The organism is Pseudomonas sp. FW306-02-D09B (assembly GCF_058782685.1).
Map to the genome: position 1 here is coordinate 1 of NZ_JBYSXY010000027.1, position 46802 is coordinate 46802.

Consider the following 46802-nt stretch of genomic DNA (forward strand, 5'->3'; position numbering starts at 1 on the left):
CTTTTGCATCCAGCCTGCAGGCCGCCCCATAAACACCTCGATCAAAGGTGTTGCGACGACCGGTTGAATCCGCCTTGCGAGCCCTGATCCGAGTGAAACAGCAGCCCTTGAGGCCTCCCACGCTGCTCATAAGGCATATCCAGCGCCTTGATCACCAGATTCGTATCCGGTTTGTAGGCATGCGATCCAGGTTGTTTGCTGACTAACACCAGTTCCCGCATCAGACCACGCACCTTGAACCGCCCGATTTGTTCGCCATCTTCCTGCATCATCGACACGATGCTGCGGCTACCGGCAGCGCTTCGACTTTGCGTAAACAGTTCGTTGACCCGACTGCGCAACCGAAGCCGCTCAACGTCCGGAGTTCGTCGCCTGAGGCGGTGGGCGCAGTAACACGAGCGCGTGACATCAAAGACTGTGCAAAGCCAATCGACCGGCTCTCGGGCACTCAACTGATCGATCAGCGTGTGCGCTCGTGCTCTTCCGACATCAAGAGCGCGGTAGCCTTGTTAAAATGGATTTCTCCCGCTCAAGACGAGCGATTCAAGCTTCCAGTTCCTGGATTTTCTGTTGTTCGGGCGTCAGCGCTTTGCTCTGCGGAGTGACGCCATTGCGTTCTTGCTGGAGCTGATTGACCCAGCGACGCAACGCGGACTCGACCACCCCCGAGCGAACGACAGGCTTCGATATGGCTATAACCCTGATCGAGCACGAGGCCTGCGGCCTCGCGTTTGAATTCAGCGGAAAAGGAACGACGTTGCTTGGCCATCAGGCACCTCTATCTGGCGAGCATTCTTGCCTAAATGGGCGACCATAGATTTCATTAGACCACTACAGTAGTCTCTTGAGACCGCTGAATCCGTGGGGTGCTGTGACTATCTTTATTCTTCGTCACAACTGATCGCGTCAGCTGACGGGAGCAAGCGCCCTCGCCACAGGGGACTTGTGTTGACTCAAATCAGTCAAGGTTCAGGTGCCTTATGTTAATAAGTGCTTTATTGCGCAACCTTTAACACTGATTGTTCAGTTATGTGGGTTTTTCCCAAGGCCGGTAGTGTTTATCATGGCCGGCTGCCATGTCGGGTAAATGACGATGCGCAGAGAGACCTTTTTCCAAGGAGTTGCCCCATGACCTTTTCCTTTGCCGCAAAGGCGTCGCTGTTGCTGCTGTTCATCGGCAGCACGCTCTACGTGCATTTGCGCGGCAAGGCGCGCTTGCCGGTCTTGCGTCAGTTCGTCAACCACTCGGCGCTGTTCGCTCCTTATAACGCCTTGATGTACCTGTTCTCGGGAGTGCCGTCCAAACCGTACCTGGACCGCAGCAAGTTCCCGGAACTGGATGTGCTCAAGGAAAACTGGGAAGTCATTCGTGACGAGGCCATGCACCTGTTCGACGAGGGCTACATTCGCGCCGCCGAGAAGAATAACGACGCCGGTTTCGGTTCGTTCTTCAAGAAGGGCTGGAAGCGTTTCTACCTCAAGTGGTATGACAAACCGCTGCCATCGGCCGAATTGCTCTGCCCGAAAACCGTCGAGCTGGTCAGCCGCATCCCCAACGTGAAAGGCGCGATGTTTGCCCTGTTGCCGGGCGGTAGCCACCTCAACCCGCACCGCGACCCGTTCGCCGGTTCCCTGCGTTATCACTTGGGCTTGTCGACACCGAACTCCGACGACTGCCGCATTTTTGTCGACGGTCAGGTCTACGCCTGGCGCGATGGCGAAGACGTGATGTTCGATGAAACCTACGTGCACTGGGTCAAGAACGAAACCGAAACGACCCGGGTGATTCTGTTCTGTGACATCGAACGACCGCTGAGCAACCGCTTGATGACGCGTATCAACCGTTGCGTCAGTGGCCTGCTGGGCCGTGCCACGGCGCCGCAAAACCTCGATGACGAGCGCGTCGGCGGGATCAACAAGGTCTACGCCTGGAGCAAGACCTCCAGCGACAAATTCAGCGGCGTGGTCAAAAAGTGGAAGCGCCGTAATCCGAAGCTGTACCGCATCCTGCGGCCAGTATTGGCGGTTGTGGTGCTGACGGCGCTGGGCTACTGGTTGTTTGGCTGATACCAATCGCCAAAAAAGATAAACCGCTCATCGATGAGCGGTTTTTTTTGGCTAGAGAAAATCAAGGACGGCCTGCGAGGAGGCTTGGCTCTTCATTTTCGGTTCCGATCAGGGCCGCTTTGAACAATCGAAGTTGATTGGCGGATAGCCCCGTATTCATCTGCTTTTTATGCATCCTCCATAATTTGTCCTTCGCGCAAGGCTTCTTAACTCGTGCTCGCATATGGCCTCTTGTATTTTTAGTGGTGCCGCTGCTATGGGGAGTGGTGCGTTCTGAAGGCTATTCGCAGGCACATCAGCTGTCTTTACTGGCGCTTTGACCAAGTCATTGCAATCTGTGTCGAGCGCTGGTTATAGTCAGCGCTCGCTGCGTTTCCAACCCGGCGATTTCTCCCTCAAAAAAGATCAGCTCATGCCTGCATCCCTCATCAACGCGGTAGTCGATTCAGCGGTCAACGCTGGCGTCGTGCCGTGCGGGAATGTGCAGCCTGCGCAGATCAGCCACTATCCCCCTCCTGTCAGTCGCACACCGGTGTGCGCGGTGGTTTCACCGCCAGGTGTTGGCTTCTCGGGCTGATCAGCGGCTTCTGCTGTTGCCTGTGCCCGCCTGAACACAACGACTGAATTTCAGCTTCGGCTGAGTTGGCTTCTTGCCTGATGACAGGTGGTTTTCATGTTGCTCATTTCAAAAAAGACCGCGCTCGCGGCGGCGTCCACGAGCCTGTTCGTTCTGCTCTGGAGTAGCGGGGCGATTTTCTCCAAATGGGGGCTGGCTCACGCCTCACCCTTTGCCTTTCTGTTGATCCGCTTTGCCATTGCCCTCTGTGGGCTGGTGCTGTTGATCCCGTTGCTCAAGCTCAAACTGCCCCGGCGCGGCAAGCCGATGCTGTATGCCGCGGCCACCGGCCTGGTATTGCTGGGCGCCTATCAGATTTTCTATCTGCTGGCGCTGGACCTGAAGGTTACGCCCGGGGTCATGGCCACGATCATGGGGGTTCAACCGATCCTCACCGTGGTGCTGATTGAGCGCCAACGCTCCAGGAGCCGGATGTTCGGCCTGATGCTCGGGCTGGCGGGGTTGATCATGGTGGTCTATCAGGGCATCGGCCTGGCCGGCATGTCGCTGGCCGGAATGCTCTTTGGTTTGCTGGCGCTGGTCAGCATGACCGCAGGCTCGATCATGCAGAAGCGCATCACCGAAAATCCCCTCGGCACACTGCCGGTGCAATACCTGGCCGGGCTGTTGCTGTGCGGAATGTTCGTGCCGTTCCAGCCGTTCCACTTCGAGCACAGCACGGGTTTCATCGTGCCCGTGTTGTGGATGGGGCTGGTGGTATCGCTGCTGGCGACCTTGCTGCTCTATCGCCTGATCGCCCGAGGCAATCTGGTGAATGTCACCAGTTTGTTCTACCTGGTGCCGGCAGTGACGGCGGTGATGGACTACCTGATTTTCGGCAACCGACTGGCGATGTTGAGCATGCTCGGCATGCTGTTGATCATCGTCGGTTTGGTGTTTGTGTTCCGTAAAAGCCGCTGATGCTGACGCGGCCTTCGTGATTGACGAAGGCCGCGTTTTTTAGGGTTGGCATTGCAGGCGTACGCGCTCGTAGTTCAGGGCTTTGTTGCGCTCGGGCAATGCGTAGGTCGCCAGGCAGTGTTTGTCAGCCCATTTGATGGTGAGGGTGGCCGAGTCCTCTTCCACCAGCGCCAGGGCTTTACCGCTCGGGTCGGAAATGGCCAGTTGTTTACCGGCGGCGTCTTCCAGCGCGGCGCCAAATGGAATGGCCTTGTTTTGTGCATCAAACAGCTCGAACTGCACCCGTCGCCCGGTCTTGCCAACATAGCGGGCCAGCACCACGGCACCCCGTCTTGGTACGACTTGCTGGGTGGCATTATCGATCTCGATTTCCGCACCCAGATCCCGGGTATCCAGGCTGATCCAGTTCACCCGATAGGGCTGGGTGTTGGGGATCACAGCAAAGCCGTTGGCGCCGGTTTCAGCGCCGCTGTAGCTACCGATTTTGGCCCCGGCGACACCTGGCACTTCGGCCAGGGCAAAGGTTTCGCCCACGGTCTGTCCCAGATTGACGCCTCCCGCGTGGGCGACCACGGAACCGGCCAGGTTAAGGTTTTGCGAGGCGTAGCCGCGCCCCTGGCTATAGCCCGCGCTGATATCCGCCACCGAGGTGCGGGTGCTGATGTTGGCCGAGGCCGAGCTGCCACCGGTGCTGCTGTTGCCGCCTTGCAGTGAGTAATAGGTGTCGCTGGTTTCCGACAGATAGCCGTTGATACCGACTTGAGTGCTGTCGCTGTTCTTCTGCGTGCTGGCCGAGACAAAGGCCCTGGGTGCACGGGGCTTGGAACCCAGCGGGAACGACAGGGACAGGTTGATCAACGTGTCATTGTTGGACGGTCCGAAATCACCGACATCCTTGGTATAGGTTGCGCCGACGTTGTAGCTGACCTCACCCCAGTAGTTGCTGTAGCCGGTGGACAGGCTCTGGGAACCGCCACGCCCCCAATAGCGCTGGTCGCTGGCGTTCAGGTAAACGCTGCCGTATTGCTGGTTACGGCCCAGGCTCTGGTTGATGGTCAGGTCGGTACGGGTCTTCGAGTTACCGGTGGGTTTCTGGCCGTCGGCGTTGAGTTCCTCGACGTGGTTAGTCAGGGTCCGGTAGCCCTCGGTCGAATAGCGATAGGCCGCCAGGGTGAAGTTGGTGTCGGTGCCGGTGAACGTCTTGGCATACAACGCCCGCAGGCTATTACCCTGGACGGTCTGGCCCGAGGTAGCGCTGGAGGAGTGAGTCAGGTCGACAGAGACGGCGCCGATCGGGGTGTTGCGACCCGCACCGACTGACAGCGCCTTGAAGTTCTCCGAGGCCTGGACACCGACGATCCCGGTGAGGTTGCTGTTGATGCCGTAGGCCAGGGTGCTGCTGACAAACTGCGGCGACGCCAGGCCATCGCTGTTGCTGTTGTACTTGCCCGCCGAGACGCTGTACTTCACCTGGCCTTCGCGGACCATGATCGGCAAGCTGGAAAACGCCTGCATCGTTACCCGTCGACGGCCATCGGCTTCGATAATGGTCACTTGCAGGTCGCCGTTCGAGCCGCTGGGATAGATATCGCTGATTTCAAACGGGCCCGGTGGCACGTTGGCGGTGTAGAGGATGTAATTGTTCTGACGGATCTCCACCGTGGCGCTGGTTTCCGCCACGCCGCGAATGATCGGTGCATAGCCGCGCTCGCTGTCGGCGCGCATGCCTTCGTCGGAGGCCAGTTTCAGGCCGCGATAACGCACGCTGTCGAACAGGTCGGTGTCGGAGAATATATCGCCGGCACTGAACTGGCCCTTCAACGCGGTCACGTCATGTTGCAAGTAGCTGCGGTTGCTCTTGAACGTGTTGGGCTGACCGGTGCTGCTACTGAAGTTCGACTCATTACGCAGGCGCCAGGCGCCCAGATTGAGGCCGTTACGCAGCCCCAGGTTGTTGGAGAACGTGGTGGCGTAGTCCGTGCTGTTACGGTTGCTGCTCAACTGGTAGTTGATAAAGGCCGCCGAGACTCCGCTATCCCATAAGGCCGGGTCGACATAACCACGCATGCCCCGCTGCATGGCGATTTGCGGCACGCTGGCCAACAGCCGCAGACGGCTGACGTCATAGCGCAAAGTGGCCTTGTCGATCAGCGACGGCAAGTCATAGCAGGCTTGCGGCTCATGTGGGTTGAGTGTGCCGGCGGCTTCCAGCTTGTTCATGTCTCAGCCACTATAGCGAGGCGGCCCCTCTGGATAGTGGCGTCGAAAAGATGCCATCCAATTTAGCCACGGATAGACGGTGCAGCGTGTCGCTCGGGGGAGAACTCATCGACTACGGTACTCAAACTCGGTGGCAATTACAGAATGCACCTGCCGTAAGTAATAGCTCCACCTTTGGCAAACGTACAGTAATGCTCAGCGTGATTTGCCCCTATACACAGGCCATACGTCTAACCCTGCGTGGTCAGACAAACGCCAGCGGCAATGTGGTTTACGGGGAGCGCGGCAGCTTGGTTATCCGCTTATCCAATGCGCAAGTGGATGGCAAAAGCGTACAGATAGCCGGCAGTACTGCTGACGGAATTATCAATGATGCCGCTTCGGACTCGCGATTGCTTCAACCCGGCCGGACCTTTGCTCCGGTCGTTAGCGGTGAGCTTACGAGAGGAAAAACTCTTACCGCCCAACTGGAAATCGAACCCGTGATACCGACAGCAGATGCGCGGGTATCCAGGCGCCAGATCAGTGAAGCCAGATTGACGATGGAACTGATGCCTGGCGGTCCAGCGAGACACTAAGGAATTAGTCAGAGGAGGCTAAATACCAGATGCTCGAGCGCGAGCAAACCTACGAACGGGCGCAACGGCGTGACATCGTCTTGCTCGGTGACGAGAGCGCTACGAAGAACGCGACTGTTTGAGGGGGGTGATTGCGAGCTGAGAGTTCGATGCTGGCGTTCACGCTGATCCAGGTGAGCGCCTTTTTTACTGATTGAATTCGGCTGAAGGATCAGCCTCAGTTGAAAACGTTATTTTCTAGGCAATACGTCAGCAAATCCTGGTCGCTGGAAACATCCAGCTTGCGCATGGCCGCATTCTTTTGCGTACTGACGGTTTTTAAGCTGCGGGAAAGGTTGCGAGCAATCGTGGTTACGCTCTGTCCGGCGACGAACATTCGCAAGATTTCGAACTCCTTGGGTGAAAGCCGGGACAGCCTCTCATCCAGCGCGACGTTCGGCTCCCTCACGCACGTCGGTGCCGGCTTGGCGCTGTTAAACGGGCGACCTTGCGCCACAGCCATCAGCGCCAATTGGATCTCGCCATGTAGCTGGCTTTTCTGGATGACCCCGACGACGCCCAATTCATGCAGGCGGGTGAGGATCAGCGAACTGGAAATCATGGTCAATACCAGAACTTTCACATCGGCAAAGTGCCGGCGCAGGTATTCCACCAGTTTCAGGCCATCGCCGTAAGGCGAATCGGCGGGCATCTTGAAGTCGGTGATCACCAGATCGACCGATTGATGTTTGAGCAGCTCGATCAGCTCGTTCGAGCCCGCCGCTTCACCCACGACGCGAAAGCGCTCATCGCGCTCTATCAGCTCACGTACACCCAGTAATACGATGGGGTGATCATCGGCGATCACGACGTTGAGTTTTGCCATGTTCGGCGCTCCTTGATTTGTTGTTGAATGCATACGGATTACGCCAGCGCGTCGAGCATTGCTGCCAGTCGTTCCAGCAAAGCGCTGACCTCGGTAGCCAAGGCCGGAGTGAGAGGGTGACCCTCCAGGCGGCTCTCAAGGCTGATGCATGCGTCTGCCAGACTGCCGGCCTGCACGGCGCCCAAAGCTCCGGCCATGCTGTGCAGATGACGGCCAAGCGCAGCCGCATCGCTGTCCCGAAGTGAGGCCGTGACCTTGTCGATGTCCTGCTGCATGGTGCTGAAAAACAAGGTCCGCATTTTTGGCGACAACTGCGGCTGATCGGGGTTTTGCGCGATATGCGCGGGCTGGTCCGGCTCAACCAGGGGCAACGGGTTGGCTGCTTTGCAGTGCTTGAGCAATTGCGTACGCAGCGTGTGCAGGTTCAATGGCTTGACCAGCCAGGCGTTCATGCCGACCGCCGCACAGCGTTCGCCTTCATCGCGCAGAGCATTGGCGGTGACGCCGATGATCGGCAGATCCGGATCGTTTCTGCGCAGTGCTTTGGTCAGTTCATAGCCATTCATCACGGGCATGTTGACGTCGGTCAACACCATGTCGAACAAGCCAGGCAGCCATTGGTGCAGGGCTTGTTCGCCATCGGCGGTGGCGACCACCGTGCAACCGAGCGCCTCAAGCTGCTCTTTGATGATCGCCCGATTGATCGGGTTGTCTTCGGCAATCAGAATGTTCAGATCCAGCCGTCGGGCCTGCTCGGTAAGCGCAGTGTGGTTACGCTGGCCCACGCCTTGTTGCGCGAAGCTGACCGCCCAGGCCATCGCCCGGATGTCATGCGCATCCACCGACCAGCCTTCGGCGGTGTATTCCGCCGGGTTGGCCCCAGCGGTCGTGGCGATGACACGCGGGCCGCCCCAAGCGGTTTGCGAGGACGGCAGCACATCCAGCAGCAGCGCTGAAGAGCCAGGCAGGTTTTTCGCGTCCGGGCCGAGGATGCGGGTTTCCTGACCCAGTCGGTTGAACCAGTTGCACACATGCTGTGACAGTTCCGGTGCTGGTGCCTGTACGTAAATCGGCGGCGCGTCAGGCGCGAATTCGGGGCAATCGCTCAACTGACCGACTGCGCAAGCGAGGTGCAATTGCAGTGAGAAGCTGCTGCCCAGTCCGGGTTCACTGACCACTTTCAACTGCCCGGCCATCAGCTCGCACAACCACCAGCAAATCGCCAGACCGAGGCCCGCCCCGGCTTCGCTGGAGGCATCGCGCACCTGATAGAACGGGTCGAACAATTGGCTTTGCTGGGCCTGGGAAATACCGATTCCGGAGTCGCTGACCTGCCATTGCAGATTGGCACCGCCGGCGTTGAGATCCAGCAGCCGCAGTCGCAATACCACGCGGCCATTGTCGGTGAACTTGATCGCGTTGCTCAGCAGATTATTGAGAATCTGCCGGATGCGCAGCGGATCGCCTTGCACCCGGTCAGGGATCGCCGAATCAATGCAGGCATAAAGCTGCAAACCTTTGGCCTCGGCGAACGCACTGTAGGCGCGCAAAGTGTCTTCGGTCAGTTCCAGCGGGCAGAAGTCCTGAGCTTCAATGGTCATCTGCCCGGATTCGATTTTCGACACGTCGAGCACGTCGCTGATCAGCTGAAACAGGGTCGCCGAAGAGCGCTGAATGGTGCGCAAGTATTCCTGTTGACGCGGCCCGAGATCGGTCAGCCCCAACAGTTCGAGCGTGCCCAAAACGCCGTACAACGGCGTTCGGATTTCATGACTCATGGTCGCCAGAAAGCGCGTTTTCGCCTCGTTGGCCGAATCGGCCGCACGCAATGCCTGCTCCAATGCCGCGGCATCATCGATATGCCGGGTCACGTCGTGGAATGCGCAGATCCACACATCCTCGCCATGATAACGGGCGCCAACCACCCCTACGTGCAGATGATGACCCTCGATTTCGAGGTCGGTCTGGCCGGGGCTGGTCAGTGGGTATTTCTGGTCGAGGGCGGCGATCAACCGGTCGCTTTGCTGCCACTCCTGAATACGCTGGTTTTCCAGTAATACCTGATGGTCACTGCGCCGTACCACACACAGCCCGGTGGGCGCAGCATCGATGACCGCGCGGCTGAATGCCTCGCTTTCGGAGATGCTCTGATGCGCTTGATGGGCGGGCAGTACCACGCGGGTTTTGTACCAGCGGCTGAAGGCCCAGCCGCCACCGATGCTGGCAATTATTAATGTCAAGACGCCGAGCAACGGCCACCACGCGTAATCGATAAAGCTCTTGAAACCGACCACGTAAACCGCCGTCCACGGGTGCGGCCCCTCGCTGGAAATCTTGAACACCAGACCGTCGAGGCGCACGTTCAGCCCTTCGCTCAGCACCGGGTCGGGCGGCTCGGTCCCGACCAACAGGCTGCCGTTGGGCGCGGTGAGACCGAAGCGGTCGTAGATCGACCATTCCATGATGCGCTCGATATCGTTGATCTGGCTCAGATTCAACAGCGATGCCACGACCACCCACGGGCTGGCGCCTTCAATATCCAATTGGCTCGCTGGCAGGTCGACGTTGATGTAGGCCAGCACTGTCGGAGCAACGCCTTTATCCGCTTGCGCACCATAACGAACCCAGTGAACCTGACTGTCCAACGGCTGTGGATTTTTCTTCTGCAGGCACTGCAACACCTGGGTTAGTACCTGCTGAAAGGTACCCCCCTGAATCTGCCCGGCGCCGCGCAGTTCCCCGGCGGCGGGCACCGCGATGTCAAAGTTGTCCGGGACGTTGAATAGAAATACCTGGGGCGACTGGTAGTGCGAGGCCGACCAGAATGCGCTGTAGTAACTGGCCAGATGCGCGCCCAGCGCGAATACCTTGGGGCGCTCACTCGGTTCAATCGATGTCGGGTTGATCTTGACGCTAAAGGGTAGGGAAAAAGACAGTTCTTTAGCCCGGTAAATCCCGCTGTCTTGCTCCGGCATCGGCTCCTGCACAGACATGTGCATCCGCTGGGTATTCAGCGTGAGTCCCTTGGCGCTTTGTTGGGCGATAGCGCTGAGGAAAAGATCTTGTTCGCCCATGTTCTCCATCAGCCGGGCGAAGTGATAACGCACCGCATCGCGTTGTTCGGCGACCATGCGATTCAGGCCCCAGACGCTGAGACCGACCAACATCGATGCCAGACCGCAGAGCACCACGACACCTTTATTCATGCGCAGTGAGCTACTGGTCAGTTTGTGCAGACGCGCATTGGGATGAGTCATTGGGCCAGCCTGTTGGAGATGCTTGGATAAGCCTTGGACACAGCTACCTCGGATGCAAACAGAGTCTGTGCGTCAGGGATCAATCCACGACAGCCGGGCCGTCCTGGGTTAGCAGTTGTTGAAATTCGGATGACGACACCGCATGTGAAATGAGAAACCCCTGAACCTGAGTGCAGTTGATTCTACGCAGTAGAGCCAATTCCTGTGCTGTTTCCACGCCTTCGGCCACCACCGTGAGGCCCAATTGGCGGCCAAGCGCGACGATGCTGGTCAGGGCCTGGGCCAACTCTTCGTTTTCACTGCAACCGTGCACCAGCGCCCGGTCAATCTTCAACTCGGTGAACGGCGTCGACACCAGATTCATGTACGAACTGTAACCCTGACCGAAGTCATCCTGCGACAGCCCGAACCCCTTCATGCGCAACCGGCACGCACCGGCGTAGAAGTTGCTGATGTCCTCGGGCATCGAACACTCCATCAACTCAAAACAGATCATCGCCGGGGCGCCATGGTGCTTAAGGACAAACTGCAGAATCCGGTCGGCCAGATCGGGACTGTTAAGCAAGTGGGTGGGCAGGTTGATCGACACCGGGATGGCGTAGTCTTGAGCGCCCCACAATTTCTGCGCCTTCATCGCTTGTTCGAGAATATGCCACAGCAGGCTTTCCTCCAGGGCAAACGCCTTGAACGCCGGCAGAAACATACCCGGCAACAGCACGCCATGCTCGGGATGAATCCAGCGCACCAGCGCCTCTGCGGCGACGATACGGCCGTTGGCCAGCGATTTTTTCGGCTGGAACCAGGCTTGCAGTTCACCGTTGTCCAGCGCTGCGAGTATCGCCAAGTGATCAATCTGCGGGCCGGGCAGGGGCAGGATGGCTTGACGCCGACTGCCCAACTGATCAGTCAGATTGCGCAAAGCGCTGCTCTTGACCGGTTTGGAAATCAGACCGATGACGCTGACGCCGAGATTGCGCGCGGCGAGGCTGGCGCTGGTCAGCATGCGTCGGGAGGCGACGCTCATGATCGCCAGCGCGGGTCGCGAACCGGACGCCGCCAGCCCCTGAATGAACTGGACGCCGTCCATTCCCGGCATCAGCAAATCAGTCAGCACCAGATCGAAGTCGCGCCTTTTCAGGTAGTCCAGCGCTGCGCTGCCTTCTTGAGCGAACTCCAGCTCAAAGTCTCCGAGCTCGCTGAACAGATTCTGCAGATACAGTTGCTGGAACGGATGGTCTTCAACGATCAGGATACTAAGTGGTTTCATGAGGTGTTCTTTCGTAAAGCGCCAGTTGGTTGTGCAAGGCCTGCAGCGTGAAAGGTTTGACCAGGCAATGGTTCATGCCAGCAGCCAGGCACAGGGCTTCTTCGCTGCGCATGGCGTTGGCGGTTGCGCCGATGATTGGCACCTTGCACCCCAGACGGCGCAGCTCTCGCGCCAGTTCATAGCCATTTTTGCGCGGCATGTTGACGTCGCTCAGAATTACGTCGAAACGGCCTCTGCGCCACATCGCCAGTGCCTCCTCGCCATTGCTCGCCAGTTCGGCCGTACACCCCAGTTCCTGCAATTGGTCATGCAGGATCAACTGGTTGATGACGTTGTCTTCAGCCACGAGGATGTGCAGATGCAACTTTTTCAGTTGCCGTTGCGGGTTGTCATTTTCCGGTTTGATCACGGAAAGCCCTTGGGCCCGGCTGACGGCCTGATGAATGGCCTCCAGGTAGTTGATGTTGACCACCCAGCCTCCGGAACCTGCCTGGGGTTCGTTGTAGCCGTCGCCGGTGGCCATCACCAACGGCCCGGTCCATTGCGGATCGAGGCGTTCTTCGAAGCAACCGGGATGCAACTCAAGCAGCACGCTGTCTGGCGTGGCGGCACAGCGTGAAGCGCGATCAAGCTGCGGGCGTGCGCCCCACCGGCGCAACCAGCCGCTTATGGCTTCCGTCAGTTCGCGAATCGGTGAAACCACAAACACCACTTTTGGTAGCAACGGCGTGAAACTGCTGGGTAGTGCGGGGGTTGAAGGCTGTTCCAGAGACAGATTCAGCGAGAAACTGCTTCCCAGGCCGGGTTCGCTGACCACGCGAATACTGCCGTTCATCAAGTGTGTCAGGCGTTGGCAGATGGGCAGGCCGAGGCCGGTGCCGGCGATCACATTAGTGTGGCCGCGAGTCTGGTAGAAGGGTTCGAAAATACGCGCCTGGTCTTCCTGAGTGATGCCCTTACCGGTGTCCGAGACTTGCCAGAACAGGTTGGCGCGCTCGCCGTCGCGGCCAATCAGACTCACGCGCAGGACGATGCGCCCGGCGTCGGTGAATTTGACGGCGTTGCTCAGCAGGTTGTAGAGAATCTGGCGGATACGCGACACGTCGCCGATGACCCGCTCCGGCAACTTCGGATCGATCACTGCGTACAGGTCGAGGCCCTTGCCATGAGCGGCGGCAGCGTAGCCCTGAAGCACCTCGTGAACCAGCTCAAACACACTGAACTCCGTAAGCTCGAGCGCCAGTTGCCCGGCCTCGATCTTCGACACATCGAGCACATCACAGATCAATTGCAATAACGTCGCGGACGACCCTTCGATGGTGCGCAAGTAGTCGGTTTGTTGCGCGTCCAGTTCGGTCCGCGCCAGCAACTCCAGAGTGCCCAGCACGCCATACAAAGGTGTGCGGATTTCATGGCTCATGGTCGCCAGAAACAGGGTTTTCGCGTCGTTCGCGGCATCGGCCAGTTGCCGCGCCTGATCCAGCGCATCCTCAATCTGGGTGCGCGTGCTGATGTCGCTGAAGGCGCACAGCAAGACGTCTTCGCCCTTGTAACGGGTGGGCGCGCAACTCAGGTACAGGTGGCGGCCGTCGGCAGCTTCGAAATAGTCGGTGACTTGCGGGTTCATCTCGTCGAACGCCTGGTAGATCCAACGCGGACTGAGGCGCTCACGCTCACCGCTCTGGCCCAGCCATTGCTGCGCCAAGGTGTTTTCCAACACCACCTGGCCATTGGCGCGACGCAGAACACACAGCGCAACCGGTGCGGTCTGGATCACATCGCTGCTGAACAGCTCGCTTTCGACCAGCGCCTGGATACGACTGATGGTCGGCGTGATAAAGCGGTATTCGAGGCGGCGAATCACAATCCATACCAGACTGATACTGAACAGGCAGAACAGCAGGGCGCCGCCAAGTCGTGGCCAGAGTGTGATGAGCACCTTGCGCAGATCGATGGAGTAGACCAACTGCCAGTCGGATGACTTCAGTTGTTTGCGCATCACCAGATTATCGGGCAGCCAGTTTTTGCCGACAAAACCAAAAAAATTCTGCATCTGCATTTGCATCAGATTTTTGCAGATCTGGGCAGGTTGGCTGTTGCTGAACACCAGCATGCCGTCGGGATTGAACATCGTGAATTGCCCGGCGCTTTGATCATCCAGCGCGTTGGACACCTCGCGACCGTCCATCTCAAGCCCCAGCCAGCCGGAATCGAGATCCCGCGCATCCAGCCGAATGAAAATGTAGAGCTGCGAATGGCTGGACGATTGATTGGTCAGCCACAACTGGTCCATCGCGTTGGTATTGTCACTTTTCAACGCCTGCAAGCGATTGAGCATCGCCTGGGGGAAATCTCCAACCACCGGTGTGGCGGTATAAAGCCTTTTCACTTGAAGGTCGTTTCCACTGCTGACGTACAGCAAGTTGACCTGCTTGCTGGTCAGGTACTGCCGGATCCGCTCGGTCAGCCAGATGCTCCATTGCTTGCCGCGTGTGGTACCCAGCAGCAAATGGATTTCTTCTGGCGAGACTTGCGGTTTTACCCCGTCGGGCTTGCGAATCGCCGACAGGCTTAGACTTTCGAGCAGCGCTTCGCGGGTGGTGAAAAACGTGTGGGCTTCAGCAATCGCACTGCTCATGTGGCTGCGTCTGCGCGACACTTCGGCGTTGAACGTCAGCAGCAGGAAACTGTAGACGCCACTGAGTATGCCAACGAGCAAAACTACGCCAAAAATACGCAACAGACGTCGTGCGGCGTTCGGTGTGGAGAGGAGGGGATTGATCTGGTGAAGGTAGTTCTTCAGTTTCATCTGGCTACCCTAGCGAGGGTGGGCCTGCGTGCGAATCAGACGATTCTTAAAGTGGCGATCGAGTGTTATACATGCCTCAATAGCTAAGTTGATACTGGGATTGGCTGTTCCAAATTCGATCTCAAGTTCTTTTCAATAGAGCCGAGAATCTGCTTTTTACCGAGGAGACCTGTCTGTGATACGAGAAGCTACTCGTATTACATCAAGCGCCGACTTTAAGCTGTTGCCGCAATACTCAGTTTGGTTTCTGAGATGTTCTGGCACATTTCGGCCAAGCAACAGATGGACGCGCTGATGCGTCTACCCGATTGTTGCCTTGCTCTCGTCCACATCCCTAAAAGCTCTGTGTTTGCCAGATTTAATCGCCTTAATCATCTCAACGAGACCTGCGCCTGTTGGAAGGTGGTGCTTAGCTGGATAATTGACCGTTACAGGTGAAGGGGGGGGGCGTCTTTTCCGGGACATTCGGATTAGGTGCTTTTATACGGAATGACCGCCCGGTTTTGCCCAGGGGGTCAGTATTGCCGAAATGGAGCCGCTGGTATTGAGGAACTTGCAATTGGTAGCCATTGCACCGGGGCCGTAGGCAAACGCCATTACGCAAGCGATGTTCAGAACAGTGCGCAATCGATTCTGTTTGTTTGAAATATCCATGTTGCTAGCAATACGTAGTGATAAAGAAACCAGCACCTTAGCGCCCATGAAAATCTGTGAACATCAGGCGTTTCTTAGTTTGTCAGCGGCAGCCTGCTGGCGGATGCGCCGGTCAGTACCGCATGCATTGGCAATCGATGCGCCCTGAGACGCCGTTGGCAGCTTCAAGAAATAAACATCAGACATTTCCTAAAATCCTCAAGATCCCAGCCAGACTTGTCGATGCAGTCCTTACAACCCTAAGGAGCATCAACATGAACGGTAAGCGTTTGTCGGTCGGTATCAGCCTGTTCTTCGCGCTGAGCGGTGCGTGCCTGGCAGCAACGCCGCTAGGCCAGGGCGTCATCCAGTTTCACGGCAGTATTGTCGAGTCGGGTTGTAGCTCCCACATGGGGGCGAGTTCGACGTTTGAGCTCAACGGTTGTCCGACCCCGGTGCTCGGCAGTGCGGTCAGTGTGCGCAGCGTCGAGCCGGTCCGCTCGGTCAGTGCGCTCGATCATTCCCGCGTGGGCGTGAAGTTGGTCGCGGGCGGGAGCAAGGATGGCCGTTACTACGATCAGCAATACGCCTTGGTCGACGCGGCCGGCAAACCGGTAAATTCAGGCGCTTACCTGATTACGCTGACGTCGCCTTGAGGTGAACTGCACGCAAGCCCAAGCGGCGCATAGTGTGTCGATGCGCCGCTGCCTATCGGTTATTGCTCTACCAGTTCAGGCACCTTCACCGCCGCAGGCTTCAACACCAGCCACAACGCCCCCGCAATCAACAGCCCGCCATACAGGTGTGCCATCGACAGTGGTTCATCGAGAAACAATGCGCCCCACAACACGCCGAACGGCGGGATCATGAAGGTCACGGTCATTGATTTGACCGGGCCGATGGAGCTGAGCAAGCGGAAATACAGGATGTAGGCGAATGCCGTGCAGCCCAGGCCCAAGCCCAGCAGCGACAACCAGACATTCCAGCCACCCCAGCTAACGGGCGGCTGAGTGATGACGCTGTAGCCGAACAACGGCAGCACGAACAGCGTTGCCCCGAGCATGCTGCCCAATGCCGCGAGACGGCTGTCGAGGCCGCCTTGATGATCGAGCCAGCGTCGCGCCAGGAACCCGGCGAAACCGTAGCAGGTGGTTGCCAGCAGGCAGGCAAGTGCGCCCATCAGCAATTGCATGTCGAAGGCCACAGGACCGGCGCGGGTCAGGATGGCGACGCCAAACAAGCCGAGGGCCACCCCGGCAATCTTCGAGAGGGTGAGTCTTTCGCTGAAGAACAGGCCGCCGATCAATACGCCCATCAGCGGCGTGGTGGCGTTGAAAATCGCCGAGTAGCCGGCCGGCAGCACTAGAGCGGCCACTGAGTACAGGGTCGCTGGAAGACCGGAGTTGATCATCCCGAGCAGCAGCACGGTTTTGAACTTGCCACGGAAGTCCCAACTGATCCGCATCAGCGCCAGAATCACCAGCAACCCGGTGGCGGCGATCGAAACGCGGAAAAAAGCAGTGGGGATTGTGCCAATCACTGGGGCGATGATGCGCATGAACAGAAAGCTCGCCCCCCAAATGGCAGCAAGTGACAACATACGCAGAATATCGACGGGGTTCACGGCTCGTTCCTTCCTTTATCAGGGCGCAAGTGTCGCTGCCTCAGGGTGCCAAGGCAATGGTTGCGTTGCGTAACAATTGACCTCTAAGCTCAGCCCCAACGACAAGAACCATCCCGCAGAGGTCCTCACATGCCGCAGCCATGGCCCGCCGCCGATATCGCCCAGATGATCCTCGACGGCTTCGACGATTACCGCGAGCATTTCCGCCAGATCACCGACGGCGCCCGGGCGCGCTTCGAACAGGCGCAGTGGCAGGAAACGCAGGTCGCATCGGCGGCGCGGATCAACCTCTACGAAGCCAAGGTCAGCGAAGTGGTGGGCCGCCTGCATGCTGCCTTCGAGGCTGAGGTGCTGATGGATGTCGGCTGCTGGCCGCTGGTCAAAAGCGCCTACATCAACCTGATCGACCTGCGTTTCGACGATGAATTGTCCGAGACCTGGTACAACTCGATTTTCTGCGGGCTGTTCAGTCATGACCTGATCAGCGATGGCTGCATGTTCATCCACACCACCCGGCCCAGCTTGCACCGGGCCCGGGCCGCGCAGACCCGGATCTATAAGCCGCATGGTCAACTGTCCGGCATGCTCGCGAGTATTTTTGCCGATTACCGCTTCAGCGAAGACTACGCTGACCTCGACCGCGACCTGCGCCGACTCGAAGCGCAACTGCGCGAGAATCTGCCCGATTGGGTCTGCAAGGACCCGGATCTGAGCGTCGAGCTGTTTTCCTCGGTGCTCTACCGCAACAAGGGCGCCTACCTGGTAGGGCGCATCTATACCGCGGACGAGCAATGGCCGCTGGTGATTCCGTTTCTGCACCGCGAAGGCCGGGGGATTCAGATTGACGCGTTGATCACCGATGAAGCCGAAGTGTCGATTATCTTCTCGTTCACCCGCTCGTACTTCATGGTCGATGTGCCGGTGCCGGCGGAGTTTATCGGCTTTCTCAAACGCATCCTGCCGGGCAAGCACATCGCCGAGCTGTACACCTCGATCGGTTTCTACAAACACGGCAAGTCGGAGTTCTACCGGGCGTTGATCAACCACCTGGCCAACACCGACGACCAGTTCATCATGGCCCCGGGCGTGCGCGGCATGGTCATGAGCGTGTTTACCCTGCCGGGGTTCAACACTGTGTTCAAAATCATCAAGGACCGTTTCTCGCCGTCGAAAAACGTCGACCGCGCGACGGTGATCGAGAAGTATCGTTTGGTGAAAAGTGTCGACCGGGTTGGGCGCATGGCCGATACCCAGGAGTTCGCCGACTTCCGTTTTCCGTTGAGCAAGTTTGATCCGGCGTGCCTGGCCGAGCTGCTGGAAGTCGCCGCGTCGACAGTCCAGGTGGAAGGCGACACCGTGCTGATCCGCCACTGCTGGACCGAGCGGCGCATGACCCCGCTGAACCTCTACCTGGAAAACGCCAACGACGCGCAGGTGCGCGAAGCGCTGGAAGATTACGGCCTGGCGATCAAGCAACTGGCGGCGGCGAACATTTTTCCCGGTGACATGCTGCTGAAGAACTTCGGCGTCACCCGACACGGGCGCGTGGTGTTTTATGACTACGACGAGATCTGCTTTCTCACCGAAGCCAACTTCCGCCACATCCCGCAACCGCGCACGCCGGAAGATGAAATGGCCTCCGAACCGTGGTATTCGATCGGGCCGCTGGACGTGTTTCCCGAAGAGTTCCCACCGTTCCTGTTCGCCGACTCCGCGCAGCGACGGTTGTTCGATCAACTGCATGGCGAGTTGTACAACGCCGATTACTGGAAAGGCCTGCAAGCGGCGATTCGCGCCGGCAAGGTGATCGATGTGTTTCCGTATCGGCGCAAAGGCCTCGATAACGAGTAGCCCTCCTGAGTGAACACCTTGTGGCGAGGGAGCTTGCTCCCGCTGGACTGCGCAGCAGTCCCTTTTGGGGCCGCTTCGCAACCCAGCGGGAGCAAGCTCCCTCGCCACAAAAGCAGGTTGGATTCGTCGCTATGGACTCAAATCTGCGACAATCGCCCCCCTGCGCCACTAGACGACCTTTGCGTACCTGATGACTGACGAATCGCCTTCAATCGACAAACTGCTGAAAAACCTCGACCACGCCATGCTTGCCGACCGCCACCGGCTGCGGCGGCAGTTGCTCGAGCTGCGCAAGAAACCCGACGAGGCCAAGCTGGCCCTGTGGGTGACGCGCATGCAAGCGTCCTGCGACCAGGTGGTGGCGCGACGTGCCAGCCTGCCGCTGATTCGTTACGACGACAGCCTGCCGATCGCCGCCAAGCGCGACGAAATCAAGGAGGCGCTGCTCAAGCATCAGGTGCTGATCATCGCCGGCGAAACCGGCTCGGGTAAAACCACCCAGCTGCCGAAGATCTGCCTGGAAATCGGTCGCGGCCAGCACGGTCTGATCGGTCACACCCAGCCCCGCCGAATTGCTGCGCGCAGCGTCGCGAGCCGGGTCGCCGAAGAGCTGGCGACGCCGCTCGGTGCCTTGGTCGGCTATCAGGTGCGGTTCGAGGATCAGAGCGATGCCAACACCCTGATAAAACTGATGACCGACGGCATCCTGCTGGCGGAAACCCAGAACGACCGCTACCTCGAACGCTACGACACGATCATCGTCGACGAAGCCCACGAACGCAGCCTGAACATCGACTTCCTGCTCGGTTACCTGAAAACCCTGCTGCCGCGCCGTCCGGACCTGAAAGTCATCATCACCTCGGCGACCATCGATCTCGAGCGCTTCTCCAAGCACTTCGACGATGCGCCGATTGTCGAAGTCTCGGGCCGTACTTTCCCGGTGGACACCTGGTATCGGCCGTTGACGCTGGAACAGGACGAAGAGGGCAACCGAGTCGAAGACGACCTGACCGTGGATCAGGCGATCCTCGCCACCCTCGATGAAATTGCTGCATACGAACGCAGCGAACGCCGCAGTCCCGGCGACGTGCTGGTGTTCCTGCCCGGCGAGCGCGAGATTCGTGACGCAGCGGACATGCTGCGCAAGGCCCAGCTCAAACACACCGAAATTCTGCCGTTGTACGCACGGCTGTCGCCGGCCGAGCAGCAGCGGATTTTCCAGTCTCATCCGGGCCGTCGCGTGGTGCTGGCGACCAACGTCGCGGAAACCTCGCTGACCGTGCCGGGCATTCGTTACGTGATCGACAGCGGTACCGCGCGCATCAGCCGCTACAGCTACCGGGCCAAGGTCCAGCGCTTGCCGATCGAGGCGATTTCCCAGGCCAGCGCCAACCAGCGTAAAGGCCGTTGCGGACGGGTCGAGCCGGGCATTTGCATCCGTCTGTACAGCGAAGAAGATTTCATCGGTCGGCCGGAATTTACCGACCCGGAAATTCTCCGTACCAACCTCGCGGCGGTGATTTTGCAGATGCTCCATCTGCGCCTCGGTGAGATCACCGATTTCCCGTTTATCGAACCGCCGGATGGCAAGGCCATCAGCGACGGTTTCAACCTGCTGCAAGAACTCTCGGCAGTCGACCGCAACAGCCAACTGACGCCGCTCGGCCGGCAATTGGCGCGGTTGCCGGTGGACCCGCGCATGGGCCGGATGTTGCTCGAAGCGGCGAAACTCGGCAGCTTGCAGGAAGTGTTGATCGTCGCCAGTGCGATGTCGATCCAGGACCCGCGCGAGCGTCCGCCGGAGCGTCAGCAGGCCGCCGATCAGGCCCACGCACAATGGAAAGACGTGGACTCGGATTTCGCCGGGCTGGTCAATCTGTGGCGTGGTTTTGAAGAGCAACGCCAGGCCCTGACCGCCAGCCCGCTGCGCAATTGGTGCCGCAAGAATTTCCTGAACTACCTGCGCCTGCGCGAGTGGCGCGATTCCCATCGCCAGTTGAGCCTGATCTGCCGCGACATGCAGTTGAGCCTGAACAAAGAACCGGCGGACTACTCGAAACTGCACAAAGCGGTGTTGTCTGGTTTGCTCAGCCAGATCGGCCAGAAAACCGAAGACGGCGATTACCTCGGTGCACGTCAGCGGCGCTTCTGGATTCACCCGTCATCGGGGCTGGGCAAGAAACGTCCGCAATGGCTGATGACCGCTGAACTGGTGGAAACCACCAAGCTCTATGCACGCATGGTGGCGAAGATCGAGCCGGACTGGATCGAGCCGCTGGCCGGGCACCTGATCAAGAAGAACCACTTCGAACCGCATTGGGAGAAGAAGCGCGGACAGGTCGTGGCCTACGAGCAAATCACCCTGTTCGGGTTGATCGTGGTCGGTCGCCGGCCCGTGCATTACGGGCCGATCGATCCTGTCACCTCGCGTGAACTGTTTATCCGCGAAGCGCTGGTACGCGGTGAGATTCAGTCGAAAGCCAAGTGTCTGTCTGCCAATGAGCAATTGTTGGAACAGCTCGACGAACTGGAGGCCAAGGCCCGTCGTCGCGACATTCTGGCAGACGAGGAAACCCTGTTTGCCTTCTACGACGCGCGCTTGCCGGCAGAGATCCATCAGACCGCGACCTTCGACAGCTGGTATCGGATCAACAGCCAGAAAGACCCGCAATTGCTGATCATGCGCGAAGAAGACGTGCTGGCTCGCGAAGCCAGCGAAGTCACCGCCGCGCATTACCCGGACACCCTGCGCCTGGGTGATCTGACGTTGCCGTTGAGTTACCACTTCGAGCCTAACCATCCCCGCGACGGTGTGACCTTGCGCGTACCTGCACCACTGTTGCCGGCATTGCCGCCGGAACGCCTGGAATGGCTGGTGCCGGGGGTGATCGAAGCCAAGTGCATCGCCCTGGTGCGTAACTTGCCCAAGGCCCTGCGCAAGAACTTTGTGCCGGTGCCGGACTTTGTCAAAGCGGCGTTGCAGCGAGTCACTTTCGCCGAGGGCTCGTTGCCGCATGCGCTGGGTCGTGAACTGTTGCGCATGACCGGTGCACGGGTCAGTGATGAGGCCTGGACGGAAGCGGCGCAGCAGGTTGAAAGTCATCTGCGGATGAACCTGGAAATCGTCGATGGCCAGGGCAAGTTCCTCGGTGAAGGCCGTGATCTGCCTGAGCTGACCGCACGTTTCGCCGAGGCCAGCCAGGCTGCTTTGGCGGTACCGCAGACGGCGAAAAGCCAACAGCCAGTGGAGGCCAAGGTCTTCGCCGCGGTGGCCGAGAAAACCCAGCAGAAGATCGCCGGGCTGTCGATGACGGTCTACCCGGCGCTGGTGGAAGAGGCGGGCAGCGTTAAGGAAGGGCGTTTTTCAACCCCGGCCGAGGCCGAGTTCCAGCATCGTCGGGCGTTGCAGCGGTTGCTCATGCAGCAACTGGCCGAGCCGGCGAAGTTCTTGCGCGGCAAGCTGCCGGGGCTTACCGAGCTGGGCCTGATGTACCGCGAACTGGGGCGTATCGACAGTCTGGTGGAAGACATCCTGCTGGCGAGCCTCGACAGCTGCATTCTCGACGGCGAAGCAAGCTTGCCGCGTGACGGCGCCGGTCTGGCCTCGCTGGCCGAGCGCAAGCGCGGTGCGTGGACCGAGCATGCCGAGCGTCTGGCGAAACTGACGCTGGAAACGCTCAAGCTCTGGCACGCTTTGCAGAAGCGCTTCAAAGGCAAGATCGACCTGGCGCAAGCGGTCGCTCTGAACGACATCAAGCAGCAGCTCAGTCACCTGGTATATCCGGGCTTTGTCCGTGAAACCCCGATGCAGTGGCTCAAGGAACTGCCGCGTTACTTGAAAGCTGTCGAGCAGCGCTTCGAGAAACTTGGGGCTCAGGTGCAAAAGGATCGGGTTTGGAGCGGCGAGTTGTCCGGCCTCTGGACCCAATACCAGACCCGCGCCAACAAGCACGCGCAGGAAGGCAAGCGCGATCCGCAGCTTGAGCTCTACCGCTGGTGGCTGGAGGAATACCGGGTTTCGCTGTTCGCCCAGCAATTGGGGACCAAGGTGCCGATCTCCGACAAGCGTTTGAGCAAGCAATGGACTCAAGTCGAACCGTAAACCCTGTGTACAAGCGAACTTGTGTGGCGAGGGGGCTTGTCGGAACGCCGCACCGCCCCGTTCGGTGGCGAAGCAGTCGTAAAACCAGCGCACTCGGTGTAACTGATACGCCGAGGTTGCAGGTTTTGGGGCGGCTTCGCCACCCAACGGGGGCAAGCCCCCTCGCCACACGAGCTTCCACAGGTATGCCTGTCATTGTTCGTGCGACAGGGGCCAAACGCCAATGTTTATGGCAAACTTCGCCGTTATAAACACCGCCCGCGCATATTTGAGCCTCGCAACCCGGGCGGATCGGAATCAAGAGATGCCAGGTTGATGCCCTTCGACGGGATAAACCCTTTATGTGTTGGTACGTCGGTGCCAATACTTTCTGCCTGAACAGATTAGAGAAACGACCATGCATAATGTCGTCATCAGCGGCACCGGCCTGTACACACCGGCCAACAGCATCTCCAACGAAGAGCTGGTGCAGTCTTTCAATACTTACGTCGCTCAGTTCAATGCTGACAATGCTGACGCCATCGAACGTGGCGAAGTGCAGGCACTGACCGAATCCAGCGTCGCGTTTATCGAAAAAGCCTCGGGGATCAAAAGCCGCTTTGTCATGGACAAGGAAGGTATTCTCGATCCAAAGCGCATGGCACCTCGTTTGCCCGAGCGCTCCAATGACGAATGGTCGGTGCTTTGCCAGATGGCCATTGGCGCTGCCGAGCAGGCCCTGCAACGCGCCGGCAAGACGGCGGCGGACATCGACGGGGTGATCGTTGCCTGCTCCAACCTGCAACGTGCCTATCCGGCCATTGCCATTGAAGTCCAGGAAGCGCTGGGTATCGAAGGTTTCGGTTTTGACATGAACGTAGCCTGCTCCTCGGCGACGTTCGGCATTCAGGCTGCCGCCAACAGCGTACAGCTGGGCCAGGCCCGGGCGATCCTGATGGTCAACCCGGAAGTCTGCACCGGTCACCTGAACTTCCGCGACCGCGACAGCCACTTCATCTTCGGCGATGCGGCCACTGCGGTAATCATCGAACGTGCCGACCTGGCCACGTCCAAGTATCAGTTCGACATCGTCAGCACCAAACTGCTGACCAAGTTCTCCAACAACATTCGCAACAACTTCGGCTTCCTCAACCGCGCGGCGGAAGAGGGCATCGGTGCCCGTGACAAACTGTTCGTCCAGGAAGGTCGCAAGGTGTTCCGCGATGTCTGCCCGATGGTCGCGGAGCTGATCGCCACCCACCTGGACGAGAACAAGCTGAACATCAGCGACGTGAAACGCTTCTGGCTGCACCAGGCCAACCTCAGCATGAACCACCTGATCGTCAAGAAGCTGCTCGGCCGCGAAGCCACCGAAGAAGAAGCCCCGGTGATTCTCGACACGTATGCCAACACCAGCTCTGCAGGTTCAGTGATTGCCTTTCACAAGAACCAGGACGATTTGCCAGCCGGTTCGCTGGCGGTACTCAGCTCGTTTGGTGCCGGTTATTCGATTGGCAGCGTGATTCTGCGCAAGCGCTGAGTTGTGAAGGGTAGTGACAAGCTTGAGTCATGCACCCACTCTGTGGCGAGGGGGCTGGTCGGAACGCCGCATCGCCCCGTTCGGCTGCGAAGCAGTCGTAAACTCAGCTCACCCATTACATCTGACACCACTCGGTTTCCAGCATTGGGACCGCTTCGCGCTCCAGCGCGAGCAAGCTCGCTCGCCACAGGGAATCAGCACTGATGACTGACGACACGCAACTGCTCGAACGCCTGTTGGCGGGCGAGCAGCAGGCTTTCAAGGTGTTGGTCAGCACCTACCAGAGCGCCATGCGGGCGGTGGCTTATGCCATCGTCGGTAACCGGCATGCCGACGAAGTGGTGCAGGATGCCTGGCTGTCGGTGGTGCGCAACCTGAACAGGTTCGAGGGGCGTTCCAGTCTCAAGACCTGGCTGTTGACCATCACCGCCAACGCGGCAAAAGGTCGATACAAACAAAACCGCCGGGAAGTCTTGCTCGATGACCTGCCATCACCCCACGGCACCATCGACGATGATCGTTTCTCCGCCGACGATGGCCACTGGCTGGTGGCGCCGTTCAGCTGGCATCAGGACACCCCGGAAGCGCTGCTGACCGAAAACGAACTGCGTGAATGCCTTGAACATACCTTGCTCAGCCTGTCGGAACTGCAAAGCAGCGTGCTGCTATTGCGTGAGCGCCAGGGCCTGGAGCTGGAGGAGATTTGTAATCTTCTGGAGATTTCGCTCTCCAATGTTCGTGTGCTGCTGCACCGTGCACGGTTGAAGGTGTTTGCAACCGTGGAGCATTTTGAGGAAACCGGCGAATGTTGACCTGTAAGGAACAAGTAGCGCGGTCCAGCGATTATCTCGATGGCCAGTTGAGCTTTCGTGAGCGGCTGATGGTGCGCCATCATTTGATGTTTTGCCCCAATTGCCGGCGGTTCATCCGACAGATGCGCCTGATGCAGGCGACCTTGCGCGCCATGCCCGAAAAACCGCTGCCTGGTGTCGACGAGCTCGCCGAGCGGTTGGCCGCCGAACGGCAAAAGGGTAAACAGTAATTTCAGGTCACACCTCCCTCTGACTTCGTTTTGACCCCGCTTCGGCGGGGTTTTTATTTCGGCAAGGGCGGGGATGGGCGATACTCGGCAGGTCTGTAGGCAACAACCGCTGGGGAACAGGATGCCGTTACACGTTTTGGACAGTCTGTCCGCCATTGCGCCTCAAGAGTGGGATGCGCTGGTGCCCGAGACTCAGCCGTTTCTGCGTCACGCTTTTCTCGGGGCGCTGGAAGACAGTGGCAGCCTGGGACCGCAGTCCGGCTGGCAGCCGGAGCATCTGCTGCACATCGAAGACGGTCGGCTGCTCGCGGCAATGCCGAGTTACCGCAAATGGCATTCCTACGGCGAATACGTGTTCGACCATGCCTGGGCCGATGCCTGCGAGCGCGCCGGGATCGATTACTACCCCAAACTGTTGACGGCTGTGCCGTTTAGCCCGGTCAGCGGGCCACGGTTGTTGGCGGCGAATGCGCAGGATGGTTTCGAACTGCTGAACAGCGTGCCGGGTTATCTGGAAATTGAAGGGCTCTCCAGTGCCCATATCAACTTTACCGACGCCTTTACCGATGCGGCATTGGCCGAGCAACCGGGCTGGTTACAACGCATCGGTTGCCAGTACCACTGGCAGAACCGTGGTTATCGGGATTTTCAGGACTTCCTTGATGCGTTGAGTTCACGCAAGCGCAAGCAGATGCGCAAGGAGCGTGAGCAAGTGGCGGGGCAGGGCATCGAGTTTGAATGGCTTGAGGGGCATCAACTTGACCAGGCACAGTGGGATTTCGTCTATGCCTGCTACGCCAACACCTATGCAGTGCGTCGGCAGTCGCCGTACCTGACGCGGGAGTTTTTCAGCCTGTTGGCCGAACGCATGCCCGAAGCCATCCGGGTGGTGCTGGCCAAACAAGGATCACGGCCGGTGGCCATGGCCTTCAGTCTGGTCGGTGGCGATAGCTTTTATGGACGGTACTGGGGTTGCCTGGCGGAGTTCGACCGCCTGCACTTCGAGACCTGTTTCTATCAAGGCATGGACTACGCCATCGCCAACGGTTTCCAGCGTTTCGATGCCGGTGCACAAGGCGAGCACAAATTGATTCGTGGTTTTGAACCGGTGATCACCCATTCCTGGCATTACTTGCGTCACCCGGGATTGAAGTCGGCGGTGAAGGATTTTCTTGAGCGCGAACGCGTGGGCGTCATGGGGTATGCAGAAGAGGCGAAGAGCGCGTTGCCCTACCGACAGGGCTGATGTCAGAGCGCTGTCGCGGATTTTTTGAGCTGACGGAGGCACTTGTGGCGAGGGAGCTTGCTCCCGCTGGACAGCGAAGCTGTCCCAATGCACGAGACGGCGTTGTGCCAGGTAAACCCGACAACCTGAATCTGCGGCCGCTTCGCGTCCGAGCGGGAGCAAGCTCCCTCGCCACAGACGCAATCCTCAATCGATGCCGACAAACCCACCGGTCTGGTGCTGCCACAGCCGTGCATACAACCCGCCATGGGCCAGCAGTTCGGTATGGCTGCCGGTTTCGGCGATGTGGCCTTTTTCCAGCACCACCAGGCGATCCATCCGCGCGATGGTCGACAGTCGGTGAGCGATGGCAATCACGGTCTTGCCCTGCATCAGGGTTTCCAGGCTTTCCTGAATCGCCGCTTCGACTTCCGAGTCCAGCGCCGAGGTCGCTTCGTCCATGATCAGGATCGGCGCGTCCTTGAGCAGCACTCGGGCGATAGCGATCCGTTGGCGCTGGCCGCCAGAGAGTTTCACCCCACGCTCACCGACATGAGCATCGAAACCGGTGCGGCCTTCAGCATCCGATAGCAACGGGATGAACTCGTCGGCGCGGGCCTTGCGGACTGCCTCCCAGAGTTCTTCGTCGGTGGCGTCGGGTTTGCCGTAAAGCAGATTGTCACGGATCGAACGGTGCAGCAGCGAGGTGTCCTGAGTGATCATGCCGATCCGCTCGCGCAGGCTTTCCTGGGCCACGCTGGCGATATTCTGCCCATCGACCAGGATCTGCCCGCTCTGCAGGTCGTAGAGACGCAGCAGCAGATTGACCAGGGTCGATTTGCCCGCGCCTGAAGGGCCGATCAAACCGATTTTTTCACCGGGTTTGATGGTCAGGTTGAGGTCGTCGATGATTCCGCTTTTCTTGCCATAGTGAAACGTCACGTGTTCGAAACGCACTTCGCCACGGGCCACTTCCAGGCGCGGCGCCGGTTCGCGATCGGTGACGCTGATCGGTTGGGCGATTGTTTGCAGGCCGTCCTGGACCATCCCGATGTTTTCGAAGATGCCGTTGACCACCCACATGATCCAGCCCGACATGTTGACGATGCGGATCACCAGGCCGGTGGCCAGGGCAATGGCACCCACCGAAATCAGCGACTGGGTCCACAGCCACAGCGCAAGGCTTGTGGTGCCGACGATCAGCAGACCGTTCATGCTGGTGATGACCACGTCCATGCTGGTGACGACGCGGCCGGCCAGTTGGGATTTTTCGGTTTGTTCTGCGATGGCTTCGCGGGCGTATTGCTGTTCGAAGTTGGTGTGGGCGAAGAGCTTCAGCGTGGTGATGTTGGTGTAGCCGTCGACGATCCGGCCCATGAGTTTGGAGCGCGCATCGGAGGACACCACCGAACGTTCCTTGACCCGTGGCACGAAGTAGCACAGTGCGCCGATGTAGCAGGCGATCCAGGTCAGCAGCGGGATCATCAGGCGCCAGTCGGCTTCGGCGAACAGCACCAGCGAGCTGATCGCGTAGATCAGCACATGCCATAACGCGTCGACGGCTTGCACCGCCGAGTCGCGCAGGGAGTTGCCGGTCTGCATGATCCGTTGAGCGATGCGTCCGGCGAAATCGTTCTGGAAAAAATTCAGGCTCTGTTTGAGCACGTAACTGTGGTTTTGCCAGCGAATCATGCTGGTCATGCCGGGGCTCAGGGTTTGATGCACCAGCAGGTCATGCAGGCCGACGAATATCGGTCGTAGAAAAAGTGCGACCACCGCCATCCAGGCCAGCTCGACGCCGTGGATTTTGAAGAAGTCTACGTTTGGCGTGCCTTGGGCCAAATCGATGATTCGACTCAGGTAACTGAACAGCGCCACTTCGATCAGCGCGCCGATCAAACCGACGACCAACAGCGCGGCAAAACTCGGCCAGACCTGACGCAAATAATAGGTATAGAAGGGGAGAACCCGGCTCGGCGGAGCCGCCGTCGGGGCGTCACGGAAAATATCGATCAGTTTTTCGAAACGACGATAGAGCATCAGATAAACGCCCGCGTACGGGCTCTCCTTTTTTTCGATGCGAGCGGCGCGGTGATACACCGCTACCGCTCAGGACGCCTAATGCAGTTTAGTCGATGCGCTTGGCCGACTTGATCAGCACCGGGTCGATGGGCACATTCTGCATGCCTTGTTTGGTGGTGGTTGGCGAGTTGACGATGATGTCGACGACGTCCATGCCTTTCACGACTTTGGCGAACACCGCGTAACCGGCATCGCGGCCCGGGTCGAGGAAGTCGTTGTCCTTGACGTTGATGAAGAACTGGCTGGTGGCCGAATCCGGATCGGAAGTGCGCGCCATCGACAGGGTGCCACGCACGTTATGCAGGCCGTTGCTGGCTTCGTTCTTGATCGGTGCATCGGTAGGCTTCTGTTGCATCGACGTCGTGAAGCCGCCGCCCTGAGCCATGAAACCCGGAATCACGCGGTGAAAAATGGTGTTGTTGTAGAAACCCTTGTCGACGTAAGCGAGAAAGTTTTTGGTACTGATCGGCGCCTTGACCGGGTCCAGTTCGATTTCAATCTGGCCGTTGGTCGTTTCCAGCAGCACGTGCGGTGCCGGGGCGGCCATCAGGTTGGCGGCGAACAATACTACGCCTGTGGCTAGGGCGATTTTTTTCAGCATGGGTCAGTGATCCTGAGTAGTGGTGTCGACTGCGGTTAGAAATTCAAGCAGGGTTTGGTTGAAACGGTGTGGCTGGTCCAATGGCGTTGCGTGGCGTGAATCTTCGATCACCACCAACTGCGCATCGGGCAGCAGTTTTACATAGGCTTCTTTCAGTGCCACCGGCGTGTAGTCGCGGTCGGCGCTGACGATCAGGGTTGGACAGGTGACTTTTGCCAGTCGTTCCTGAACTCCCCAACCAACAATGGCATTGAAGCTGGCGAGATAAGCACGTTTGTCGTTTTTTGCCCAGCGCTCGGCTATTTTATGCCGCAACTCTGCCTGTTCGGGTTTGGGAAACAGCTTGCCGCCCAGGGCCGTGCCGATGGTGCGCATACTGAGGAGGTGCATCAGGCTCCAGCGCTTGAACCACTGCCAGTAATCATCCGCCGTGCGGACTTTGACCTCGGGGGCACTGTTGACGATGCACAGGCTTTTAAGCAGCGAGGGTTGGTCCACCGCCAGCTGAAAGCCGATCATCCCGCCCATGGACAACCCGACCAGATGCGCCGGGCCGAGCTTCAGGTGTTCGATCAACGCGACCAGGTCGGCGCTGAAACCGGCAATGCTGTAGCGTTCGTGGGGTTTGTCGGAGCGACCGTGGCCGCGAACATCCGGGACGATCACCCGGTAACGGGTCGAGAGCTCCGGGATCTGTTTTTCCCAGTCCAGCGTACTCGAGCCCAGCCCGTGAACCAGCAGCAGGGGTGTGCCGTGGCCATATTCCTCGTAGTGCAAGGTGCAACCTTCATGTTCGAAATAGGCCATGGCGCAACTCCTTGTCAGGCTTGTTCCGGGGCCGCGAACGGCGCATCGAGCGGCGCGGTGTCGAAGGTGCGCAGCAACTCGATGAGAATCTGCGTCGCCGGGCCCAAGGGTTTGTCCTTGTTCGAATACAGATAGAAGCTCGGGTTTCGACTGCCGCCCTGATCCAACGGTAGCAGTTTGAGCGTACCTTCTTTCAGTTCCCGCTCAATCATGTGCCGGGGCAACCAGGCGAAGCCCAGGCCGCTGCTGACAAAGGTTGCGGCGGTGGCGAGGCTGCCGACGGTCCAGCGCTGTTCAGCGCCTAGCCAGCCGACATCGCGCGGTTGCTGCCGACCGGAGTCGCGGATCACCACTTGCATCTGGGTTTCCAGATCCTGGAAATTCAGTTCGCGGTTCAGACGATGCAGCGGGTGTTCGGGGTGGGCCACGGCCACAAACTCTACGTCGCTCAATTCCGCGCCCAGGTAACCGGGAATGCTGAGACCGGTGATGGCCAGGTCGGCTACGCCTTCGAGCAAGACTTCCTCGACTCCGGACAATACTTCTTCACGCAGACGCACCCGGCAGCCGCGGCTTTGCGGCATGAACGCGGTCAAGGCGCGGACGAGGCGGGCGCTCGGGTAAGCGGCGTCGACCACCAGCCGCACTTCCGCCTCCCAGCCTTGCTCCATATGGTGCGCCAGGTCTTCAAGCTGACTGGCCTGTTTGACCAGTTGCCGCGAGCGGCGCAGCAGCACGCCACCGGCCTCGGTCAGCACGGCTTTACGGCCGTCGATGCGCAACAGCGGCACACCGAGCTGGTCCTGCATGCGTGCGACGGTATAGCTGACGGAGGACTGCGAACGGTGCAGCACTTCGGCGGCCTGGGCGAAACCACCGTGGTCGACCACGGCTTGTAGTGTTCGCCATTGATCAAGGGTCACGCGGGGCGCTTTCATGATGAGCTCCTCTTGTCCTAAGCTGGCAGCTTCCATTGGAGGCTGCCGAATGAAAAAAATCTGTTGTGTGGTACTGGCGATGTTGCCGCTGACCGCGTTTGCCTACCCCATTGATGTACAAAAACAACTCAACGGCCTGAAAATCGACTACACCACCCATGACACCGCTCGCGACATGGGCGCCATTACGCTGAACAACTCCAGCGGTAAAGCCGTCGAATGCACGGTGGCATTTCGCAATGGCCCGGAATCACCGCGTACTCGCCGCGTGAGCCTGGAAGCCGGCAAAAGCGCCGATCTCTCGGCCAGGTTCAACCGCGAAATCATCAAGCTGTACATCACCCTGACCTGCAAACCCAAATAAGGGCTGTTGCACAGGCGGAGCAGATACGCTCCGCTTATAAACGAATTTATTGATGGTTTATAGCAGTTATTTGTGCTTTTTCATCGATACAACACTGTTTAATCTCCACTCCATCGACTTACAGCATTCACCGATGGAGGCTACATCCCATGTCCCGCGTTCTGATCATCGAAAGCAGTGCCCGCCAGCAAGACTCGGTATCGCGTCAGCTGACCCAAACCTTCATCAGTCAATGGAAAGCCGCACACCCGGCCGACCAGATCACCGTTCGTGACCTGGCGACCCATCCGGTTCCACACCTGGATGCCAACCTGCTGGGCGGCTGGATGAAACCTGCCGAGCAACGCAACGAAACCGAACAGTCGTCGCTGGAGCGCTCCAACCAGTTGACCGACGAATTGCTGGCTACCGACGTCTTGGTCATGGCCGCACCGATGTACAACTTCGCAATCCCCAGCACCCTTAAAGCCTGGCTCGACCACGTGCTGCGTGCCGGAGTGACCTTCAAGTACACCGAAACCGGCCCGCAAGGTCTGCTCAGCGGCAAGCGTGCTTATGTATTGACCGCTCGCGGTGGCATCTACGCCGGTAGCACCTCCGATCACCAGGAACCGTACCTGCGTCAGGTCATGGCGTTCATCGGCATCCACGACGTCACCTTTATTCACGCCGAAGGCATGAACCTGGGCGGTGACTTCCACGAAAAGGGTCTGAACCAGGCCAACGCCAAGCTTGCTCAGGTCGCCTGAGCCGTTAATCGCCAGATAATCACCTGATGGTTAAGTAGCTCCCGCACCTCCTTCAAGCCGGTTCGCGCATCGAACCTCCCTTTGCACTTGTTGCTCATGAGTGCTCTAGCCCGATTGAACGCTTTAGCGAGATCGGGCTTTTTTTTGCCTGCGATTTTGTGTAGTGGCTGACTGTTCGCGATAACCGGCAAAACCCGCTATCGTCGCCGCCATTCGAAACGAGGCGAGCATGGGCTATCTACTTTTTGTCACGCTGATCCAGGCGTTTTCCTTCAGTTTGATCGGTGAATACCTGGCCGGTCATGTCGACAGCTATTTCGCGGTGCTGGTGCGGGTGTTGCTGGCCGGGCTGGTGTTCATTCCGTTGACCCGCTGGCGTCAGGTGGAACCGGCATTCATGCGCGGGATGCTGTTGATCGGCGCGTTGCAGTTCGGCGTGACCTACGTCTGCCTGTACCTGAGCTTCCGGGTGCTGACGGTGCCGGAAGTCTTGCTGTTCACCATCCTCACGCCATTGCACGTGACCTTGATCGAAGATGCGCTGAACCGCCGCTTCAATCCCTGGGCGCTGGTGGCGGCATTGGTTGCGGTGCTCGGTGCGGCGGTGATCCGTTATGACCGGATCAATCCGGACTTCTTCATGGGGTTCCTGCTGCTGCAACTGGCCAACTTCACCTACGCCGCAGGCCAGGTGCTGTACAAACATCTGGTGGCGCGCCATCCGAGCGACCTGCCGCATTATCGGCGCTTCGGTTACTTTTACCTCGGCGCGCTGGCCGTGGCCCTGCCGGCGTTTCTGCTGTTCGGCAAACAGAACTTCCTGCCGGAAGCACCCTTGCAGTGGGGCGTGCTGGTGTTCCTCGGACTGGTGTCCACCGCGTTGGGCCTGTACTGGTGGAACAAGGGCGCCTGCCTGGTCAACGGCGGGACACTGGCGGTGATGAACAATTTGCATGTACCGGTGGGGCTGCTGATCAACTTGCTGATCTGGAATCAGCATGAAGAGCTGGGGCGGTTGTTCCTGGGCGGTTCGGTGATTCTGGCAGCGGTGTGGATCAGCCGGTTGGGTATAAAATCCATTGAGGTCCGCTCTTCGTAGGAGCAAGGCTTGCCCGCGATGCAGGCACCGCGGTCTGTCAGATACACCGCGTTATCGTTCATCGCGAGCAAGCTTTGCTCCTACAAAGGCATAGGCAATTACACCGAGCGTTTTTCTGGCTCGGGGATGTGGCTGGCGCCGAGTACTGCCGGGAGTAATCCGGCCCTGAGATCCCCGCCGCTCGGTTGCTGATACAGGCTCAAGCCAAACTCCGGCAGCACCGCCAGCAGATAATCGAAGATATCGCCCTGGATCCGCTCGTAATCGGCCCACGCCGTGGTGCGGGTGAAGCAATAGATTTCCAGTGGCACGCCCTGAGCAGTGGTTTGCATCTGGCGGACCATGCAGGTCATGTTCGGTTGAATTTCCGGATGGCTCTTCAAATACGCCAGTGCATAGGCGCGAAACGTCCCGATGTTGGTCATCCGCCGACGGTTGGCCGACATCGCCGCGACGTTGCCCTGGGCCTCGTTCCAGCTCTTGAGCTCGGCCTGCTTGCGGCTGATGTAATCGGTGAGCAAGCGCACCTGGGTCAACTTCTGTTCTTCATCGTCATGGATGAAACGCACGCCACTGGCGTCGATGAACAGGCTGCGCTTGATCCGTCGGCCGCCTGACTGCTGCATGCCGCGCCAGTTCTTGAACGACTCGGACATCAAGCGCCAGGTCGGGATCGAGACGATGGTCTTGTCGAAATTCTGTACTTTGACTGTGTGCAGGGTGATATCCACCACGTCACCGTCGGCGCCCACTTGTGGCATCTCGATCCAGTCGCCGACCCGCAGCATGTCATTGCTGGTCAGCTGCACGCTGGCGACGAACGACAGCAGGGTGTCCTTGTAGACCAACAGAATCACTGCCGACATGGCGCCCAGACCCGACAGCAGCAACAGCGGCGAACGGTCGATCAGGGTCGCGACGATGATGATCGCGCCAAACACGAACAGCACCATTTTCGCCAACTGCACGTAGCCTTTGATCGAGCGCGTGCGGGCATGTTCGGTGCGTGCGTAGATGTCCAGCATGGCGTTGAGCAGGGCGCTCAGGGCCAGTACCAAGAACAGAATGGTGAAGGACAGGGCAACGTTGCCGAGGAAGTTTTGAATGGTTTTGCTCAGTTCCGGCACCAGGTTCAAACCGAACTGGATCACCAGCGACGGGGTCATTTGCGCCAGGCGATGGAACACCTTGTTCTGGAACAAATCGTTGAACCACTGCATCGCCGGTTGCCGGCCGAGCAATTTGACGGCGTGCAGCACCACATAGCGCGCCACTCGTCCGAGCAGCAAGGCGATCACCAACAACACCATCAGCGCCAGGCTGGAATGCAGAAGCGGGTGCTGGTCGAGAGCGCCCCAAAGGTCTTGGGTATTGAGCCAGAGCTGTTTGAGATCCATGGGTTAAAACGATTCTTCTGTGGGACGAGAGGGGGTGATTAGAGCATTTAAGACGCATCGAGTTACGTTCAGGGACAAATCCGCTAACAAAATCGCCATTGTTTGCGTCCGATTGCATAAAGAAACTCGGCCTTCGCGCTCGAAACCGTTACCCTATGCAGCTGATTTTTTGTATTTCTTCGAGGTAGCACCCGTGTTTTCCCAATTCGCCCTGCACGAACGCCTGCTCAAAGCCGTGGCCGAGCTTAAATTTGTCGAGCCAACGCCAGTGCAAGCAGCGGCTATCCCGCTCGCGCTCCAAGGGCGTGACCTGCGGGTGACTGCGCAAACCGGTAGCGGCAAAACCGCTGCATTCGTATTGCCGATCCTCAACCGTTTGATCGGCCCGGCCAAAGTCCGCGTCAGCATCAAAACCCTGATCCTGCTGCCGACCCGCGAGCTGGCCCAGCAGACCATCAAGGAAGTTGAACGCTTCGCGCAGTTCACCTTCATCAAGTCCGGCCTGATCACCGGCGGTGAAGACTTCAAGGTCCAGGCCGCCATGCTGCGCAAGGTGCCGGACATCCTGATCGGTACTCCGGGCCGGATGATTGAGCAACTGAACGCCGGCAACCTCGACTTGAAAGAAGTTGAAGTGCTGGTGCTCGACGAAGCCGACCGCATGCTCGACATGGGCTTTGCCGAAGACGTACAGCGTCTGGTCGACGAGTGCACCAACCGTCAGCAGACCATGCTGTTCTCCGCCACCACCGGTGGTTCGGGCCTGCGCGAAATGATCGCCAAGGTCCTGAACAACCCTGAGCACTTGCAGCTCAACGCGGTCAGCCAGTTGAACGACACCACCCGTCAGCAAATCATCACCGCTGACCACAACCAGCACAAAGAACAGATCGTTAACTGGTTGCTGGCCAACGAGACCTACCAGAAGGCCATCGTCTTCACCAACACCCGGGCCATGGCCGACCGTATCTACGGCCGTCTGGTGGCGCAGGAGTACAAGGCGTTCGTCTTGCACGGCGAGAAAGACCAGAAGGATCGCAAACTGGCGATCGACCGTCTGAAGCAGGGCGGGGTCAAGATCCTCGTCGCCACCGACGTTGCGGCTCGCGGCCTGGACGTGGAAGGCCTGGACCTGGTGATCAACTTCGACATGCCGCGCAGCGGCGACGAATACGTTCACCGTATCGGTCGTACCGGGCGTGCCGGCAACGATGGCCTGGCCATCTCGCTGATCTGCCACGGCGACTGGAACCTGATGTCGAGCATCGAGCGCTACCTCAAGCAGAGCTTCGAGCGCCGCACCATCAAGGAAGTCAAAGGCACCTACGGCGGACCGAAAAAGGTCAAGGCCTCGGGCAAAGCCGTTGGCGTGAAGAAGAAAAAGGTCGACGCCAAAGGCGACAAGAAAAAGACCGGAGCCAAGGCCCCGACCAAACGCAAGATCGCCAACCGCCCGAAGACCGACGCCCTGTCGCTGGTCAGCAAAGACGGCATGGCGCCGCTCAAGCGCCGCAAGCCGCAAGCACCGGCCGCTGAATAACGCGCCTTGGCGACCCCATAAAAAACCCGGACAGTGTCCGGGTTTTTTATGTCCGATCTACGCCGGGTTCAACGCAAACTGGCGACGGTTCCACCTGCTACTTTGCCCTGACTCTCGAGTTCACCCAGTGCGTGCAGCAATTGCAGGCGCAGGGCTTTGGGTGTCGTGTAGTCCGACGTCTTGTGGCGTGTCTCACACCATCGATTGATTTCAGCCAACCAGTCGCCGTTATCGGTGTCGGCCTGACTCAAACCGCGCATCCAGTAATTGAGTTGTTCCCAGCTTGCCTTGATGCTGACCAGTGCTCGGCGATGCTCATGACTGAGCGTTCGTGAGCCGGACTCGAGCAGATCCGAGACCGGACCATCAACCGCGGTACTGGATTGTTTTCTCAACACGTCAACCGCAACACGGAACACACGAGGCGAGGGGTCGCCCAGTGCGCGGATCAGTGCAGGCAACGAAGCTTCGCCACACACTTGTTCGAATGTCTCCAAAGCCTGCGCACGAACTCGTGGTGCGGAATATTCGACGGCTGACTCGAGCATCTCTCTGGCCTGCGGTTCGTTCAGCTCCCGAACCAACCCGATCAGGCCAATCCATTCACGCTGGGTAGTCGGTAACGGCGCTTGCAGGCGTTGCAGCAGCACCTCTCGACAGTCGAGTTGCCACTTCGACGACGCCCAACGTGCAAGGGAACGCACCGAGGTCGAAGTGTCGAACAATGCTCTTTTCAAAACGCAGTGAATCTGGTCCGGGGTGTTCGCCAGATTCAGCCAAGCGCGCAGCGCATTCACCCGAAGGTTTGCGGCGTGACTGGTCAATGCTCCGAGCAATAGAGCCTGTACCTGTGCGTCGGGCAACTGCAGGCTTGCCTGTAATGCCAGGCGTTGGACCGATGGGTCCTGATGGTTCAGGGCTATTTCCAGCATGTGGGCGAGGTCATGCGCAAACGCCTTTTCTAATATCTCCAGCAGTAGGCGTGCTGGTTTACCATGCGTTGCCTTAAACGCTTCAAGGGTGGTATCTCGCACCGAAGGCGTCGCCAAAATACGAATGACGTTTGTCAGCGTTGATTGGTGATCGATACGGTTTTTCTGGGCCAGGGAGATGAATGAGTCCAGTACCTGAATCAGCATTACTGCATGTTGTGGATCGAGAAAGCGCTGCACATGATCGCTGGCCAGTGTACGAATCTGCGGCACGTAGTCATTCAAGCTGTCGATCAACGCTGCCAGTGCATAGCGGCCCTCAATCTGCATGAGCCGGCGCACGGCCGCCTCGCGGACGAATCCATTACGATGACGACTCAGAGCGCACCAATCGCCAGTGCTCCGAGCCGTGCTGAGCACAGCCATCGCTTGGTCACGGCGAATCTCTTCGTCTGTGCGCAGGTCCTCATTGCGCACCTCTCTTGGAAGCGGAGTCTCGTCGCGTAGCGCAATGGTGGAAGTAGTATGAGCGGCGCGATTAAAAATGCGTTTGAGCCATCCCTGGAAGGCGTTCATGGTTTGTCCTTGTGGCCGGAGGCTGTCGGACAGGACTCGCAGCGTGTATGTATTGGGTGAGGCAAGGATATCGTTACGAGGGGATGATGGCTATCTGGTATCATCGATTGGGTCGCGCAAAGACCGATCAGGGCGTTTGTCGCCGTAAACAAATCAGTCCCTTCTGTGTTTGTAAAATCTCGCTCTTAAACTAACGTGAAACTCCTCAAGGACGAATCGACATGCGTGTGTTGGCTTTACTGTTGGCGATCTTATTTTTGTCGGGCTGCGCCTCGAAACCTGCTTACTACATCTCCCCCACGCCAGTTCAGATCCCGGCGACCGCTACCTACTGGATCGACAACTTCGACCTTGAACTGGTCGGCAAGAATGAGCGGTTTATGCCGCAAGACGCGTTGCGCGAGCAGCTCAGCGTTGAGCTGATCAATCAATTGTCGAGCGCTAATCGCTATGCGACGAGCAAGGAAAGTGCCGATTACCTGTTGGATGTGAACACCGTCTACAAGCGTCGGATCGGTAACTCCAATGGTGGATTGGTGTCGGTCATTGTCGACGACAATACGATCCTCGCCAGTGTTGATTTCAGTTATCAGGTCAAGGTCAAAAAGGCCGGTACCGAAGTCTTGCATTTCTCCCACGAGCGTGAGGGGCTGCAGCCTGCCGGTGCATTTGGTCAGCTTCGCAATATGAAGAGCATGGTGGCGGCGCTGACTCACAAAGATAATGCTGATGTGGAGCCTTTCTATATCCGTACCTTGCCGACATTTATCGTGTCCGACATCAGGGATATTCCTTCGCGCTAGTTGCTGAGCGATAAATGAAAAAAAGGTGGCGGATGTATTTATGGGTGACAGAGTCTTGTCGTCGTAACTAAATCCGTCCAATTTTTGCTTGGAAGTGGTTTGATGTGGTCTGTCTCCCAGGGGATCTCATAAATGTACTCTAACGCCTGCGCCTGTTGATGAGCTTCCTCACCCAGTGCAAATTTAGAGTTCTAGAAGGGGAAGATAGGAAAAGGGGGGGGCATTAGCCGGACTCAAGTCAAGGCTAATGGGTATCCCTTCTGCGTTTGTAAAATACCCCGAAAAGGGGAGCACCAATTTTTTCGGTAGTAACTATCGGAATCAGGTGGCTGTCAGGTCAAGTCGAAATTTTACAGGTGGATAAATCTTTTTTTGATTTTTCCCCTGATCATTTGTACACCATGAAGAGTCAGTACATGCGCCTTAATATAAAAACGCTTCTCGCTGTTTTCTCTCTACTCGCCGCTTGCAGTACGAAACCTCTGGAGCCCTACATTGCACCTGCCTCGGGTGCCCCAACAGCAAAGCTTCGTGTAATTACCAATGGTGATGTGCGTGGTAATGCATACAGTGGATGTAGTTCAGATACCAAGGTGCTGGCGAAGGCGGGTCGTTTCTTCGGTGAGCATCAGCCCAGCGCGAACTACCCGCAGATGCCCCTCGTACCACAACAGTTGGGTATGGTTGCGCGCTTCGCGCCGAGAATGCCGGAATATCTGGGGGCGACAAGTATGGCGGAGGGCGCCTATACCGAGATGGCTCCTGAATACCTTGTCCCAGCGGGTAGACCTTTTTTGCTGGAGCGTTTGAAACTTTTCGCCGGCAGTTACGGCAGCACATACCAGAGCTGTCCCGAAACCACACGGCTTTTTATCTTTGAACGAAAAGGGGACAGATTTATTTATGGATGATCGGGTTTTGTCGTTGTAAATAAATCTGTCCCCTTTTTGTTAGGTGGTATTCACAGGGCCCAAGGGCCAGCGGAAAAAATATTTGGTAAATGATTATGAAAAATAAAGAAGAGTTAAAGTCGTTGGTTGACGCTGTGATGTCCTCAGAGGACTATGAGGATAATTACGGCTACCGCATAACAAACACGAGTGCGACGTTAAGCAATGTTGATGAATCAGATCGGCAGCAGGCTCCAGCTGACTATCTGGAATTTCTCACCGAGTTTGGTTTCGGTGAATTAGACGCGGCATTTCATCTTGATGATGGTCCGGAGAAATATTCGACTATATGCGGCCGGGAAATTGAGGGCTATGAGGGCGTTTACGTATTCGGTGGAAATTCGAGCGATGTACTATATGCTTTCGACGCAAAAAATAATTGGCAAGTCGTAGAGATTAGTTCTGAGCTGGATGGGGTTGATGTGTTGGCGTCAAGCTTTTCTGATTTTATCTTGGAACGGCTGAAGTACATCAAGTCTTTAGTTGAACGGCGTGCGGCGGGCTGATTGTTAGCGTTGCGTTTTAAGAGGTGCAAAAGGCGCAGTAGATGATCTTGCTTCAAGTAAGGTCAAGTGGGTCGATGAGAATGCACGAGGAAAAGGGGACCAAGGAAAAGGGGACAGATTTATTTTTCGCTGATTTGCTAGGCTGAAAGCTCCATGGAAGGAGGTTGCTCATGCCCAGGATGGGACGCATTGTTTTGCCGAACTACCCGCATCACGTTGTCCAACGCGGTCATAACCGTCAGGTGGTGTTTGCTGCTGCTGAGGACTATCAGCGTTATCTTGCCGACCTTCGAGAGCTTAAGGAGGCATTTGGGGTAAGGGTGTACGCCTACTGCCTGATGACCAATCATGTCCATTTGTTGTTGGCGCCAAGCGAATCGGTGGCAGGCCTCGGGCAGCTAATGAAGGCGCTGGCGGCGCGTGCCACTCGCTACCGTAACCGGTTGGAAGGCCGTACCGGTACGCTATGGGAGAGTCGGTATAAGTCCAGTGTGGTGCAATCCGATACTTATCTGTTGGCATGCTGCCGCTATATTGAACTGAATCCGGTACGTGCATGCATGGTGGTCGATGCGGCGGATTACCCTTGGTCGAGTTACCGGGCACGTGTAGGCGATCTGCCTGATAGCGATTGGCTAGATACTGAAGCCTGTTTCGATGTGTTGGGTGATACCAGCCTGGAGCGGTACAAAAATTATGAGGGTTTTGTACGACAAGCTGTTTCCAGCGAAGAAGTAAGGCTTATTCGTGAAGCTCTACAGCGTGGGCAGCTAACCGGGACGGGGCGTTTTATCGATGAAGTAGAACAGATTGCGGGGATTCGAATAGAGCGTCGAGGTCAAGGCCGACCAAGGGAAAAGTCTGTGGTTGGAAAATAAATCTGTCCCCTTTTTGATAAGTTAGGTTTTAGCTTCTATGCTCACGATATTGACGAGGATGATTCTGTTGTTGAAGCGCTATATGTCAGTTTTAGAAAGTGAATAAAAAAATTGAAAAGGGGGCGGATTTATTTATAGATTGCCGAGTTTTGTTGTTGTAAATAAATCTATCTCATTGTTGCTTTTTGGTTCTTGTATTTGATGCTGGTGCGGAAGTGGTGAATAAGTTAATCGAGCAGTTTAAAAGGTAGTGATGTGATGAGTAAATATTTTGATGATGAGTTGATTGGTGATTTGCATGAGAAGGTTTCATTCGGTGAGTTGCGTATTGCTCGAGAGATAGATATTTATTTTGAGGCGTTAAAGACAAGGTTTCCGATTAAGAATCGCAGGCTTGACTGGGCGGCGATGCCGTTCTCAAAGGTGAGGCTTGAAAATGATAGTAAAAGAAAGTCCGATGCTTTTGCATCTTTTTTTAAAGATGTAATGCTTGAGTTTGGGCTGGTGGGAGAAGTGGTATATGTCGGTGATAGTGCGACGGATATTGCGGTGCTTGGAGATGTAGAAGCGTTTGTTGATGTGCTTGAGTGTTTAGTGTCTATTCCTCAGCATCACTATTTTTTGTCGGTGGACTGTTCGTGGTTTATATGCTTTACAATGGAGGGAGATATGGGTGTTGTGGTTATATGAAGTCGAAAAAGGGACAGGTTTATTTGTGGTGAAAGGGGGCGGATTTATTTGCGGGTTACTGGATTTTGTCGTCGTAAATAAATCTGTCAACTTTGTGCTGGAGAAGAAATAATGACCCTGGGCAAATATTGGAAGCCTGGGTTTGGCGAGTTAATTACCTGGTTCGCTATGGATAAAAATGGAGCCATCGCAGTTATGGTGAATAACTGCTTTGGGGCGCTGCCAGCAGCATTGCTGGAATTGCCCGATCTAGATGAGAAGCTTGATGGTTTTAATAAGTTTATGTGGGAGGAGTCTGCAGGGTTTAATAACTGTCCTGAGAATAAAAATGGACAGACAATTCTGGATTTGTATTCGGCATGTACCTATAGGCATACCACTTCAAGACAGGAGGTTGAAAATTGGGTTTGCGAGAGGTCTTTGTTTGGTGGGGAATTGACAGAGTACAGTATACCTTCCATTAAAGGTTTCTATGTATTTCATGGCGTAGAAGGAAGTGTTCCTGGTGAGGACTTTCCTGTTGGATATGATGGTCCTACGGTAATGGGGGACTATTTTCGCTACTTAATGCCGAGTATATTTGCTGGAATAGAAGATATTCCTATTGAGCTCAGAGGGTTAATCGCTGTATCCGACTCCTTGGAGTTTTCAAAAATACCTGTACTTTTCAGTGAGCGGATTGATTGCCTGTTTTCGCATACTTATAAAAAATATTCGCCTATGCTATAGGTGGAAGACAATAGCGTGATGTTTTGAAAAGGGGGCGGATTTATTTATGAGTGAACGAGTTCTGTTGTCGTCAATAAATCAGTCCCATTTTTTTGCAATGATGGGGTTGGGGGTATGAAAAAAACATTTCGTTCAATAGCCGCTGGTCTTAATAGCACGTGGCAACCCGAGGCTGATCCCTCTTCTTTAACTCGATGGTATCTGTCGGTTTGCGATATACCTATTGCTGGCCTTCAGGTTGAGGATTTGTGCCGTGCGGTGAGGCAGGAATTATTCTTATCGGAGTTGTTGCCTTTTGTTGTTGATGTTCTAGATAAAGACCTTCTTTCAGGTTTTATAGATGATGGTGAGTTGTTGGCGGCAGTTACACGTTTGTCGTCATCCTATTGGAGCAATGATGTGTTGCTGGCGCAGAAAATGCGCTCGATTCTAGTTAAAAATGGAGATTCTTTGGTAAATGAACCTGACGCTGTCAAGTCTGCAAGTATTTTGGAGAGTAAGCTAATTAGTGTTATGGGTAGAAAAGGGGACAGATTTATTTTCTGCTGATTTGCTAGGCTGAAAGCTCCATGGAAGGAGGTTGCTCATGCCCAGGATGGGACGCATTGTTTTGCCGAACTACCCGCATCACGTTGTCCAGCGCGGTCATAACCGTCAGGTGGTGTTTGCTGCTGTCGAGGACTATCAGCGTTATCTTGCCGACCTTCGAGAGCTTAAGGAGGCATTTGGGGTAAGGGTGTACGCCTACTGCCTGATGACCAATCATGTCCATTTGTTGTTGGCGCCAAGCGAATCGGTGGCAGGGCTCGGGCAGCTAATGAAGGCGCTGGCGGCGCGTGCCACTCGCTACCGTAATCGGTTGGAAGGCCGTACCGGTACACTGTGGGAGAGTCGGTACAAGTCCAGTGTGGTGCAATCCGATACTTATCTGTTGGCATGCTGTCGCTATATTGAACTGAATCCGGTACGTGCATGCATGGTGGTCGATGCGACGGACTACCCTTGGTCGAGTTACCGGGCACGTGTAGGCGATCTGCCTGATAGCGATTGGCTAGATACTGACGCCTGTTTCGATGTGTTGGGTGATACCAGCCTGGAACGGTACAAAAATTATGAGGGTTTTGTACGACAAGCTGTTTCCAGCGAAGAAGTAAGGCTTATCCGTGAAGCTCTACAGCGTGGGCAGCTAACCGGGACGGGGCGTTTCGTCGATGAAGTAGAACAGATTTCGGGGGTTCGAATAGAGCGTCGAGGTCAAGGCCGGCCAAGGGAAAAGTCTGTGGTTGGAAAATAGATCTGTCCCCTTTTTGCTCTTCAGCAGGAAAAGAGCAGGAAAAAGAGCAGGAAAAGGGGACATCCATTAGCCGGTCCTACGTCAACGAAAAGGGGACAGATTTATTTATTGATAAACGATTTTGGTTGTCGAAAATAAATCTGTCCCCTTTTTTGTGGAACGGTACAAAAATTATGAGGGTTTTGTACGGCAAGCTGTTTCCAGCGAAGAAGTAAGGCTTATTCGTGACGCTCTACAGCGTGGGCAGTTAACCGGAACGGGGCGTTTCGTCGATGAAGTAGAACAGATTGCGGGGATTCGAATAGAGCGTCGAGGTCAAGGCCGGCCAAGGGAGAAGTCTGGGGTGGGAAAATAAATCTGTCCCCTTTTTTGCGGGTGTCACAAACTTTAAGTTTGTAATTACCCCGGCAACAAAGTGAGGTGTGAAATGAGTAGTGATCGGGAGACGTTAGAAAAAATTCTGGGTGGAAAAATCGAGCAGTCGAACTCTCGAAATTTACCTGGTGTTACGGTTGTCGATGGGCAGCAAGTTGTTTATTTTTCGGATGATGGGAAAACAAATTCCGAAAACAATTTAATAACATTACGTGCTTTTCTGAGCCGCCGAATGCCGTTCGTGGAGGGGTAAATGATCGCGGGTGTAAAGTCACCCCGCCCACGGGGCCTGTTTTTTACGCGATTTCCTATCATGGTGATCTTGACGGTTGGAGAAAAGATATTGAGGTAGGGGCAAATGGCCTTGGTCTATTACTTGCTAAAATCGAAGGTGATCAATTTGTTATTTCCGATGGCCGCTCGATCCCTCTGTCAGATTGTAAAATAGAGTTTTCTTGAACACTGCTTACCCTCAACACCGGCCTCGCAGCGAAAAGGGGACAGATTTATTTATTGATAAACGATTTTGGTTGTCGAAAATAAATCTGTCCCCTTTTTTCCGAGCAGGGTTTGATTCGCGGTGCCGAGCTGTTGAAAAAAGCTGGATATGAAGGATTTTAAATGGCTAAGAAAGTAAAGCTGGGCGACATTTTGCAGGTGTTAACCTCGCAGGGTGTCGCATATGCGCAAGTTACTAATAAGCATCCGGAATTTGGCTTTTTAATTCGTGTTTTCCCCGGATTTCATAATAAACAACCAAAAGACTTTTCGGTTATGGTTGATGGTGAACCACAATTTTCCGCATTCTTTGTTGTTCAAAGTGCGGTAAATCAAGGCCTTCTATCCATTGTGGCAAATGTTCCGGTTCCCGAAAGGTTACAAGTTTTTCCTACGTTCCGATCCAGGAATGGCGGGCCGGGAGGCTCTATTTGGCTGTGGAATGGAAGCGAAGCACTTCGGCTGGAGAGAGAGATTAGTTCGGAAGAGCTGAAGCATTCCACAAGAGGAATTATCAGTGCGCCATTGCTTGTTGAGCGTATTGAAAAGAATTACAGAGCCGAGACCCATGAGGTCTGGTGAGCTGTAGACGTTTCAACTTGAAGTGTTCAATAGGAAAGGTCAGCGAATTGGGACCTAAGCAACGAAAAGGGGACAGATTTATTTATGGATTGCCGGGTTTTGTCGTTGTGAATAAATCTGTCCACTTTTTACACTCTTTTTACACTATGGTACTGCAATGACTATGTATTTTAAGACCTTGGCTGATAAAGGGTTTAAGTTTTATGAGGAGGCTTCAAGTGAGAAGAAATAAACTACTCGGGGTTGTGGTTTTGTCATTTGCCTTGCTGGCAATTGTTTGGGGGGTAAGTGCGTTTATCTCTATGATGCTTGCCTCTCTCATTTCCTTGTTTATAGGTACTGATTCGGATTGGGTTTTCATATGGGTTGGTTTTCCCTTGTCACTCATATTGGCGGCGTGCTGGGCAGTTAGGCGCTGGGATTATGTAAAGGCGTTTATAACGGGGCGTGGGGGGTGGTGATTCCTCCGACAGTTAGAGGTGGGACCGGCCAGATGATTCTCAGATTTGAATGGCACTTACTTAACCTTCTTCGGGTGCCCATTCCTCCGTACCTCAGCCCTTGCCGATCGACGTGTTTGCATCAACAAATAAATCGCACCCCGCGATGAGGTACCTAGTTATCGCGGGGTACGGCGTTGAACACCATCGCTTTGCAAGATTCTGCACGCACGACCTAAGGCTCAGTTGATCCTTTCCCGCAACGTGTGGGAACAGCCTATGCGTTACCTCAGTGCTGCGCCCGAATCTGGCGCCCCAACACATCCATCACATCGCAGCCATCACGCAGCAACATCGCCGCTGCGTGGGCGATTTGCTGCACGTCTGCGCCTTTGGCGTGGGCAATGTCGAGGCTGGCCAGGCTTTCCATCATCTGCGTGACCGCCAGAAACCGTGCAGCAGCGTTGCTGTGCAGCACATCCAGCGGCGCTTGGGTGGCGACCAGCAGCACCGGGATATCGCAATCGTTGTTGGTCATCGGCATGTGCGGGTTCATGCGTCATCTCCCGGTTGGGCGGCGTGCAGTCCGTCGATCGACGCCTGGAGCAATGATCGGGCGGTGCCGAGCATTTGCTGGCTGGCCCAGCGTAAGGAGACGATGTGTTCCGGGGTGGTGGCGGTGGGGGCTTGATGGGCGAGGGCTTCGGCGCAGCTCAGGTAGATCGAGGCGTGTTCGAGTGCGTCGAGTAACGGGATGTCGGGTTGGACGGCGAACAGGTAATGGTCGACGTGGTCGCAGCGGGCGAAGGGGGTGGATTTTGTGGTTGGATCGGTCATGGGGGAAGCTCCTTAGTGATCAAGAGCTGCCACGTGGTCGCCGTCAAACGATAGGGTGGCAACTGTGCGCAGGTTGACGGACCGGTCTAAGGCACCCGGCGCACTCGAAAGTGCCCCGCGCACAGTCACCATTAAGTTTTGCGTCGAGCACAGAAGTGCACGAGCAAAGTTGAAGGACAGTGCGCGCCTTAAAACTACCGAGCCGTCAAACCCGATCACGAGTGAGTCGTGACAAGCGCGAGGATAGGGAGTGAGGCTGTGGCAGTCAATCGGCCTAAGGTCTGACGCAGGCGGTTTGTTTGTAGGTTTGTTCCGGAACGGACAGCTGCCGTGTGCACGGGTACCGATGCGGAAAAGGGACACCCATTAGCCGGTCCCGTCCTGAACAAGGATTACACCAGTTTCAGGACCAGACACTCACCAAAAAGCCCGGACACGTGTCCGCAATGCTGTTCACTTACGCCGATGTTTCAGGCATATCCGCAGTTGTGGCGAGGGAGCTTGCTCCCGCTGGGGCGCGAAGCGGCCCTGAATTGGGC

General features: G+C 56.9%; 39 protein-coding genes and 2 pseudogenes. 25 read left to right on the forward strand and 16 right to left on the reverse strand.

Annotated elements, in window-relative coordinates:
* Nucleotides 1-44 precede the first annotated feature (44 nt).
* Nucleotides 45-769: pseudogene (locus AC3WK5_RS27500) on the reverse strand (transposase); the annotation flags it as partial.
* A 359-nt stretch (nucleotides 770-1128) separates the two neighbouring features.
* Between AC3WK5_RS27500 and AC3WK5_RS27505 the strand changes: the two are divergent.
* The 3 genes from AC3WK5_RS27505 to AC3WK5_RS27515 all read left to right on the forward strand — a co-directional run bounded on the left by AC3WK5_RS27505 (nucleotide 1129) and on the right by AC3WK5_RS27515 (nucleotide 3604).
* Nucleotides 1129-2067 carry an aspartyl/asparaginyl beta-hydroxylase domain-containing protein gene (locus AC3WK5_RS27505; RefSeq protein WP_054596196.1) on the forward strand — a complete coding sequence of 313 codons (939 nt, stop codon included), beginning with the start codon at nucleotides 1129-1131 and terminating at the stop codon, nucleotides 2065-2067.
* 412 nt (nucleotides 2068-2479) lie between these two features.
* Nucleotides 2480-2644 (forward strand): hypothetical protein, encoded by a 165-nt coding sequence (locus tag AC3WK5_RS27510; RefSeq protein WP_167360482.1) that lies wholly within the window; start codon nucleotides 2480-2482, stop codon nucleotides 2642-2644.
* Nucleotides 2645-2740: 96 nt separating this feature from the next.
* Complete coding sequence (locus AC3WK5_RS27515) at nucleotides 2741-3604, forward strand: DMT family transporter (protein WP_103316247.1); 864 nt, start codon at nucleotides 2741-2743, stop codon at nucleotides 3602-3604.
* 39 nt (nucleotides 3605-3643) lie between these two features.
* Here AC3WK5_RS27515 and AC3WK5_RS27520 read toward each other — a convergent pair whose 3' ends face one another.
* The 6 genes from AC3WK5_RS27520 to AC3WK5_RS27545 form a co-directional block, all read right to left on the reverse strand.
* A complete protein-coding gene (locus tag AC3WK5_RS27520) occupies nucleotides 3644-5824 on the reverse strand; it encodes a fimbria/pilus outer membrane usher protein (RefSeq protein ID WP_371919151.1) in 2181 nt (726 codons plus the stop codon).
* A gap of 795 nt (nucleotides 5825-6619) precedes the next feature.
* The gene (locus AC3WK5_RS27525; protein ID WP_054596199.1) at nucleotides 6620-7267 is read right to left on the reverse strand and encodes a response regulator; all 648 of its coding nucleotides are present in this window, start codon (nucleotides 7265-7267) and stop codon (nucleotides 6620-6622) included.
* Between the two features lie 38 nt (nucleotides 7268-7305).
* Nucleotides 7306-10524 (reverse strand): hybrid sensor histidine kinase/response regulator, encoded by a 3219-nt coding sequence (locus AC3WK5_RS27530; protein WP_103316249.1) that lies wholly within the window; start codon nucleotides 10522-10524, stop codon nucleotides 7306-7308.
* A gap of 79 nt (nucleotides 10525-10603) precedes the next feature.
* Nucleotides 10604-11791 (reverse strand): response regulator cyclic di-GMP phosphodiesterase PvrR, encoded by a 1188-nt coding sequence (pvrR, locus tag AC3WK5_RS27535; protein WP_054596201.1) that lies wholly within the window; start codon nucleotides 11789-11791, stop codon nucleotides 10604-10606.
* Complete coding sequence (locus tag AC3WK5_RS27540; protein ID WP_103316250.1) at nucleotides 11778-14600, reverse strand: ATP-binding protein; 2823 nt, start codon at nucleotides 14598-14600, stop codon at nucleotides 11778-11780. The genes pvrR and AC3WK5_RS27540 overlap by 14 nt, the downstream gene beginning before the upstream one ends.
* Nucleotides 14601-15317: 717 nt before the next feature.
* Entirely contained in the window at nucleotides 15318-15440 is a 123-nt protein-coding gene (locus AC3WK5_RS27545; RefSeq protein WP_256585175.1) for a hypothetical protein, read from the reverse strand.
* Between the two features lie 68 nt (nucleotides 15441-15508).
* Here AC3WK5_RS27545 and AC3WK5_RS27550 point away from each other — a divergent pair, with 68 nt between their 5' ends.
* Complete coding sequence (locus AC3WK5_RS27550) at nucleotides 15509-15889, forward strand: fimbrial protein (RefSeq protein WP_103316251.1); 381 nt, start codon at nucleotides 15509-15511, stop codon at nucleotides 15887-15889.
* A gap of 59 nt (nucleotides 15890-15948) precedes the next feature.
* Here the strand turns inward: AC3WK5_RS27550 and AC3WK5_RS27555 are convergent, their stop codons facing one another.
* Nucleotides 15949-16857 carry a DMT family transporter gene (locus AC3WK5_RS27555; RefSeq protein WP_103316252.1) on the reverse strand — a complete coding sequence of 303 codons (909 nt, stop codon included), beginning with the start codon at nucleotides 16855-16857 and terminating at the stop codon, nucleotides 15949-15951.
* Between the two features lie 129 nt (nucleotides 16858-16986).
* Here AC3WK5_RS27555 and aceK point away from each other — a divergent pair, with 129 nt between their 5' ends.
* The 6 genes from aceK (at nucleotide 16987) to AC3WK5_RS27585 (ending at nucleotide 26617) form a co-directional block, all read left to right on the forward strand.
* Nucleotides 16987-18708, forward strand: a complete 1722-nt coding sequence (gene aceK / locus AC3WK5_RS27560; protein WP_103316253.1) for a bifunctional isocitrate dehydrogenase kinase/phosphatase — start codon at nucleotides 16987-16989, stop codon at nucleotides 18706-18708.
* A gap of 190 nt (nucleotides 18709-18898) precedes the next feature.
* Nucleotides 18899-22810 carry an ATP-dependent RNA helicase HrpA gene (gene hrpA / locus AC3WK5_RS27565; RefSeq protein WP_103316254.1) on the forward strand — a complete coding sequence of 1304 codons (3912 nt, stop codon included), beginning with the start codon at nucleotides 18899-18901 and terminating at the stop codon, nucleotides 22808-22810.
* A 397-nt stretch (nucleotides 22811-23207) separates the two neighbouring features.
* On the forward strand, nucleotides 23208-24329 hold the full coding sequence (locus AC3WK5_RS27570; protein ID WP_103316255.1) for a beta-ketoacyl-ACP synthase III: 1122 nt from the start codon (nucleotides 23208-23210) through the stop codon (nucleotides 24327-24329).
* Nucleotides 24330-24532: 203 nt separating this feature from the next.
* The gene (locus AC3WK5_RS27575; RefSeq protein ID WP_103316256.1) at nucleotides 24533-25141 is read left to right on the forward strand and encodes an RNA polymerase sigma factor; all 609 of its coding nucleotides are present in this window, start codon (nucleotides 24533-24535) and stop codon (nucleotides 25139-25141) included.
* Complete coding sequence (locus AC3WK5_RS27580) at nucleotides 25135-25371, forward strand: anti-sigma factor family protein (protein ID WP_019692467.1); 237 nt, start codon at nucleotides 25135-25137, stop codon at nucleotides 25369-25371. Before AC3WK5_RS27575 ends, AC3WK5_RS27580 begins: the two co-directional genes overlap by 7 nt.
* Before the next feature lie 121 nt (nucleotides 25372-25492).
* Nucleotides 25493-26617 carry a GNAT family N-acetyltransferase gene (locus AC3WK5_RS27585; protein ID WP_103316257.1) on the forward strand — a complete coding sequence of 375 codons (1125 nt, stop codon included), beginning with the start codon at nucleotides 25493-25495 and terminating at the stop codon, nucleotides 26615-26617.
* A gap of 186 nt (nucleotides 26618-26803) precedes the next feature.
* Here AC3WK5_RS27585 and AC3WK5_RS27590 read toward each other — a convergent pair whose 3' ends face one another.
* The 4 genes from AC3WK5_RS27590 to AC3WK5_RS27605 all read right to left on the reverse strand — a co-directional run bounded on the left by AC3WK5_RS27590 (nucleotide 26804) and on the right by AC3WK5_RS27605 (nucleotide 31024).
* Entirely contained in the window at nucleotides 26804-28636 is a 1833-nt protein-coding gene (locus tag AC3WK5_RS27590) for an ABC transporter ATP-binding protein (protein ID WP_103316272.1), read from the reverse strand.
* Nucleotides 28637-28724: 88 nt separating this feature from the next.
* Complete coding sequence (locus AC3WK5_RS27595; RefSeq protein WP_054596214.1) at nucleotides 28725-29279, reverse strand: peptidylprolyl isomerase; 555 nt, start codon at nucleotides 29277-29279, stop codon at nucleotides 28725-28727.
* Nucleotides 29280-29282: 3 nt separating this feature from the next.
* Nucleotides 29283-30086, reverse strand: a complete 804-nt coding sequence (locus AC3WK5_RS27600; RefSeq protein WP_054596215.1) for an alpha/beta fold hydrolase — start codon at nucleotides 30084-30086, stop codon at nucleotides 29283-29285.
* 14 nt (nucleotides 30087-30100) lie between these two features.
* Complete coding sequence (locus tag AC3WK5_RS27605; RefSeq protein ID WP_019648027.1) at nucleotides 30101-31024, reverse strand: PA3225 family LysR-type transcriptional regulator; 924 nt, start codon at nucleotides 31022-31024, stop codon at nucleotides 30101-30103.
* Nucleotides 31025-31073: 49 nt separating this feature from the next.
* Between AC3WK5_RS27605 and AC3WK5_RS27610 the strand changes: the two genes are divergently transcribed.
* The 3 genes from AC3WK5_RS27610 to AC3WK5_RS27620 all read left to right on the forward strand — a co-directional run bounded on the left by AC3WK5_RS27610 (nucleotide 31074) and on the right by AC3WK5_RS27620 (nucleotide 33236).
* A complete protein-coding gene (locus tag AC3WK5_RS27610; RefSeq protein WP_103316258.1) occupies nucleotides 31074-31388 on the forward strand; it encodes a 3-phosphoglycerate kinase in 315 nt (104 codons plus the stop codon).
* Between the two features lie 149 nt (nucleotides 31389-31537).
* Nucleotides 31538-32137: an FMN-dependent NADH-azoreductase gene (locus AC3WK5_RS27615; protein ID WP_103316259.1), complete on the forward strand. Its 600-nt coding sequence runs from the start codon at nucleotides 31538-31540 to the stop codon at nucleotides 32135-32137.
* Nucleotides 32138-32366: 229 nt separating this feature from the next.
* Nucleotides 32367-33236, forward strand: coding sequence for a carboxylate/amino acid/amine transporter (locus tag AC3WK5_RS27620; protein ID WP_103316260.1), 870 nt, complete (start codon nucleotides 32367-32369; stop codon nucleotides 33234-33236).
* 98 nt (nucleotides 33237-33334) lie between these two features.
* Here AC3WK5_RS27620 and AC3WK5_RS27625 read toward each other — a convergent pair whose 3' ends face one another.
* Nucleotides 33335-34633: a mechanosensitive ion channel family protein gene (locus AC3WK5_RS27625; RefSeq protein WP_103316261.1), complete on the reverse strand. Its 1299-nt coding sequence runs from the start codon at nucleotides 34631-34633 to the stop codon at nucleotides 33335-33337.
* A 193-nt stretch (nucleotides 34634-34826) separates the two neighbouring features.
* On the opposite strand from AC3WK5_RS27625, the gene AC3WK5_RS27630 reads away from it, so the two are divergent.
* Nucleotides 34827-36173, forward strand: coding sequence for a DEAD/DEAH box helicase (locus tag AC3WK5_RS27630; protein WP_019692457.1), 1347 nt, complete (start codon nucleotides 34827-34829; stop codon nucleotides 36171-36173).
* A gap of 68 nt (nucleotides 36174-36241) precedes the next feature.
* Here the strand turns inward: AC3WK5_RS27630 and AC3WK5_RS27635 are convergent, their stop codons facing one another.
* Complete coding sequence (locus AC3WK5_RS27635; protein ID WP_103316262.1) at nucleotides 36242-37681, reverse strand: HEAT repeat domain-containing protein; 1440 nt, start codon at nucleotides 37679-37681, stop codon at nucleotides 36242-36244.
* Between the two features lie 221 nt (nucleotides 37682-37902).
* Between AC3WK5_RS27635 and AC3WK5_RS27640 the strand changes: the two genes are divergently transcribed.
* From AC3WK5_RS27640 to AC3WK5_RS27690, 11 genes and pseudogenes are all read left to right on the forward strand, one after another.
* Nucleotides 37903-38484 (forward strand): hypothetical protein, encoded by a 582-nt coding sequence (locus AC3WK5_RS27640; RefSeq protein WP_103316263.1) that lies wholly within the window; start codon nucleotides 37903-37905, stop codon nucleotides 38482-38484.
* A gap of 356 nt (nucleotides 38485-38840) precedes the next feature.
* On the forward strand, nucleotides 38841-39395 hold the full coding sequence (locus tag AC3WK5_RS27645; RefSeq protein WP_177474925.1) for an amidase: 555 nt from the start codon (nucleotides 38841-38843) through the stop codon (nucleotides 39393-39395).
* A 95-nt stretch (nucleotides 39396-39490) separates the two neighbouring features.
* A complete protein-coding gene (locus AC3WK5_RS27650; RefSeq protein ID WP_103316273.1) occupies nucleotides 39491-39940 on the forward strand; it encodes an SMI1/KNR4 family protein in 450 nt (149 codons plus the stop codon).
* 170 nt (nucleotides 39941-40110) lie between these two features.
* The gene (locus tag AC3WK5_RS27655) at nucleotides 40111-40818 is read left to right on the forward strand and encodes a transposase (RefSeq protein WP_103316264.1); all 708 of its coding nucleotides are present in this window, start codon (nucleotides 40111-40113) and stop codon (nucleotides 40816-40818) included.
* A gap of 258 nt (nucleotides 40819-41076) precedes the next feature.
* Nucleotides 41077-41508 (forward strand): hypothetical protein, encoded by a 432-nt coding sequence (locus tag AC3WK5_RS27660; protein ID WP_103316265.1) that lies wholly within the window; start codon nucleotides 41077-41079, stop codon nucleotides 41506-41508.
* A 111-nt stretch (nucleotides 41509-41619) separates the two neighbouring features.
* Nucleotides 41620-42237, forward strand: coding sequence for a hypothetical protein (locus AC3WK5_RS27665; protein WP_177474927.1), 618 nt, complete (start codon nucleotides 41620-41622; stop codon nucleotides 42235-42237).
* 114 nt (nucleotides 42238-42351) lie between these two features.
* Nucleotides 42352-42786: a contact-dependent growth inhibition system immunity protein gene (locus AC3WK5_RS27670; protein WP_146039811.1), complete on the forward strand. Its 435-nt coding sequence runs from the start codon at nucleotides 42352-42354 to the stop codon at nucleotides 42784-42786.
* 37 nt (nucleotides 42787-42823) lie between these two features.
* Nucleotides 42824-43531, forward strand: coding sequence for a transposase (locus AC3WK5_RS27675; protein WP_103316267.1), 708 nt, complete (start codon nucleotides 42824-42826; stop codon nucleotides 43529-43531).
* A 157-nt stretch (nucleotides 43532-43688) separates the two neighbouring features.
* Nucleotides 43689-43886 (forward strand): annotated as a pseudogene (locus AC3WK5_RS27680) (transposase); the annotation flags it as partial.
* Nucleotides 43887-43958: 72 nt separating this feature from the next.
* Nucleotides 43959-44159, forward strand: coding sequence for a hypothetical protein (locus AC3WK5_RS27685; protein WP_256585176.1), 201 nt, complete (start codon nucleotides 43959-43961; stop codon nucleotides 44157-44159).
* 368 nt (nucleotides 44160-44527) lie between these two features.
* The gene (locus AC3WK5_RS27690) at nucleotides 44528-44986 is read left to right on the forward strand and encodes a hypothetical protein (protein ID WP_103316268.1); all 459 of its coding nucleotides are present in this window, start codon (nucleotides 44528-44530) and stop codon (nucleotides 44984-44986) included.
* Nucleotides 44987-45715: 729 nt separating this feature from the next.
* Here the strand turns inward: AC3WK5_RS27690 and AC3WK5_RS27695 are convergent.
* Both AC3WK5_RS27695 and AC3WK5_RS27700 read right to left on the reverse strand, forming a co-directional pair.
* A complete protein-coding gene (locus AC3WK5_RS27695; RefSeq protein WP_103316269.1) occupies nucleotides 45716-45982 on the reverse strand; it encodes a short-chain dehydrogenase in 267 nt (88 codons plus the stop codon).
* Nucleotides 45979-46263, reverse strand: coding sequence for a DUF3077 domain-containing protein (locus tag AC3WK5_RS27700; protein ID WP_103316270.1), 285 nt, complete (start codon nucleotides 46261-46263; stop codon nucleotides 45979-45981). Before AC3WK5_RS27700 ends, AC3WK5_RS27695 begins: the two co-directional genes overlap by 4 nt.
* Between the last annotated feature and the right edge of the window lie 539 nt (nucleotides 46264-46802).

Coding starts and splice junctions, on each gene's coding strand:
- AC3WK5_RS27520 (WP_371919151.1), bottom strand. CDS start 5,824: ATGAACAAGCTGGAAGCCGCCGGCACACTCAACCCACATGAGCCGCAA.
- AC3WK5_RS27695 (WP_103316269.1), bottom strand. CDS start 45,982: ATGAACCCGCACATGCCGATGACCAACAACGATTGCGATATCCCGGTG.
- AC3WK5_RS27690 (WP_103316268.1), top strand. CDS start 44,528: ATGGCTAAGAAAGTAAAGCTGGGCGACATTTTGCAGGTGTTAACCTCG.
- AC3WK5_RS27700 (WP_103316270.1), bottom strand. CDS start 46,263: ATGACCGATCCAACCACAAAATCCACCCCCTTCGCCCGCTGCGACCAC.
- AC3WK5_RS27540 (WP_103316250.1), bottom strand. CDS start 14,600: ATGAAACTGAAGAACTACCTTCACCAGATCAATCCCCTCCTCTCCACA.
- AC3WK5_RS27665 (WP_177474927.1), top strand. CDS start 41,620: ATGACCCTGGGCAAATATTGGAAGCCTGGGTTTGGCGAGTTAATTACC.
- AC3WK5_RS27675 (WP_103316267.1), top strand. CDS start 42,824: ATGCCCAGGATGGGACGCATTGTTTTGCCGAACTACCCGCATCACGTT.
- AC3WK5_RS27650 (WP_103316273.1), top strand. CDS start 39,491: ATGAAAAATAAAGAAGAGTTAAAGTCGTTGGTTGACGCTGTGATGTCC.
- AC3WK5_RS27610 (WP_103316258.1), top strand. CDS start 31,074: ATGAAAAAAATCTGTTGTGTGGTACTGGCGATGTTGCCGCTGACCGCG.
- AC3WK5_RS27590 (WP_103316272.1), bottom strand. CDS start 28,636: ATGCTCTATCGTCGTTTCGAAAAACTGATCGATATTTTCCGTGACGCC.
- AC3WK5_RS27515 (WP_103316247.1), top strand. CDS start 2,741: ATGTTGCTCATTTCAAAAAAGACCGCGCTCGCGGCGGCGTCCACGAGC.
- AC3WK5_RS27685 (WP_256585176.1), top strand. CDS start 43,959: ATGAGTAGTGATCGGGAGACGTTAGAAAAAATTCTGGGTGGAAAAATC.
- AC3WK5_RS27530 (WP_103316249.1), bottom strand. CDS start 10,524: ATGACTCATCCCAATGCGCGTCTGCACAAACTGACCAGTAGCTCACTG.
- AC3WK5_RS27605 (WP_019648027.1), bottom strand. CDS start 31,024: ATGAAAGCGCCCCGCGTGACCCTTGATCAATGGCGAACACTACAAGCC.
- AC3WK5_RS27615 (WP_103316259.1), top strand. CDS start 31,538: ATGTCCCGCGTTCTGATCATCGAAAGCAGTGCCCGCCAGCAAGACTCG.
- AC3WK5_RS27620 (WP_103316260.1), top strand. CDS start 32,367: ATGGGCTATCTACTTTTTGTCACGCTGATCCAGGCGTTTTCCTTCAGT.
- aceK (WP_103316253.1), top strand. CDS start 16,987: ATGCCGCAGCCATGGCCCGCCGCCGATATCGCCCAGATGATCCTCGAC.
- AC3WK5_RS27635 (WP_103316262.1), bottom strand. CDS start 37,681: ATGAACGCCTTCCAGGGATGGCTCAAACGCATTTTTAATCGCGCCGCT.
- AC3WK5_RS27505 (WP_054596196.1), top strand. CDS start 1,129: ATGACCTTTTCCTTTGCCGCAAAGGCGTCGCTGTTGCTGCTGTTCATC.
- AC3WK5_RS27570 (WP_103316255.1), top strand. CDS start 23,208: ATGCATAATGTCGTCATCAGCGGCACCGGCCTGTACACACCGGCCAAC.
- AC3WK5_RS27670 (WP_146039811.1), top strand. CDS start 42,352: ATGAAAAAAACATTTCGTTCAATAGCCGCTGGTCTTAATAGCACGTGG.
- AC3WK5_RS27600 (WP_054596215.1), bottom strand. CDS start 30,086: ATGGCCTATTTCGAACATGAAGGTTGCACCTTGCACTACGAGGAATAT.
- pvrR (WP_054596201.1), bottom strand. CDS start 11,791: ATGAAACCACTTAGTATCCTGATCGTTGAAGACCATCCGTTCCAGCAA.
- AC3WK5_RS27655 (WP_103316264.1), top strand. CDS start 40,111: ATGCCCAGGATGGGACGCATTGTTTTGCCGAACTACCCGCATCACGTT.
- AC3WK5_RS27545 (WP_256585175.1), bottom strand. CDS start 15,440: ATGTCTGATGTTTATTTCTTGAAGCTGCCAACGGCGTCTCAGGGCGCA.
- AC3WK5_RS27595 (WP_054596214.1), bottom strand. CDS start 29,279: ATGCTGAAAAAAATCGCCCTAGCCACAGGCGTAGTATTGTTCGCCGCC.
- AC3WK5_RS27625 (WP_103316261.1), bottom strand. CDS start 34,633: ATGGATCTCAAACAGCTCTGGCTCAATACCCAAGACCTTTGGGGCGCT.
- AC3WK5_RS27660 (WP_103316265.1), top strand. CDS start 41,077: ATGAGTAAATATTTTGATGATGAGTTGATTGGTGATTTGCATGAGAAG.
- AC3WK5_RS27640 (WP_103316263.1), top strand. CDS start 37,903: ATGCGTGTGTTGGCTTTACTGTTGGCGATCTTATTTTTGTCGGGCTGC.
- hrpA (WP_103316254.1), top strand. CDS start 18,899: ATGACTGACGAATCGCCTTCAATCGACAAACTGCTGAAAAACCTCGAC.
- AC3WK5_RS27525 (WP_054596199.1), bottom strand. CDS start 7,267: ATGGCAAAACTCAACGTCGTGATCGCCGATGATCACCCCATCGTATTA.
- AC3WK5_RS27580 (WP_019692467.1), top strand. CDS start 25,135: ATGTTGACCTGTAAGGAACAAGTAGCGCGGTCCAGCGATTATCTCGAT.
- AC3WK5_RS27510 (WP_167360482.1), top strand. CDS start 2,480: ATGCCTGCATCCCTCATCAACGCGGTAGTCGATTCAGCGGTCAACGCT.
- AC3WK5_RS27585 (WP_103316257.1), top strand. CDS start 25,493: ATGCCGTTACACGTTTTGGACAGTCTGTCCGCCATTGCGCCTCAAGAG.
- AC3WK5_RS27575 (WP_103316256.1), top strand. CDS start 24,533: ATGACTGACGACACGCAACTGCTCGAACGCCTGTTGGCGGGCGAGCAG.
- AC3WK5_RS27550 (WP_103316251.1), top strand. CDS start 15,509: ATGAACGGTAAGCGTTTGTCGGTCGGTATCAGCCTGTTCTTCGCGCTG.